At 74.2% G+C, this 57671-nt stretch carries 25 protein-coding genes and 1 pseudogene (2 of these 26 cut by a window edge); 16 read left to right on the forward strand and 10 right to left on the reverse strand.

Features of this window, described 5'->3' with window-relative positions; translation table 11 throughout:
- Window positions 1-288, reverse strand: the 5' portion of a protein-coding gene (locus tag ACZ38L_RS09550; protein WP_465690950.1) for an STAS domain-containing protein. 195 nt of this gene lie to the left of the window's left edge; 288 of the gene's 483 nt are visible here — the first part of the coding sequence; its start codon is at window positions 286-288; the stop codon falls past the left edge of the window.
- A 135-nt stretch (window positions 289-423) separates the two neighbouring features.
- Between ACZ38L_RS09550 and ACZ38L_RS09555 the strand changes: the two genes are divergently transcribed.
- The 4 genes from ACZ38L_RS09555 (at window position 424) to ACZ38L_RS09570 (ending at window position 4291) form a co-directional block, all read left to right on the forward strand.
- Window positions 424-771, forward strand: a complete 348-nt coding sequence (locus tag ACZ38L_RS09555) for a helix-turn-helix transcriptional regulator (protein WP_465690952.1) — start codon at window positions 424-426, stop codon at window positions 769-771.
- A 55-nt stretch (window positions 772-826) separates the two neighbouring features.
- Complete coding sequence (locus ACZ38L_RS09560) at window positions 827-1609, forward strand: DUF4037 domain-containing protein (protein ID WP_465690954.1); 783 nt, start codon at window positions 827-829, stop codon at window positions 1607-1609.
- Window positions 1610-1720: 111 nt separating this feature from the next.
- Window positions 1721-1864, forward strand: a complete 144-nt coding sequence (locus ACZ38L_RS09565; protein ID WP_465690956.1) for a hypothetical protein — start codon at window positions 1721-1723, stop codon at window positions 1862-1864.
- Window positions 1865-2194: 330 nt separating this feature from the next.
- Window positions 2195-4291, forward strand: a complete 2097-nt coding sequence (locus ACZ38L_RS09570) for a SpoIIE family protein phosphatase (RefSeq protein WP_465691059.1) — start codon at window positions 2195-2197, stop codon at window positions 4289-4291.
- Between the two features lie 19 nt (window positions 4292-4310).
- Here ACZ38L_RS09570 and ACZ38L_RS09575 read toward each other — a convergent pair whose 3' ends face one another.
- On the reverse strand, window positions 4311-4619 hold the full coding sequence (locus ACZ38L_RS09575; RefSeq protein ID WP_465690958.1) for a WhiB family transcriptional regulator: 309 nt from the start codon (window positions 4617-4619) through the stop codon (window positions 4311-4313).
- Window positions 4620-4947: 328 nt separating this feature from the next.
- On the opposite strand from ACZ38L_RS09575, the gene ACZ38L_RS09580 reads away from it, so the two are divergent.
- Together ACZ38L_RS09580 and ACZ38L_RS09585 are read left to right on the forward strand one after the other, a co-directional pair.
- Window positions 4948-5100, forward strand: coding sequence for a hypothetical protein (locus ACZ38L_RS09580; protein WP_465690960.1), 153 nt, complete (start codon window positions 4948-4950; stop codon window positions 5098-5100).
- Between the two features lie 251 nt (window positions 5101-5351).
- A complete protein-coding gene (locus ACZ38L_RS09585; protein WP_465690962.1) occupies window positions 5352-5588 on the forward strand; it encodes a hypothetical protein in 237 nt (78 codons plus the stop codon).
- 62 nt (window positions 5589-5650) lie between these two features.
- Here ACZ38L_RS09585 and ACZ38L_RS09590 read toward each other — a convergent pair whose 3' ends face one another.
- A complete protein-coding gene (locus ACZ38L_RS09590; RefSeq protein ID WP_465690964.1) occupies window positions 5651-6085 on the reverse strand; it encodes a GNAT family N-acetyltransferase in 435 nt (144 codons plus the stop codon).
- 306 nt (window positions 6086-6391) lie between these two features.
- Between ACZ38L_RS09590 and ACZ38L_RS09595 the strand changes: the two genes are divergently transcribed.
- The 5 genes from ACZ38L_RS09595 to ACZ38L_RS09615 all read left to right on the forward strand — a co-directional run bounded on the left by ACZ38L_RS09595 (window position 6392) and on the right by ACZ38L_RS09615 (window position 12334).
- Window positions 6392-8086: a PP2C family protein-serine/threonine phosphatase gene (locus ACZ38L_RS09595; RefSeq protein ID WP_465690966.1), complete on the forward strand. Its 1695-nt coding sequence runs from the start codon at window positions 6392-6394 to the stop codon at window positions 8084-8086.
- A 241-nt stretch (window positions 8087-8327) separates the two neighbouring features.
- Window positions 8328-9515, forward strand: coding sequence for a phosphate ABC transporter substrate-binding protein PstS (gene pstS, locus ACZ38L_RS09600; RefSeq protein WP_465690968.1), 1188 nt, complete (start codon window positions 8328-8330; stop codon window positions 9513-9515).
- 63 nt (window positions 9516-9578) lie between these two features.
- Window positions 9579-10571 carry a phosphate ABC transporter permease subunit PstC gene (gene pstC / locus ACZ38L_RS09605; RefSeq protein WP_465690970.1) on the forward strand — a complete coding sequence of 331 codons (993 nt, stop codon included), beginning with the start codon at window positions 9579-9581 and terminating at the stop codon, window positions 10569-10571.
- Window positions 10572-11462, forward strand: coding sequence for a phosphate ABC transporter permease PstA (pstA, locus tag ACZ38L_RS09610; protein ID WP_465690972.1), 891 nt, complete (start codon window positions 10572-10574; stop codon window positions 11460-11462).
- Window positions 11463-11524: 62 nt separating this feature from the next.
- Window positions 11525-12334, forward strand: coding sequence for a phosphate ABC transporter ATP-binding protein (locus ACZ38L_RS09615; protein ID WP_465690974.1), 810 nt, complete (start codon window positions 11525-11527; stop codon window positions 12332-12334).
- Between the two features lie 46 nt (window positions 12335-12380).
- On the opposite strand, the gene ACZ38L_RS09620 is transcribed toward ACZ38L_RS09615, so the two are convergent.
- A complete protein-coding gene (locus ACZ38L_RS09620) occupies window positions 12381-14048 on the reverse strand; it encodes a PLP-dependent aminotransferase family protein (RefSeq protein ID WP_465690976.1) in 1668 nt (555 codons plus the stop codon).
- Window positions 14049-14231: 183 nt separating this feature from the next.
- Between ACZ38L_RS09620 and ACZ38L_RS09625 the strand changes: the two genes are divergently transcribed.
- On the forward strand, window positions 14232-14723 hold the full coding sequence (locus ACZ38L_RS09625) for an Lrp/AsnC family transcriptional regulator (RefSeq protein ID WP_396561055.1): 492 nt from the start codon (window positions 14232-14234) through the stop codon (window positions 14721-14723).
- Window positions 14724-14878: 155 nt separating this feature from the next.
- Here the strand turns inward: ACZ38L_RS09625 and ACZ38L_RS09630 are convergent, their stop codons facing one another.
- The 6 genes and pseudogenes from ACZ38L_RS09630 to ACZ38L_RS09655 form a co-directional block, all read right to left on the reverse strand.
- Entirely contained in the window at window positions 14879-15124 is a 246-nt protein-coding gene (locus ACZ38L_RS09630) for a S16 family serine protease (RefSeq protein ID WP_465690978.1), read from the reverse strand.
- Complete coding sequence (locus tag ACZ38L_RS09635) at window positions 15121-15825, reverse strand: S16 family serine protease (protein ID WP_465690980.1); 705 nt, start codon at window positions 15823-15825, stop codon at window positions 15121-15123. Before ACZ38L_RS09635 ends, ACZ38L_RS09630 begins: the two co-directional genes overlap by 4 nt.
- A gap of 183 nt (window positions 15826-16008) precedes the next feature.
- On the reverse strand, window positions 16009-16227 hold the full coding sequence (locus ACZ38L_RS09640; protein WP_465690982.1) for a hypothetical protein: 219 nt from the start codon (window positions 16225-16227) through the stop codon (window positions 16009-16011).
- Window positions 16228-16374: 147 nt separating this feature from the next.
- Window positions 16375-16761, reverse strand: a complete 387-nt coding sequence (locus ACZ38L_RS09645; RefSeq protein WP_465690984.1) for a hypothetical protein — start codon at window positions 16759-16761, stop codon at window positions 16375-16377.
- A 233-nt stretch (window positions 16762-16994) separates the two neighbouring features.
- The gene (locus tag ACZ38L_RS09650; protein WP_465691061.1) at window positions 16995-18587 is read right to left on the reverse strand and encodes a CocE/NonD family hydrolase; all 1593 of its coding nucleotides are present in this window, start codon (window positions 18585-18587) and stop codon (window positions 16995-16997) included.
- A gap of 392 nt (window positions 18588-18979) precedes the next feature.
- Window positions 18980-19279: pseudogene (locus ACZ38L_RS09655) on the reverse strand (SbtR family transcriptional regulator); the annotation flags it as partial.
- Window positions 19280-19877: 598 nt separating this feature from the next.
- Between ACZ38L_RS09655 and ACZ38L_RS09660 the strand changes: the two are divergent.
- The 4 genes from ACZ38L_RS09660 to ACZ38L_RS09675 all read left to right on the forward strand — a co-directional run.
- On the forward strand, window positions 19878-20999 hold the full coding sequence (locus ACZ38L_RS09660; RefSeq protein ID WP_465690986.1) for a cytochrome P450: 1122 nt from the start codon (window positions 19878-19880) through the stop codon (window positions 20997-20999).
- Window positions 21000-21092: 93 nt separating this feature from the next.
- Entirely contained in the window at window positions 21093-22439 is a 1347-nt protein-coding gene (locus tag ACZ38L_RS09665; RefSeq protein WP_465690988.1) for a serine hydrolase domain-containing protein, read from the forward strand.
- A gap of 147 nt (window positions 22440-22586) precedes the next feature.
- Entirely contained in the window at window positions 22587-41318 is an 18732-nt protein-coding gene (locus tag ACZ38L_RS09670) for a non-ribosomal peptide synthetase (protein WP_465690990.1), read from the forward strand.
- A 13-nt stretch (window positions 41319-41331) separates the two neighbouring features.
- Window positions 41332-57671, forward strand: partial view of a non-ribosomal peptide synthase/polyketide synthase gene (locus ACZ38L_RS09675; RefSeq protein ID WP_465690992.1) — the 5' portion only. 3667 nt of this gene lie beyond the right edge of the window; the window shows 16340 of its 20007 coding nt (coding positions 1-16340); its start codon is at window positions 41332-41334; its stop codon lies beyond the right edge, outside the window.

Consider the following 57671-nt stretch of genomic DNA (forward strand, 5'->3'; position numbering starts at 1 on the left):
GCAGTCGAGGAACGTGACCTGGGTGAGGTCGAGTTCGAGCCCGCCCGGATGAGCGTGCAGGGCGCGCAGCAGGATCGCACGCAGTTCCTCCGCGCAGTCCTGGTCGATCTCGCCGCGGACGACGACCGCGCCGGCACCGTCCGTGGTGGTGGGCGGCGGCGGGATCACGGCGGTGGCGTGGAGCCCGAGCGGGTGAGTGGTCCCGGGCGCGGGCGGATGCGGCCCTGTGGACGGTGGTGTCCGCCTGGCGGCCTGGGCCGGGCCGCTGCGTTGTCTGGGGGAGGGCATGAAGGCTCCCTCGTACGGGTGTACGGCAGGGATGGACCTCTTCGATCGTGACCCCGCGCCCGTCGTACGTCAAGGGATTCGCGAAGAGTTTTTCGCGTCTTGGAACGCCTGAAGTGTGCGGCGCATGATGGAGGTATGAGCCGCGACGACAACCGGAGCCGACCGGAGTGGACCTTCCTCACCAACCACGCCCGGGTGCTCCTCATGATCGCCCGGGACCCCAGCATCCGGCTGCGCGACGTCGCCACAGCATGTGAGGTGACCGAGCGGACGGTGCAGGCGATCGTGGCCGATCTGGAGACCGCCGGATATCTGGTGCGCTCGCGCACGGGACGGCGCAACCACTACGAGATCCCGCCGGGCGGCCGCTTCCGGCACTCCGCCGAGGCCGGTCGGGAGATTTCGGGCCTGCTGGCCCTTTTCGCAACCGGCCCGGAACCGGCGCCGGGGACCGTCCCCACGCGGCCACGGTCCTCCCCCTGACGTGGTCCGGCGGGGTGGCTGCCAGACTCCCGTTATGCGGATGATCATCGAAGACATGGCTCACCACTTGGCGGAGGTGCCGGGCGTGGTCGGTGTGCTGCTCGGCGGCAGCCGGGCGCGTGGGGAGCACCGGCCGGATTCGGACTGGGATCTCGGCGTCTACTACCGCGGCAGCCTCGATCTCGCCGCGTTGCGCGCGCTGGCCGGGCCGGACGTGGACGTGGCCGGGCCGGGCGGCTGGGGGCCCTGGGTGAACGGCGGCGCGTGGCTGCGGGTGGACGGTGCCGCGGTGAACTGGATCCTGCGCGATCTGGATCGGGTCGAGCAGGTGTGGGCGGACTGTTCCGAAGGCCGGTACGAGGTGGGGGTGCAGGCGGGGCATCCGCTTGGGTTCTGGTCGCCCTGCTACGCCGGCGAGGTGGCACTCGGGCAGGTACTGGCTGACCCGACCGGCGAGCTGACGGACCTTCGGCGGCGGACCGCTACCTACCCGGAGCCGCTCCGGGATGCGCTGACGGCAGCGGCCTGGGAGGCGGAGTTCCTGGTCAGCGCCGCGACGAAAGGGACGGCGCGGGCGGACACCCTGTACGTCTCGTTGTGTCTGTCCCGGGCGTTCGGCGTGCTGGTTCAGGCGTTGTTCGCCAGGAACCGGCGTTGGTGCCTCAACGAGAAGGGCGCGCTGGTTGTCGCCGAGCGGCTGCCGGGGGCGCCAACGGCTTTCGGCGCACGTGTCCGCGGCTTGCTGGGGGCGCCGGGTGGGACCGCCGAGTCGCTGACGGCGACGGTGACCCGGGCGAGGGCGCTGGTCGAGGAGGCCCTCACCTCGCTGAGAAGCTGAGCCGGGTCACGGGCCTGCTGACGGACGCTCCGTTGGCAGAAGATCCAGACCGAGTTCGTCGACGACCCCAAGGAGGCCGTCCGCTCGGCCGACGCCCTGGTCGCCGAGGTGATGCGGACGCTCGCCACGTCCTTCGCCGAGCACAAGGACGGCCTGGAAGGCCAGTGGGACCGCGGCGAGGACATCGTCACCGAGGACCTGCGGATCGCCCTCCAGCGCTACCGGTCCTTCTTCAACCGCCTGCTCACCACCTGAGCCGCGGTTCACGCACCCGGACTCCGCCCTCGGCCGCTCGCACGTCCGGTGGCGGAGTCCGCCTGCCCCCACCCACGCCCGACGGCCGGCATGCTCCCCCCTTCGAGGACGGGCCGCTCGGGTGGATGTCCACCGCGGAGCGGGGCGCGGACCGTGGAGCGTTCCAACGGCCGGGGATCGTCCCGGCTGGACCGGAGAGCCGGAAGCTGCCGGTGAAACGGTGTAGGGGGAGGATGGGAACACGGCTGAGGGGGAGGGTGAGGCGGAGCGAGCGACTGGATCCGGCCCGAGGCGGTCACCGCGATCGGGCAGAGGAAGGAGGGCCCGGTGATGGGGTCGTCCGAGGCGTTCCGACCCGCGTCCGGCCCGCTCGGGGTCGCTTCGTTCGAGCCCGGTGGACTGCTGGACGTGCTGAGCGTGGCCGCGGTGGTGCTGGACGACAGGGGACGGATCGCGCTGTGGAGTCCCCAGGCCGAGGAGCTGTTCGGCTGGAGCGCGAAGGAGGCGCTGGGGCAGTACGCGGCGAAGCTGCTGGTCGCCGAGGAGCACGTCGAACCGGTCCTCGAACTGTTTGCCGAGGTCATGTCCGGAGGCGGTGCCTGGGCCGGGGTCTTCCCCGTGCGGCACAAGGACGGCTCCACCCGGTTGGTGGAGTTCCGCAACATGCGGTTGCTGGACGATCGCGGCGGCCTGTACGCCCTCGGGCTCGCCAGCGACGAGGCGACGCTGCGCGGCGTGGAGCGGGACCTGGCGCTGTCGGTGCGGCTGGTGGCCCAGTCACCGATCGGGTTGGCGGTGCTGGACACCGACCTGCGGTACGTCCTGGTCAACCCGGCGCTGGAGGGCATCAACGGCCTGGCCGCCGAGAAGCACCTCGGCCGAACCGTCCGCGAGGCGCTGCCGTTCCTGGACGTCGAGGCCATCGAGTCGGCGATGCGCCAGGTCCTGGCCAGTGGCACATCCCTGGTGGACCAATTCACCATCGGCCGGACACAGGCCGATCCCGGCATCGACCACGCCTGGAGGGCGTCGTACTACCGGCTCGAGGACTCCGGCGGGCGGGTGATCGGACTGGCGACCACCGTCGTGGATGTCACCGAACAGCACCGGGTGGCCACGGAGGCCGCCGAAGCCCGGAGGCAGCTGGCCATCATCGCCCACGCCTCCGTGTTCGTCGGCACCAGCCTCGACCTCGTCCGAACCGCCGACGAGCTGGCTGACATCGCCATACCCGACCTCGCCGACATCGCCGAGGTGAACGTTCTGGACTCGGTCCTCGACGACCGTCCCGCCAGCACGACGGGCTCCGGCGCCGGGCCCGCGATCTTCCGGTCCCTGGCCGTGGCCGGGGCTTGTCCCAGCACCCCCGCCGGCGACGTCGACCCCCCCGGCGGGACCGCCGCCTACGCCGTCGACCATCTGATCACCCGCTGTGCGACCACCGGCCTGCCGATCCTGGTGGCCCGCGTCGAGACCCAGGACCTGTCGCAGATCGCTCGGGACGGCGAGGCCGCCGCCCTCCTGGGCCGCGCTGGCCTGCACTCGTTCCTCGCCGTGCCGCTGATCGCCCGTGGCGAGATCCTCGGCGTGCTCGACCTCAAACGCACCCTCAACCCGCGACCGTTCAACGACGACGACTGTGCCCTGGCGGGCGAGCTGGCCGCCCGCGCCGCCGTGTGCATCGACAACGCCCGCTGGTACCAGATCCAACGCCACGCGGCCCTGACCCTGCAACGTCACCTGCTCCCACGCACGCCGCCGCGATCGATCGGTCTCGAGGTCGCCTACCGCTACCAGCCCGCCGGAATCGTCGGCGAGGCCGGCGGCGACTGGTTCGACGCCGTCAAACTGGCCGGCGACAAGACCGCCCTCGTCGTCGGCGACGTGATGGGCAGCGGCATCAACGCGGCCGCCGCCATGGGGCAGCTGAGCACCGCCACCCGGACCCTGGCCGACCTCGATCTCGACCCCGCCACGATCCTGCACCACCTCGACCGCACCGTCCGCGCCCTGGACGAGACCATCGCCACGTGCGTCTACGCCGTCTACGATCCCCACCGCGCGCAATGCCGCATCGCACTCGCAGGCCACCTGCCCCCGGTCCTGGTCCGCCCCGGCAGTTTCCCCGTGCTGCTGGACCTGCCCACCGGAGCGCCGCTCGGCGTCGGGGGCGTCCCCTTCGAGGCCACCGTCCTCGACCTGGAGGTCGGCGACCAGCTCGTCCTCTACACGGACGGCCTGGTCGAAACCCGTGACCAACCCATCGACGACCGCCTGGACGCCCTCCTCGGCCTGTTGGCCGACACCCACCTGCCCCTTGAAGTGACGTGCGACCGACTCCTGGCGGCTCTGTGTCTTCCCAACGGCCACGACGACATCGCGCTCCTCATCGCCCGGGTCGTCCCCACCGGGCCGGCTGGGGACTGATGTGACGGACGCCTGAGGGTCACGCGACCCGGTGGCGGGCCGGGTGGCCGCGCCGGCGCGAGCGCAGGACGGCGGCCCGCTCGTCCTCGCTCAGCCCGCCCCAGACGCCGTAGGGCTCGCGGGCCCTGAGCGCGTGGTTCAGGCAGGCCTCGCGGACCGGGCAGCGTGCGCAGACCGCCTTCGCGGCCGTGTCGCGGTCGTCGTGGGCGGGATTGCGCTCGCCGGGCGGGTGGAAGAACAGGTTGCTGTCCGCACCGCGACAGGCCGCGTCCAACTGCCAGTTCCAGTGCTGCTCGAGGGGTCCGGGCAGCCGTGACACGTCGCTCATGGAAGCTCCTTCGGCTTGCGACCACTCGCCTGGCACCTCCCGGGACGGTGCGACCGGGCGGGCGGTCGGACGGTCGAGGTCGGACGGGCGGCGCCAGGTCCTCCGGCAGCCCCCGACGATCGCAGAGGCGTCCTCGCTCCGGGACCGGGTGGTGCCACCGGTCCCGGAGCGGTCGCCCAAGGCCGTCCCGGGAGCCGGCCGCCGCGCGAGGGGAGCGCGCTGCGGCCGGTTGACGGCCTCGGCCGTCGTCTCACCGCCAACAGGCGCCTCAAACCCGGGAGTCGTGTACTGACTTCGCCCCGACGCCGCCACGGCGCCCGGCCCCTCGGTGGCCGCGCCGCCGGGCCCGGATCTGGTCGAGGGCGTGGTCTCCCTGGTGCACCCGGCCGAGCTGATCGACGGGCACCGCTACGAACAGTTCGCACTCGCCGCCGAGGGCCGCCGCGTGGTGATCCCCGCCCGTGACGTGGAGTTCCCGTGACGTGGAGTCCGTGGCCGCGGTCGCGGACCGGGCGGTGGTGAGGGCCGAGGCTTCACCCGCCCGGAGCAGCGGTGGGCGAGGGTGGGTGCCGAAACGGTGCGTGAGGCCGTGAGCGCGACGGATCCGGTGTGATGGATCGGGGGAGGCCGATGGGCGACCCGGGTCGTCGGGCGGCGAAGGCGGGCACGCGGCGCTGGGCTGGCCCGGCAGATCGACGTGCGCGATGGCCGGTCCCGGCTGAACCTGGTCACATGACCAGCCACGAAGCCCTCGACAGGGCGCGCCCTGTGGAAATCTCGGCCCTGGTGTCCGGCCATCGCGATCGACAGGTGCGCATCGAGCGTCCCGGGACCACGCCGGTCGTCGTTGCCTGCTCCAGCCGGCAGCAGTTCGAAGAGGTCCTCCGGCGGGAGCGCCCTGACCTCGACCCCGACGACGCCCAGCAACTCCACTGGGTCGACCACCCCGGCGAGTGGCCCAGCGCCTGAGCGGGCGCCGACGTCGTGCAGGCCTTCCCCGTAGGCGGGGTGGGGTCTGTTGACGGTGGAGGTCAGGACACGGTTGGACTGCGCCGTTCGACGAGGACGACGTCGCGCCAGGTGCCGTGGTGTTCGCCGACGCGTTCGCGGGTGCCGACGACGCGAAAGCCGACCCGTTGGTGGAGGGCGAGGCTGGCGGTGTTCTCGGGGAAGACGCCGAACTGGACGGTCCAGATCCCGGCGGCCTCGGTCGAGGAGATCAGGGCTTGGAGGAGGGCGGTCCCGACCCCGCGCCCGCGGGCGTCGGGGTGGACGTAGACGGAGTGCTCGACCACGCCGGCGTGGGCGCGGCGGTCGGAGACCGGCACGACGGCCGTCCAGCCCAGCACCCGCGCGTCTTCGGCGAGCGCGATCAGGCGGCGGTCGGGCAGCTTGACGGCGTCGAAGGCGCGCCAGGTCGGGGCGGTGGTCTCGAAGGTGGCGTCGCCCTCGTCGATGCCGAGCACGGGGGCGCCTCCCAGCCCCCATGCTCGGCCGTCTCATCCGCTGGCAATCCCGCCTGTATCGACGGTCGTCGATACAGCGCTCGGATCCGGGGGAGTGCCATGCCGCTGCGAGGTCCCTCCGCGGTGCGGCCCGGTGACCGCTTCGCGGAGCGACCTCGCAGCGGCATGGGTGCGGATCACCCGTCGCGGGCCGACGATTGGACCATGCGCTTCCGGTACCGCAGACGAGGAGGTAGGCGGGCGTGCGCCGGCGCCTCAGGCCGGGCCCACGCGGACGCCCGCCTGGAAGCAGCGGTCGACGCCCTCTTGGCGGGCAGTACCGACGAGGTGCTGTGGAGCGTGCTGGGAGGCACGGCGTTCGGCGTTGCGATCTTCGACCCGCAGCTGCGCTACCGCTATGTCAACCCGGCCCTCGCCCGGATGACCGGCCAGTCGGCCGCCGACCTCGTCGGCCGGGCCGTGGCCGAGACGTTGCCCGGCGTCGGCAGCCGTGCGGACGTCCTCCGCCAGGTGCTGCGTGACGGGCGGCCCCGTGAAGCGACCAGCAGCCGTACCGAGGCCGGCTCCGCCCAGGAAAGCCGCTGGTGGCACGGTGCCTACCATCGGTTGGAGGTCGCCGGCCGGGTGCTCGGCGTCGTCGGCATCGTGCTGGAGGTCACCGACTCGCGGCAGGAGCAGCACGACCTGGAGCAGGCCCACGTACGCCTCGCCCTGCTCGACGATGCCGCCACTCGGATCGGTACCTCTCTGGACATCGACACCACCTGTGCGGAGCTGGCGGACTTCGTCGTCCCGCTGCTGGCGGACCTGGCGACCGTCGAGGTCCTGCCGGTCGGTCTGCCGGAGGGCCACGGACCTCCGCGAGCCAGGGCACTGCGGCTGCGCCGGACCGCGCTGGCCTGCGTGCCGGCCCTGCGCAGCTGTGCGCGGGACCTCGGGATGACCGACAGCACCGTGGGGTACCGGGAGGACCCGGCCATCGCACGGTGCCTGGAGACCGGCCATCCGATCGTGCGGAACCTGCTGTCCGCGGGGCCGGACCGCTCGGCACCGGACGCGGGGCGCCTCGCGGCCTGCCGGGCCGCGGGAATCCACTCGACCCTCGTCGTCCCACTCGCGGCCCGGGGCCACGCCGTCGGAACCGTGTCACTGGCCCGAGCCGGCAACAGCCCGGAGTTCAGCGACGAGGACGTGGTGATCATCCAGGACCTGGTCGGCCGCGCCGCGGTCAGCATCGACAACGCCCGCCGCTACACCCACTCGCAGACGATCGCCCTGGAACTCCAGCGGGCCCTGCTCGCCGAGCCGGGAAACCCGCACCCCAACCTCGAACTGGCCTCCCGCTATCTCCCGTCCGGCACCAGCACCATGGTCGGTGGCGACTGGTTCGAGACGGTCCGCCTGGCCTTCGGACGAACCCTGCTGGTCATGGGGGATGTGATGGGCCACGGGGTCGAGGCCGCCGTCGACATGAGCAGTTACCGCTCGATGCTCCGCTACGTGTCCGCGACGGACCTGCCGCCGCACCGGATCCTGCGACAGCTCGACGCCATGATCTCCGCAAGCGAGTCGGGACGGCCGGCCACCTGCCTGCTGGCGCTGGCGGACCCGGCCCGCAGCCGCTGCACGTACTCCAGCGCCGGGCACCTCCCACCCGCCCTCTTCACCGCCGACAGCGGCACCGAACTGGTCGAGGTCCCGACCGGTCCGCCCCTCGGTACCGGCGTCGGCGGATACGAGCTGGTCACTGGTGGCTTCCGGCCGGGCCAGGTGCTGCTCCTCTACACCGACGGCCTGGTGGAGAGGCGCGGTGAGGACATCGACGTCTCGCTGGCCCGGCTCGCGGACCTGCGGCTGCCAGTGGCCGGCGACCTCGGCGACCTGCTCGACGAGACCCTGTACGGCCTGGTGCCCCATGGCGCGGAGGACGACATCGCGGTCCTCGCCGCCCGGGTGCGCCCCCGGCCCGCGGAGCAGGAGTCGCGCGGGTCCCGAGCGTGATCGTCACCCGCGTCCGTCCTTCCGCGGGGTGGCTCCGCTCGTCCGTCCACCATGGGAGTCCCCGGCGTTCCGCCCAGTGGGTGGACACGCGCCGCAGCCGGCCCCGATCGTGGATATGGGCCGCCGCAAGCGAGAGTCTGGGTTTTCCCGTTGCTGATCGGACCACTCGCGCAGGCCCCGTACCTGGCTCCGCCAGTGGAGCGACGCACCGGTTGCGCCGACCCGCGGAAGAATGGATCTCATGGCTCGCAAGGCCTTCGCCGGGCTCGTCCTGGTGGTGGGAGCGGCGCTGCTCGCCACCGGCTGTGGCACCACGAACAACGTCAGCAACACCTCCCCCAGCGGTACCGGCGCCGCCGCCAGCGCGGACTTCGGGACCCAGATCTGCGGCCAGGCAGGCACCACCAAGCCCGGCTACCCGCCGCCGTTCGCGCGGCTGCCCGGCGGGGCGAGCTCCCTGTCCGGGGCAGGGTCGACCTTCGTCGCGCCGATGATGTCGTACTGGACCAAGGTCTACAGCCAGTCCTCGGGGGTGCAGGTCGCCTACCAGTCGATCGGATCGGGCGGCGCGGTGGCCCAGATCCTGGCGGGCACGGTGGACTTCGGTGTCAGCGACACCGGGCTGAGCCCGGCCGACCAGGCCAGGGCCAGGGGCCCGATCCTGCAGATCCCGCTGCTGCTCGGCGCGGTCGTGCCGGCCTACCATCTCTCCGGCCTGCCATCGGGGCTGAAGTTCACCGGCGACCTGCTCGGCCGGATCTACGCCGGGAAGATCAAGAAGTGGGACGACCAGGCGTTGACCGCGTTGAACCCCGGGATGAAGCTGCCGGACGAGCCGATCGCGGTGGTGCACCGCTCCGACGGTTCCGGCACCACGGACATCTGGACGGACTTCCTCACCAAGGAGTCCCCGGCCTGGGTGAGCGCGCTCGGTGGCCCGAGCAGGAGCACGGGCAAGACGGTGGCCTGGCCGACCGGCATCGGTGGCAAGGGCAACGAGGGAGTGTCCGGGCAGATCAACCAGACGGAGGGCGCGCTGGGCTTCCTGGAACTGCAGTACGCGCTCGCCCAGAACAGCACGTACGGGCAGGTGCGGAACAAGGCGGGCAACTTCATCCAGCCCTGCGTCGCCACCGTCGCCAGAGCGGTCAACGGCGTGACGTTCCCGGCGGACCTCAACACGTCCCTGACCGACGGCAGCGACCCCGACGCGTACCCGATCTCGGGCACCACGTACGCGCTGCTCTACCGGAGCCAGACGGACCCGGCCAAGGCCGCCGCCCTGGCGAACTTCCTCGGGTGGGTGCTGTCCGCGGGCCAGGACCTCACCGCCGGCCTGAACTACGCGCCGCTCGGCAAGGACCTCCAGCGGCTGGCCGTCGGGCAGTTGGAGCAGCTGACCGTCAATGGCCAGCCCCTCATCAGGTAGCCACCGCCGGGCGCCCGTTCCCGGACCACCCACCGCCGGATCCGCCCGACCCAGGGGAGAGAGATGACCCCCCTCGCAGACTCCTTCACCTCGGTGCGACGCTCGCGCGCCCGGCACGCCGGCGACACCGCGTTCCGGGCCGGCGTCAGGGCCGCGGCGGCCTTCGTGATCCTCGTGCTGGTCACCACGGCCGTGTTCCTGGTCCGGCAGGCATGGCCCGCGCTGCGCCACTACGGGACCCTCAGCTTCCTCGGTTCCGACCGGTGGGCACCCTCCGAGGCCAGCGCCTCCTCGGCGCACCCGAACCCGTATGGCATCGTGCAGTTCGTCTACGGGTCCGTGGTCACCTCGCTGATCGCGATGGCACTGGCGGTTCCGGTCGCGGTCGCGGTCGCGCTGTACCTGACCGAGGTGGCACCAGGCTGGCTGCGCAGGCCGCTGGCCGGCCTGATCGACCTGTTGGCCGCGATCCCCTCGGTGGTCTACGGGTTCTGGGGTGTCTTCGCCCTGATCCCGGCCGTCCGCCCGGCCGGCGTCTGGCTGTCGGACACCCTGGGCGGCGCCCCGGTGATCGGGCCCGTCTTCGCCGGCCCCTTCTTCGGCGTCTCCTACCTGGTGGCCGGCATCGTCCTGACGATCATGATCCTGCCGATCATCACCGCGATCTGCCGCGAGGTCTTCGCCACCGTCCCCACCATCGACAAGGAGTCCGCCCTGGCCCTCGGGGCGACGCGGTGGGAGATGGTGAGGATGGCGATCCTTCCGCGCTCCCGCTCCGGCATCACCGGTGCGGCCGTGCTCGGCCTGGGCCGGGCCCTGGGGGAGACCATCGCGGTCACCATGGTGATCGGCAACAGCGTCCTTTCGATCACCGCGAGCCTGCTCGGCCCCGGGGCCACCATGGCCTCGGTGATCGCCAACGAGTTCACCGAGGCCACCGAGCCCTTCCACCTCCAGTCCTTGATGGTGGTCGCCGCCTGGTTGCTGGTCATCACCCTGGTCGTCAACGTCCTCGGCAGACTCGTCGTGCGGCGCACGGGAGAGGACCTCGGGTAGATGACCGCCGCTCCGCCCGCCGCTCCGCCCGCGGCTCCCGCTCGCCGCAGCGTTCCGGAGCGCCTGGCCGTCAATGCCGCGATGACCGGGCTGCTGACGCTCGCCGCGGCAGTCGCGGTCGCCGTGCTGCTGTGGATCCTGGTCCACGTGGCCGATCAAGGGCTGAGGTACCTCGGGCCGACCTTCCTGACCCAGACCCCGCCGGGCGATCCCTCGCAGGCCGGGGGCGGGTTCGTGAACGGCATCATCGGTTCCGTGATCACCGTGGGCATCGCCACCGCCCTCTCGGTGCCGATCGGCATCGCGGCCGCCGTCCACCTGATCGAGTACGGCGGCCGCCTGGCCAAGGTGGCGGGTTTCCTCACCGACGTGCTCATCGGGCTGCCGTCCATCGTCACCGGCGCGTTCGTCTACTCGCTCTGGGTGGTCAACTTCGGCTTCTCGGGACTGGCCGGGGCGGCGGCACTGGCCCTGATCATGCTCCCGCTCGTCACCCGGGCCACCGCCGAGGTGCTGCGCCTGGTGCCGGCCGACCTGCGGGAAGCCAGCCTCGCGCTCGGCGTGAGCCAGGCCCGCACCATCGTCTCCATCGTGCTGCCCACCGCGCGCTCCGGGATCACCACCGGCGTCATGCTCGCGATCGCCCGGGCGATGGGCGAGACCGCGCCGCTGCTGCTGACCGTCCTCGGCAACGACCTGTTCATCGAGACCAACCCGACCCAGCGGATGTCCACCCTCTCCCTGCAGATCTTCAACAACGCCATCACCGGGTTCCGCACCGCCCAGGCCCGCGCCTGGGCCGGGACGCTCACCCTGGTCGTCATCGTCCTGGCGGTCAGCATCGCCGCGCGCCTCCTCGGGCGCCGCGGCATCGCCCGCAGCGCCCGCTGAAGCACGGTTTCCCGAGCCCGAAGACCGGCCGCCCCGACCACCTCCCCGCCAAGGAGCCCGCGATGCCCACCCCGCTTCCGCCCACCCGAACCACCGGTCCGGCCCGGATCGACGTGGTCGGCCTCACCGCCTCCTACCACGGCCGTCCCGCGGTGGCGGACGTGAACCTGAGGATCACGCCCCACCAGGTCACCGCCCTGATCGGCCCTTCGGGCAGCGGCAAGTCCACCCTGCTGCGCTGCATGAACGGCATCCACCTGACCGTCCCCGGGGCCGCCGTGACCGGCAAGGTGCTGTTGGACGACACCGACATCTACACTGGCGGGCCCAACCCGGTCGAGATCCGCCAACGGGTCGGCATGGTCTTCCAACGCCCCACCCCGTTCCCCACGATGTCGGTCCGCGACAACGTCCTCGCCGGCCTGCACCTGGGCCGGCGACTCGGCCGGGGCGGTCACGACGACCTCGTCGAACAGGCCCTGACCAGGGCGGAGCTCTGGCAGGAGGTCAAGGACCGGCTCGACACGCCGGGCGGGCGGCTGTCGGGTGGTCAGCAGCAACGCCTGTGCATCGCCAGGGCCTTGGCGGTGGAGCCGGAGGTCCTGCTCATGGACGAGCCCTGCTCCGCCCTGGGCCCGAGCTCCACCCTGGCGATCGAAGACCTGATCAAGGACATCAAACAGACCTACACGGTCGTCATCGTCACCCACAACCTGCAGCAGGCCGCACGGGTGGCGGACACCACCGCGTTCCTGACCATGACGGGGGCGGGTGAGCCCGGTCGACTGATCGAGGTCGGCCCGACCGAGCACATCTTCAGCACCCCGCGACAACAAGCCACCGAGGACTACATCACCGGCAAGGCCGGGTGACCCGCCGGTAGGGGCAGCGTCACGGGGGCCCGGCCGCGACGAGCCGTCACGGCAGCCGGGTGGGCAGGCCCAGGACGGCGGGGTCCTGGGCGAGCTCCGCCAGCAGGGCGTCCAGCTTCGTCCGGTCCACCGAGGCCATCAGGAACACGTGCACGTAGCTGCGGCGGGTGGACTCGTCGCCCGGGACCATCAGCACGTCCTGGGAGGACAGCGACCACTTGGCCACCAGTTCGGGGCTGGGCTTGCGGAACCGCACCGTGATGGTGCCCGGGGTGCGCGCCGGCCAGAGCTCGACGCCCGTCTCCCGCTCCATGGCCCTCAGCCGCCGTTCCAGGTAGCCGGCCAGTTCCTGGGCGTTGCGGATCCGGTCCACCTGGTCCTGGTAGGAGTGCCGGGACAGGTGGTCCCAGAGGACCAGCGGGGAGAACCCGTTCCGGGAGCCGGCGAAGGTGGTGTCCGGCGCACCTATGTAGTCCGGCTGGGACGGCGGCGAGATCTGGTACTTGACCTTCGTCATGTAGATGCCGCACGGCCACGGCGCGCCGGGCCACTTGTGGCCGCTCATCGCGATCGAGGAGACCATGTCGAGCTCGCCGAAGTCCCGGGTGGGCAAGGTGAGGCCGAAGTCGTACTCCGGCAGCTCCACCTCAGGGGTCCAGCCGTACGCCACCGGGTCCTGGGAGGCCATCCGCACGAAGGGCGCGTAACCGGCGCCGAGGGCGCCGTCCACGTGGATCCAGAAGCCCCGGCGCAGGTCGACCAGCGGCTCACCGGTCCGCGGGTCCGTGCCGTAGACCACCTCGCGCTGGATCAGTCCGTGCTTCTCGAAGATCGGCAGCAGGCGCTCGCAGACCTTCCGGACGTCGTCGTGGGCGCCCTTGAAGGTGCTGCCGAGGTTGAGGTTGACGAAGATCGGGTGTCCGTTGGCGGCGAAGAACTCGACCAGCACCGCCAGGGCTTCGACGTCGATCTCGCCCGTGCCGTCCCAGGACCGGCCCGAGGGGCCGGGACGGGAGGGCACCTCGGTGGGCCACTCGCGGGTCCCCGTCACGGGGTCGACCAGGGGGCACTCGTCCGCGTACTTCTCCAGGCCGACGGCGTGGAAGGTCTCGACGCCCAGCACCCGGACCGCCTTGGCGAAGGAGTAGTGGGTGTCCTCGGAGTAGAACGCCACCGGGCGGTGGGCGTTGGGGTTGCTCCGGTCGGGCGCGGCCTGGACGTACCGCAGGGCGTCGAACGGGGGTGCCGGGGGCTGGATCAGCGCCTTGCCGCTCAGGTAGTCCCGGGCGTTCCAGAGCGCGTACATGTTGCCCTCGGTCGAGCCCATGGAGAGCATGTAGCCCCAGTACGACTCGGGGTCGGAGCAGTCGTACGGCCGCTTGGCGTTCCACAGCGCCGCGTAGTAGTCGAGCACCGCGCGCTCGACGACCTTGGTGTTCGGCTTGTAGCCGCCGCTCTGGAACGGGTCGCCGAGGTTGTTGATGTTGTTCGGCATGAACCGGGCCAGGTCCAGCGCGCAGCCCTGCATGTCCTGCGTCGCCTGGTAGCCGACCAGGTGCCGGCGCTTCCGCGTCAGGTACTCGTCCACCGTGTCGAGGGCGCGCAGGCGCTCGGCGTCGTCCAGGCCGCTCGCCGGGAGTTCGAAGTCACGACCGTCCAGCTCGGGCCCCGGGTCGACGGTGGGCGCGGCGGCGAAGGTGGCGGTCGGGCTCATGGGCGTGGTACTCCGAGGTCACTGGGCGGCCGGCCCGCGGGGCGGGGAACGGCGGAGGGGCGTTCGCCGCTCGCGGGTCAGGATGGAACTTTGCGGTACTCTGCCGGAAGACCTTCCGAATAAAATTCGGTACACGCGCCCGTTGTCTTGCGGATCGACGGGATTCACCGAGATCATTGGCGCGTGCCGAATAATCCGCAGGCCCGCCGGGCGCCCATCGACGACGTGGACCGGGCGATCATCCGCGCCCTCGCCGACAACGCCCGGACGCCGAACAACGCCCTCGCCGAGGCGGTGGGCATCGCCCCCTCGACCTGCCTGGCCCGGGTGCGCGCGCTGCAGGAACGTGGGATCATCCGCGGGTTCCGGGCGGAGGTCGATCCCGCCGCGATCGGACTGCCGCTGCAGGCGATGATCTCGGTCCGGCTCCGGGCGCACACCCGCGAGCAGAACGAGAGCTTCCGGAGCACGGCCCCCGACCTGCCGGGTGTCCTGGCGGTGTTCCACATGGCCGGATCCGACGACTACCTGCTCCACGTCGGCGTCGCCGGCCCCGAGGCGCTGCGCGACTTCGTCGTGGACAACCTCACCACCCACCCGGCGGTGGCACAGACCCGGACCAACCTGATCTTCGAGCAGATAGCCGGCCGCCGGTACCTGGCACCGGGGCGGTGACCACGAAGTCCTCGAGCCCGCCGGGCCGCGCGGTCGAGGTCCGCGAGCCGGACCTGCTCGCGGCGTGACCTCCCGCCGACCCGCCGACCCGCCGACCCGCCGAGGCGACGCGGCGGCCGGGCCGTTCCGCCGCCCGGCCGCGCGTCCTGCCCGGCTCAGACCGGGGGCAGACACCCCTTCAGGGGGTGCTTCGCCAGCGCGCCACGCAGCACCTGATCGAGCGTCGACGCGAACACGAACTCCAGGTCCTGACGGTGGCGCTCGGAGATCTGCCGGGCGTCGTGCTCGTTGCCCGCCGGGACGACCAGGCGCGTGGCGTAGCCGCGCTTGGCCGCGACCGCGCGGTCCTTGAGACCGCTGACGGCCAGCAGTTCACCCGCCGGGGTCAGCCGTCCCGTCACCGCCACCTCGGGCGGACGATCCGACGGCTGAGCAGCGAGACCATCGCGACGGCGATCGCGACCCCGGCGCCCGCCACGTCCTCGGCGCCCGCACCGGGCGGTACGTCGCCGTACGGCTCGTCGACGCGCAGGTCGTGCCGGGCGAACCAGTCACTCCCGAGCCGCGGAAGGAGCCGTGCGGCGTCGGCGCGTACGCAGGCGGCGGACGCCTCGGCCTGCTCCCGCAGCAGGCCGCCCAGCCGTCCGGTGGGCTTCAGGCGGCCCTTGCCGGACGTGAACGCCACCTCGACGGGCAGCAGGGTGCCGGCGACGGGCGTCCACGCCATGCCGAGTCGCTGGTCGTACCGGTGAGCCAGCCGGTCGGCCTCGGCCCCGTAGTGGATCGCCGCCTGGACGTCGGCCTCGTAGCCGACGACCACCTTGTCGGGGTCGTACCAGACCGGGACGGTGCCGCCCTGGTACTTGAGCGGGTGGACGCGGGTGAGGACGGTGTCCTCGAACGGCAGCTCGCCCCGGTTCTGCGGGGCCACGCGCAGCTTCATCCAGCAGTCGGTCCACCCGGCGGTCAGGTCCTGGTCGGGTGCCCACATCGAGCGGAGGCTGCTGCCGCCGCCGACGGTCTTGACGGAGAGGATCTCGGCCGTCGCTCGGCGGCCGTTCCGACGCAACTCGTTCAGGAGGTGCTTGTGTTTGAAGAGCATGGACGCCCCCTCGCGCTACCACCCCCGGCGGACGGCGCCCCAAGCCTACGAGCAGCGGTCGGGGAGGACACGACCGGCGGGCCCCGGGCCGACCGGCCCGCACCGCCCGCACCGTCGGGCGCCCGGCCTCGGGCCGGTGGTCCGCGCGCGATCGATCCGGCGCTCCTCCCGGAGCACCGGACCTCAGGCGCGCGACCTGCGCACCGCCAGCCAGGCCACCAGGGCGATCAGCAGGATGAGGACCACGATCAGTCCGCCCAGGCCGGCGCCGTGCGTGCTGGAGTAGTAGACGCCGCGGTGGTGCACCACGGTGACGTGGTGCACCACCGTCACATGATGCGTGGTGGTGTGACTGGTGTGGACAGTGTGGCTACTGCTACTGGTGCTGTGACGACTGCTCATGAGCCGCCAGCCTTCCACGGCGCCCGTCGGCCGGCTCGGCCAGGTGTCGGTATCCGCCGGCAGGCTGCTCGTGAACGGTGGGACGACATGCGGCCGCCCCCGCCGCGCAGGCCGCGGTGGGGGCGTGGCAGGGGCCGGGACCGCCGGTCAGAGGCTGAGGCAGGGCTCTCCGATGTCGTCGAAGTGGCCGTTGACGCCGTCCCAGCCGATGACGCAGTACTTTCCGGCGTCGGCGTGCACCCGCCACGAGGAACCGCCGGCCACGTCGCCGGCGCCGAACGTCCCGTCGCGGCCGTTGAGTTCGTGCCCATTGGGCTGCAGCAGCTGGAAGTGGCCGGTGAAGGTCCGGTCGTAGGCCCACGCCTTGACGGTCACCTGGCCGGTCGTTCCGTCGATGGCCATGCAGACGTCGTGGTTGCAGCCGCTGTTGTCGCGGGTGCGGTCGGGAACCGCGGTGGCCTGGGCCGGTGCCGCCAGGACGGTATCGGCGAGGGCGAGCGCCACGGCCGCGACGGACAGGATCCTGCTACGCATCGATGGTCCTCCGTTGGGTGAAGCGGGGATGACCCCTGGGCGGAAGGTCCCCGCAACCGTAGCGAGTACCACCGCGGCCACCGTGCCGGGCTCGCTCGCCGCGGCGAGCATCACCCGAAGGTGTGGTGGCCGGCCGTCCGCAGGCGGTGGGCGGCCGGTCGACCCAGGGCGGACCGTCGGCGGTGACCGACGGCTGTGCGGTGTCGATGGCGTCCGGCGAAGGGGGCCCGTGGTCAGCGCACCGGGAGGGTGAGCCGGGAGGGGTCGTCGGCCGGGGAGTTGAAGGTCACCCGACTGCCGAGCGGGGTGTTGCCGGCGTACAGCGGGTCGCGGGTGTCCAGGACCAGTGCCAGGCGGTGCCCGGCAGGCAGGTCGTAGCCGGTGGCGAAGAGCTGGATGTCCAACGGGAAGGCCCGGCCGGGTGGTTGGTCCGACCAGCTCTGCGGGGCGTGCGAGATCAGCTTGCCCACGCCGGCGGCGTCGACGTCGTAGAGGTAGCCGAAGACGGTGCCCGCCGGGGCGCTGGCGGTGACCGTGGTGTGCACGGCCGCGGCGCCGCGGATCCGCGCTCCGGCCGGGTACGGCGCCGACTCCCAGACGGCCCCGGCCGACCGGGACAGCAGCGGGACCACGACGGTCGGCGGCAGCGCGGCGACCTGGTCGAGCAACCCGGAGAGCTCGACGACGCCGCCGTCGGCGCCCGAGTCGGTGCCGCCGACGAGGGAGGTGTGCCAGCCCGTGCCGGCCGGGCCGCCGAGGGCGCCGGTGCCCAACGGGTTGGCGGCGCCCAGCCGCAGTTGCTCGGTGCGGGTGCTGACGGCGGACCAGTCCGGGTAGCTCTCCCGGATGTCGTCGGGACGGACCGTCAGCTCCACCGACCGCTGCGGCCGTCCGCCCGTGTCCGCGCCGCCCTTGAGGTACTGGTCGAACCAGGCCAGTGCGCTCGACCAGGTCGCGTCCGGCAGACCCAGCAGGCTGGGCAGCTCCTGGGTGGCGTGGTCGCCGGGTCGCAGTTCGAGCCGCTTGGGCCCGATCAGGCGCTGGTAGAAGGCGGTGATCTGGCTGGGGTTGAAGATACTGTCGCCCCAGGCGTTGGCCAGCAGGACCGCGGTGCCGTTGGCGTTGATCCGGTCCACGTAGCTCGCGGGGGAGCGGGTCTGCGCCCACCGGATGACGTCGGGCATGTCCTGTCCGGTGAACAGGTCACCCAGGTTCTGGCGCATCTGGGGGCTCTGCCGGCCGGTGGGCAGGGCGATGCCGGTCAGCAGGGCGGCGGCCTGCAGGTGCCGGGTCTGCCCGCTGTCGAGCGAGTCGGCCAGGTCCCCCCACCCGCTCATCGCGGCCACCGCCTTGACCCGCGGGTCGAACGCGGCCCCCAGCAGGGCCAGGCCGCCACCCAGGGAGAGCCCGGTCAGGCCCACCCGCCGCGGGTCGGCCGGGGTGTGCGTGAGGGTCCAGTCGATCACCGAGGAGAGGTCGGCGACGTCCCGCGGTCCCGCCACGTCGATCTCGCCGCCGGAGCCCCAGAACCCGCGCACGGTGTACGTGACCGCCACGTAGCCCGCGGCGGCGAGTTGCCGGCCCTGGGCCACGTACTCCAGGTCGTTCTGCCCCCAACTGGCCGGCTGTACGACGGTGGGGAAGCGGCCCTGGGCGTCGGCCCCGGGGGTGCCGGGGGCCGGGGTGAAGACATCGGCCTTCAGTACCACGCCGTCCGACATCGGGACGTCGACGGTCCGGAAAGCCACGGCGGTCGCGGTCGCGGGGACGGCCACGGCCGGGGTCGCGCCGCCGCCGACGGCCAGCACAACTCCCAAAAGGATCAGTGTGGTTGTCCGCCATCCTCGGCGGCGGTGGGGAGGCTTCACGGCAGCTCCAGCGGGTCGGATCGCGGTGCCGGGGGCGGCTGGTCGTGCGATGTGGTGACTGGGAGCGTAGGGGCGCACCACCGCCACGTGCGAGATGATGATCAGTCAACTTACTGGCTGGTAATAACCGCTGGAGGTGGCCGGGCCGCGTGCGCCCGAGTACGCCCGAGCGCGCCGTGCTCACCGGCGGACGCGTGGCGCAGGCCGCCGGTTCGTCGACCCGCCGGTCGGTCCGGGGGCGCGCGTCGTCGGTTCCCCTGCCCTCCGGAGGATGTCGGGATCCGGTCGCGGGTGTTCGGTTGCGGTGGAGTCGATCGAGTCGGTCGCGCGGGGCGGGCTGCGGCTCGGCGCGGTAGGCGTAGTCCCGCGATGAGGAGTTCGACCAGTCGACGTGCGTCGTAGCGGGGATCGCTGCCCGCGCCGATGCAGAGGTTGCCGACGCCGCGCATGAGCCCGTAGGCGTCCAGGCCGGATCGAGTCTCGCCGGAATCGGCCGCGGCGTCGAGCAGTTGGGCGCACACGGGCACGAGCCGGTCGAGGAAGTAGGTGTGCAGCGTCTCGAAGTCGGCGTTGTCGGACTGCAGCACGGCGGCGAGTCCGTGCTTGGTGACCAGGAAGTCGACGAAGAGGTTGATCCATCGCCCCATCGCCACACCTCCGACAAGACGACGGTTTCTCATGAGAGTTGCTTCCCGTTCAACCTCGAGGGGTTGCGAGAGAGTGACCCACCGTGAAGACTGTGGCGGGTTCGTCGTTGTGAGTATTGGGCCGTCAAGGTCCGCACTGGCCGTGGCGGCTGCTGTGCAGGGTTCGCGCAGCGGTTGCGTTGGAGGGATCGTGAGGGGGATGCTATGCCAGTCCGGTCCACCGTGGAGGCTGGGACGGGGGAGCGCCAGCGGGCCTGTTGAGGTGCTCCACCTGGCTGCGGTAACCGGCTGACGTCATGTGTCCGTTGGCCCCTCGCAGGGCGGCGTCGCGCGGAACAATCCCGTCTCGTCCGGACGGTGAGTCCCGAGTGCGGCCCGGCTCCGTCCGCCGGAGAGCGCTGGCGTCGCGTCCGGAGCCGTCGTGGCCCCGATTCGTCACGTCCTGCCGGAGTGTCATCCGGCGGGAACCCCCTGCCTGATCCAGCCATGCCCGCGAGCCGTGACCTAAGGAGGACAGGTGCCTGACCATCAATTAGGTTACTCCTCAGTTCTTTTGGAGGAAATGACTGGGCGCTGGCGGGACTTGCGCGAGGCCGGACCAGTGCGGTGTGACAACCAGGGCCTGTGGCAGGTCCTCGACCACGAGACCGTCGCCACCGTGCTCGCCGATCCGGCCACCTACTCCTCGGACCTCTCCTCCCTCACTCCGACCCAGGAGGACTTCGAGACCTTCCGGCGGGGCAACTTCGTCGGGATGGACCCACCGGAACACCGCAGACTCCGCACGCTGGTGAGCCAGGCGTTCACCCCGAGGGTCGTGCAGGAGCTGGCACCGCGCATCGAGGCCGTGTGCGCGCGACTGCTGGACGCCGTAGCGGACCACGACCGGTTCGACCTGGTCGACGCTCTCGCCTATCCGCTCCCCATCATCGTCATCGCCGACCTGCTCGGCATCCCGGCCGACGAGCACCGGCTCTTCCAGGAGTGGGCGAACATCCTGTTCGGCGGTGACCAGCTCGGCGAGGCGGCCGACCTGGCCGACCTGGAACGGGCGTTGGAAGCCATCGCCCCCACCGTCCGCGAGATGAACGGGTACGTGCTGCAACACATCCGCAACCGCCGCGCCCGGCCGGGGGACGACCTCACCAGCAGGCTGATCACCGCGGAGGTGGACGGCGTCCGCCTGGAGGACCAGCAGATCGTCGGATTCGTCGCCCTGTTGCTGGTCGCCGGACACGTCACCACGACCGCGCTGCTGGGCAACGCCGTCGTGACCTTCGACCGGCATCCCGGCACGGACGCCGCGCTGCGCGCCGACCCCGGCCGGCTTCCGCAGGCCATCGAGGAGGTGCTGCGCTGGCTGCCCCCCTTCCCCGAGTTGGGACGCCGCGTCACCCGGCCCGTGGTGCTCGGCGGTCACGAACTGCCGGCCGACACCATGCTGGTGGCCCATCTCGGCGCCGCCAACCGCGACCCGGCCCGCTTCGACGCGCCCGACGTCTTCGACGTGACACGCCACCCCAATCCCCATCTGTCCTTCGGCCACGGCATCCACTTCTGCTTCGGCGCGCCGCTGGCCCGCTTGGAGGCGCGGATCGCTCTGCACATGCTGCAGGAACGATTCCGCGCTCTCGCGATCCCCTCCTACGAGGACGTCACGTACCAGAACCCGGCCGTCATCATCGGCGTGCGCCGGCTGCCGGTCGAGGTCGTCAGAACGTAGGACGGGCGTGCACGCGCCCGGTCGGCCCCGCGCTCACCCGCGGCCGCCGGCCACACCCGCACATGAGAACCAGTCAACGGGAGTCCCCTTCTCATGCCGTACACCATCACCCCGGTCCGCGAGCGCGCGCCGTTCCTCTTACGGAGAGAGCTGCAGCACCGGCTCGACACCCTCGCACGCAGCCATCGGGTGCCAGGCGCCCAACTGGTCGTGGACACCGGTGCGGAGGTGATCGCCCTGCACGCCGGTGTGGCCGACGCCGCCACCGGTGTCCCCTGCACCCCGGAAACCGCCGTTCCCCTGGGGTCGCTCACCAAGCCCTACACCGCCGCCCTCGTGATGCTCCTCGCCGACGACGGTGACCTCGACCCGGACGACCCCGCCGCCGACTACCTCCCCGAGCTGCGGCAGGTGCCGGACGTAACGATTCGCCAGCTCCTGAGCCACACCAGCGGCCTGCCCACCGGCCCCGACTCCGACACCGCCGCCCGGTCCACCGTGACCCGCTACCTGTCGTCCGTGTGCACCGCCCGGGACGCGCTGTTCCCGCCCGGAAGCGATTTCTCCTACTCCAATGCCGGCTACGTCGCCGCCGGGCGCCTGGTGGAGACGGTGACCGGCATGCCGTGGCACGAAGCCGTGCGCGCCCTGCTCCTCGAACCCCTGGGCACCGCACCCGCCTTCGTCGGCACGAAGGCCTCCGGCCGTCCGGTCGCCGCCGGTCACGCGCTCAACACCGCGACGGGCCGGGTGCGCCCGGTCCAGCAGAACCTGGCCCCGCTGGAGGCACCGGCCGGAGCCCTGCTGGCCAGCGCGGCGGACCTCGGCGCGCTCGGCAGCGCCCTGGCCGGCCGGACCGCGGTCCTGCCCTCCGCCGTCGCCGTCGAGATGCGCCGCCCGCAGTCCGCCGCCCGTCCGGGTGCGCTCGCGGACGGTTGGGGGCTGGGCCTGGCCCTCTACCGGCAGGACGACCGGCTCTGGTACGGCCACGACGGCAACGCCCAGGGGACCTCCTGCCACCTGCGGGCCGAACCGGACAGCGGCGTGGTGGTCGCCTTCACGGGCAACGCCGGCGCCGCCACCGCGCTCTGGCGTGACCTCGCCGACGACCTGGCCCAGATCGCCGGTGTTCGGGTGCCGGCCGCGATCGCGCCCGCGGATCCGGCCGACGCCGTCGGCCTGCCCGAGTGTGCGGGCACTTACGTCAACGGCGGCACCCGGTACCGCGTCGCGCTCGAGCCCGACGGCTCGCCGACCCTGTCCGTCGACGGTGACCTGCCGATACCCCTGCGCTGTTACCCCGATCTCTCGTGCGATCTGGTCGACCCGGGCACCGGGCGCCCCGAGCCCGGCGGACGCTTCCACCGCGACCCCGCCACCGGCGCGATCGACCGCGTGCAGATATCCGGTCGCACGGCACGCCGCACCGGCCTCGCCTGAGCCGGTAGCAGCCCGTCAGCCCCCGGGCGCCGGCGTGCCCGTAGCCGACCCCACCGCACCACTCCCGTGGGTCCGAGGGCTGCCCGCTCGCCCGCCCTCCCCGACGCTCGCGCCGCATCCTCCCCATCCGGAAGGACTTCTCACTCCATGGCCGACTTGCCCGACCAGCCCGTACCCGTGCCCACCTCGCCGCAGGCCGGTGGCACCGCCGGGACGCCGGAGAGCGGTGCGGCCCCGAGGCCGGCGTACCCCACGCTCGGTGAGCTGTTCGCCGCCTGGGTGACCCGCACGCCGCACGCGCCCGCGGTGACCGACGGTCGGCGCACCTGGACCTACCGGGAACTGGCGGCTCGGGCCGACCGCCTGGCCGGCCACCTGGTACGACGCGGTGCCGGGCCGGACCGGACGGTGGCCCTGGTCCTGCCGCGCTCGATGGAACTGATCGCGGCGGAGCTGGCCGTCACGAGGGCGGGCGCCGCCTTCCTGCCGGTGGACCCCGCCTATCCCGCCGAGCGGCGGGCGCTGATGCTCGCCGACGCGGCACCCGCCGTGACCCTCGACGACCCGACGCACGTCAGCGATGTGCTGGACGCGGTCACGGTCGACACCGCGGACGAGGCCGACGCCCCGGTCGCGGCGGTCGGCACCGACCACACGGCGTATGTGATCTACACGTCGGGCTCCACCGGGACGCCGAAGGGCGTGGTGGTCACCCACCGCGGTATCGGCGGGTTCACCGCGGCGGCCGTCGAGCGGTACGCTGTGCGGCCCGGTGACCGGGTGCTGCAGTTCTCCTCGCCCAGCTTCGACGCCTCCGTCCTGGAGCTCTTCATCTCCGTCCTGTCCGGCGCCACTCTCGTGGTGCCCCCGGACGGGCCCTGGCTGGGCGACGACCTCGCCGCCGTCCTGGACGAACACCGCATCACGCACGCCCTCATCCCGCCGGCGGCCCTGGCCACCCTCCCCGCCCCGGCCACCGGCACCGCCCGCCACCTGCGCACGCTGATCGTCGGAGCCGAGGCCTGCCCGGCCGCTCTCGTCGACCGCTGGGCGCCGGGCCGACGCATGATCAACTCCTACGGCCCCACCGAGGCCACCATCGTCGCCACCTGGACCGGGCCGCTGTCCGCCGGCGCCGGCAGGCCGACGATCGGCGGCGCGCTGCCCCACACCCGGGTGTACGTGCTCGACGCGGCGATGACTCCCCAGCCGCCCGGCGTCGACGGCGAGTTGTACATCGGCGGGGACGGAGTGGCCCGCGGCTACCTGGGCCGCCCGGGCCTGACCGCCGCGCGCTTCGTCGCCGATCCCTTCGGACCTCCGGGCGCCCGGCTCTACCGCACCGGCGACCGGGTGCGCTGGACCCCCGACGGCGTACTGGAGTTCCTCGGCCGGCTCGACCGGCAGGTGAAGATCCGTGGCTTCCGCATCGAGCCGGGGGAGATCGAGGCGGCCCTGCGACAGCACACCGAGGTCGGCGAAGCCGTCGTCGTGGTCCGCGAGGACGAGCCGGGGCGGGAGCGTCTGGTCGGCTACGTCACCCCCGCCGACCCGGAGCGGGCCCCGGACCCCGCGGCGCTGCGCACGGCCCTGGCCGCCGCCCTGCCCGCCCACCTGGTGCCGTCCGCCGTCGTCGTCCTGGGGGCACTCCCGCTCACCGCGCAGCACAAGATCGACCGGCGGGCGCTACCCGCGCCCGCCCGCCCGTCCGTGGCCGGCCACCTGGCACCGCGCACCCCACAGGAGCGCACCCTGGCCGCCATCTGGGCGGATGTCCTGGACACCGACGCCGTCGGAGTGACGGACGACTTCTTCGATCTGGGCGGTGACTCGGTCCTCGCCGCCCGGACCCTGGCCCGGGTCAGGGCGGAGTTGGGCGTCCACCTCACCCTCCGGGACGTCTTCACCGAGCGCTCCATCGCCGGCCTGGCCCCGCTGCTGGGCGAACGGCATGTCACCGCGCCGCCGGAGCCGATCCCGTCCGCCCCGCGCGAGGTGCCGCTGCCGCTGTCCAGGGCCCAGCGACGGCTGTGGTTCCTCGACGACCTGACCGCCGGCGGCACGGAGTACAACACCGGCGTGGCCCTGCGGCTGCGCGGCGCGACGGATCCCGAGGCCCTGGGCCGGGCGCTGCACCGCCTGGTGGCCCGCCACGACTCCCTGCGCACCACGTTCACCACGGTCGACGGGCAGGGCGTGCAGCGGATCGCCGCGGAAGGCTCCCTGCCGTTGCGGTCGGTCGACCTCGGTGACCTGCCCGCGCGGCGGCGTGCCGAGCAGGCCGAACGGCTGCTGACCGACGAACTGAGCCGCCCCTACGACCTGACGGACGGTCCGCTCGCACGGGCGCTGCTCGTCCGCCTCGCCGTCGACGAGCACCTGCTGCTGCTGGGGCAGCACCACATCATCACCGACGGCTGGTCGGTGGGCGTCCTCACCCGCGAGCTGGTGGCGCTCTACCGCGCGGAGGTCTCCGGCGAGCCGGACGGCCTGCCCGCCCCGGCCCTCCAGTACCCCGACTTCGCGGTGTGGGAGCGGCGGCGGGCCGCCGAGCACGGGGCCGGCGAGGCCGAGGACCTGGCGTACTGGAAGCGGTGCCTGTCGGGGCTGCAGCCCCTGCAACTGCCCACGGACCGGCCCCGGCCCGCGACGCGCACCACGTCCGGTGCGGCGCACCGGCACCACCTCCCGGCCGATCTGGTGGGCCGGTTGCGGCACCTCGCCGCAGGACGCGGTACGACGCTGTTCACCCTGCTCGCCGGGGCGTCCGCGCTGCTCTTCTCGCGCTACTCCGGCCAGCGGGACGTGGCGTTCGGCACCGTCACCAACGGGCGCGACCGCCGGGAGTTGGAGGAGGTGACGGGCTTCTTCGCCAACACCGTGGTGCTGCGCGGTGACGTGGACGAGGCGGCCACCGTCGACCGGTTCGTCGAGAGCATGCGCACGACCGTGCTGGACGCCTTCGTCCATGCCGGGGTGCCGTTCGACCGGGTGGTCGAGGACCTGGCCCCGCCCCGGGACCCCAGCCGCACCCCGCTGGTGCAGGTGCTCGTCGTCCAGCAGACGGCCGCCGCCATCCCGCCACCCGCCGGCGGCCTCCGGTTCGAGGAACACCCGCTGCCCCGGCCGGCGGCCCGCTTCGACCTGGTCCTGGAGTTCGCACCGGACGTGTCGGGCGGCTGCGCGCTGACGGTCGAATACAACACGGACCTGTTCGACGCGCGGACCGTGGCCCGGATGTGCCGTCACCTCCGTCGCCTGCTGGAGGGCATGGCGGACGGCCCGCAGCGGACGCTGGCCGAACTGCCCATGCTCTCGGACGAGGAGCAGCGCACGCTGCTCGACTCCTGGAACCCGCCCGCGCTCGACGGTCGGGACCTCCCGGACACCGCGCTGCCCGAGCTGTTCCAGGCGCAGGTCGCCCGCACCCCCGACCGGACCGCCGTCGCCTGCGGCCCGGTACGGCTGGACTACACGGAGGTGAACCGGCGCGCCAACCACCTCGCCCGGCTGCTCGTCTCCCGGGGCGCGGGCCCGGAGACGCTGGTGGCGATGTGCCTGCCCCGCTCCGCCGAACTGGCGCCGGCGCTGTGGGCGGTGCTGAAGTCGGGTGCGGGATACGTCCCGGTGGACCCGGGATACCCGGCCGAGCGGATCCGCTTCATGCTGGAAGACGCCGAGCCCGCTCTCGTCGTCGCCACCCGCGAGACCGCGCACGCCCTGCCCGAGGGCTGCGCCGTGCTGCTCCTGGAGGACCACCCCGCCCTCGACACCGACGTCACGGGCGCCGCCGGGGCGGACCTGACCGACGCCGACCGGCTCCGGCCGCTGGAGCCTGACCATCCCGCTTACGTCATCTACACCTCGGGGTCGACCGGTCGGCCCAAGGGAGTGGTGGTCACCCACCGCAGCGTCGTCGCGCTCGCCGCCTGGGTGCGGGAGCGGTTCGGCCCCGGCGGGCTGGAACACGTGGTCGCCTCCACCTCGCTCAACTTCGACGTGTCGGTCTTCGAGCTGCTGTGCCCCCTGCTGGCCGGCGGAAGCGTCGAGGTGGTCGACGACCTGCCGGCCCTCGCCGATGAGCCGGACCGGCGGCGGGTCGGGCTGCTCAGCGGCGTGCCCTCGGTGATCTCCCGCCTGGTGACCGGGGGCGCCGCCCCGGTCGACGCGGACACCGTCGTGCTGGCCGGTGAGGCGCTCTCCGCCCAGGTGGTGCGCGACCTCCGGTACGCCATGCCGGGCAGCGCGATCGCCAACGTCTACGGCCCCACCGAGGCCACCGTGTACTCCACCGCCTGGTTCGCCGGTGACGGGCTGCCGGAGCAGGCACCGCCGATCGGCCGGCCGGTGGCGCGGACCCGGGTGTACGTCCTCGACCGCGCGTTGCGTCCGCAACCCCCGGGCGTGGTGGGTGAGTTGTACCTCGGGGGAGGTGGGCTGGCGCGCGGCTACCTGCGGCGCCCCGGCCTGACCGCCGCCCGGTTCGTCGCCGACCGGTTCGGCGCGCCGGGGGAGCGCATGTACCGCACCGGGGACCTGGTGCGGTGGAGCGCCGACGGCGACCTCGAGTACGTCGGCCGGGTCGACCAACAGGTCAAGGTCCGGGGCTTCCGCATCGAACTGGGGGAGGTCGAGGAGGCGCTCCGCCGTTGCGAGGGCGTGGCGGAGGCGGCCGCCACCATCTCCGGGACCGACGGCAACCGGCGCCTGGTCGGCTACGTCGTCCCCGTCCCGGAGGCCCGCCTGGAGCCCGAGGCCGTGCGCCGGGCGCTCGGCCTCACGCTGCCCGACTACATGGTCCCCTCGGTCGTCGTGCTGCTGTCCGCCCTGCCGCTCAACCCCAACGGCAAGCTCGACCGGTCCCGGCTCCCCGAGCCGGGACCGGCCGTGCGCGCCGTACGCCACGTCGAGCCCCGAACCCCCACCGAGCGCGCCTTCACCGCCATCTGGGCCGACGTCCTGCATCTGGAACGGGTCGGCGCGGACGACAACTTCTTCGAGCTCGGCGGCGACTCCATCCTCAGCATCCAGGTGGTGGCCCGCGCCCGGCAGGCGGGGCTGTCAGTGACCTCCCGGGACGTCTACCAGCACCAGACGCTCGCCGCCCTCGCCCGGTGCGCGGACGCTGCCGGAAGGCGGCAGCCGGCCGCTCCTTCGGCGGTGGCCGCCACCGGACCGAGCCCCCTGACGCCCATTCAGCGCTGGTGGTTCGACCGGGCCGCGGAGCGGGCCGGCCACTTCGCCCAGGCACTCTCCGTCCGCCTGCCCGACGAGGTGGACACGGCGGCGCTGGCAGACGCCCTGAACGACGTGGTCGCCCACCACGACGCCCTGCGCTCCGGCTTCCCGGCCGACGACGACGGCTCTGGTGCCCGCGCCGGTGCCGCGGACGTGCGCTGGCACATCTCCGACCAGGCGCCCCGGGTCGCCCTGGCCCGCCACACCGGCCCGGACACCGACACCCCCCACTTCGGCTCCTTCGACCTGCGCCACGGACCGTTGCTGCGAGCCGTGCTGCACGACCGCGGACCCGGCCGGCCGCCGGTCCTGCACCTGGCCGTGCACCACCTGGTGGTGGACGGGGTCTCCTGGCGGGTGCTGCTGGAGGACCTCGACGCGGCCTACCGCGCCCGCCGCGACGGCCGCGAGGGGGCCGCGGCGCTGCCGGCGAAGTCCTCGCCGTTGCGGCACTGGGCCCGGCGGCTCGGCGCGCACGCGGCCGCCGGCGGTTTCGAGGACGAGACGGCGTACTGGGCGCGGGCGGTCCCGGATCCGGTGGACCCGTTCCCGGCCGATCTGGCCGGCGCCAACACCTACGCCTCGGCCCGCTCGGTGACCGTGCGCCTGAGCCCCGCGGACACCGCCGTCCTCCTGCGCACCCTGCCCGACACCTACCGCACCCAGGTCAACGACGTGCTGCTGAGCGCCCTCGGCCGGGTGCTGTGCGCGTCGAGCGGACAGGACCGGGTGGTGGTGGACGTCGAGGGGCACGGTCGCGAGGAGCTCTTCGGCGACCTCGACATCAGTCGCACCGTCGGCTGGTTCACCACCCGGTACCCCGTCGCCCTCGGCGTGCCCGCGCGGGCGGACTGGGACACGGCCCTCAAGCAGGTCAAGGAGCAGCTGCGCGCCGTCCCCCGGCATGGCCTGGGTTTCGACGCCCTGCGCCACCTGGGCCGGCCCGGGACGGCTCCCCGGTTCCCGGCCGCGCAGGTCAGCTTCAACTACCTGGGGCGGATGGCGTTCCCGGAGGGGCCGGACGGGCTGTACCGCGGCATGTTCCGGCCGCTGGAACTGGACGCCGACCCGCTGGCCGAACGCCCACACGCCCTGGAGGTCGTCGGGCAGCTCGACGGCGAGGAACTGGAGTTCACCTGGTTCTACTCCGACCAGCTGCACCGGCGGGCCACCGTCGAGGCACTGGCCGAACGGTTCGCCGACGAGCTGGCCGGTCTCGCCCGGCACGCGGCACGCCCCGGCGCCGGCGGGCGCACGCCGTCCGACTTCCCGCTGGCCCGGCTCGACCAGGCCGCCGTGGACCGGATCGTGGGAGACGAACCGGGCGCCGTGGAGGACGTCCTGCCGCTGACGCCGACCCAGGCCGGCATGCTCTTCCACGGACTCGCCCAGGAGGACAGCGGTGTCTACTTCCAGCAGCTGACCCTGGTCCTGGAGGGCGTGTCCGACCCGGACGCGCTGGCCGCGGCCTGGCAGTGGGTGACCGACCGCACCGCGGTGCTGCGAGCCCGCGTGGTCTGGCAGGACGTGCCCGAGCCGCTGCTGGTGGTGCAGCGCCACGCACCGGTGCCGGTCACCCAGCTGGACTGGCGCGACCTGCCCGAGGACGAGCGCCGTGGTCGGTTGGGCGACCTCCTGGACCGCGACCGCGCGCACGGCGTCGACCTGGCGAGGGCCCCGCTCCAGCGCCTGGTGCTCGCCCGGGTCTCCGACACCGCCGTGCGCGTGGTGTGGTCCTTCCACCACCTGGTCCTGGACGGCTGGAGCCTGTTCCAGGTGCTGTCGGACGTCTTCGCCTCCCACGCGGCACTGTCCGCGGCCGGCCCGGGCGCGACGGACGTTCCGCGGGACACCGTGCCGGACCGCCGCCCCTACCGCGACTACGTGGCCTGGCTGCGCGGGTGCGACTGGGCGGAGGCCGAACGGCACTGGCGGGACCGCCTCGCGGGCCTGGCCGAGGCCACACCGCTGCCCTTCGACCGCGAGCCGCGCCAGACCCACCGCGCGGAGTCCACCCAGGCCGTGCGGGTCACGGTGCCCGAGGCCACCACCCGGGCACTGGAGGACCTCGCCAGGACCTCCGGCCTCACCCTGAACACCCTCGTCCAGGGCGCGTGGACGCTGCTGCTGGCCCGTCAGGCGGGCCGGGACGAGGTGGTGTTCGGCACCACGGTGTCGGGACGGCCGCCCGAGCTGCCCGGGGCCGAGGCCATGACCGGCCTGTTCATCACGACCCTGCCCACCCGGGCCACGGTGCCGGGTGACGGCACCCTGCTCGACTGGCTGCGCCGGCTGCAGCGGGAGCAGGGCGAGGACCGGCGCTTCGACTACGTACCACTCACCCGCATGCGGACGTTCACCGGTCTGCCCGAGCGGGTGGCCCTGTTCGACAGCATCGTCGTCTTCGAGAACTACCCGGTCGACGGCAACCTCGCCGCCGCCCACGGCCTGCGCCTGAGTGACCTGGACGGCATCGAGACCACCAACTACCCGCTGAGCCTGGTGGCCTACCCGGGGCCGGAGCTGGCCCTGCGCCTCTGCTACGACCCGGAGTTGTTCGACACCGCCACGGTGCGACGGATGGCCGGGTACCTCACGGTCCTGCTGGCGGGCATGCCCGACGGCGGCGGGCGGCCGCCCGCGCGACTGCCGTTGCTCGCCGTCGACGCGCGTGCGCGGGTGCTCGGAGAGTGGAACGACACCGCCACCGAACTCCCCGAGCGCAGCGTCGCGGAGCTCTTCGGCGAACAGGTGCGCCGCACGCCCGACGCCGTCGCCCTGGAGGCCGGCCACCAGCGCGTCACCTACCGGGACCTCGACGCCCGCGCCGAGGCCCTGGCCGCCCGGCTGGCCGCGCTCGGCGTCCGGGCGGAACACCCGGTCGCCGTGCTGATGAATCGTTCCGTCGCGCTGATCACCGCTCAGCTGGCCCTGGTCCGCACCGGCGGGGTGTACGTGCCCCTGGACGGCAGGGCGCCGCGCGAGCGGCTGCGCCGGATGCTGGCCGAGGCCGGCGCCGATCTGGTGCTCACCGACGTGGACTGGGAGGAGACCGCCCGCGACCTGTGCCCCGACGAGGGCGTCCTGCGACTCGACGACGCGGGCGCCCCGGACCGGCCGGAGCCGGCCGGTCCGGGGCGGGCCCCCGCGCGTCCGGCCCCGGCGGTCCATCCCGACAACCTCCAGTACCTGATGTTCACCTCCGGCTCCACCGGTACCCCCAAGGGCGTCGCGGTGCGTCAGCGGGACGTCGCCGCGCTCGCCCTGGACCGCGCCTTCACCGGCCACGACCGGGTGCTCGTGCACTCCCCGCACGCCTTCGACGCCGCCACCTACGAGGTGTGGGTGCCGCTGCTGCGCGGCGGCACGGCCGTGCTGGCCCCGCCGGCGGACCTGGACGCCGCCCTGGTCCGCCGCGCCATCACCGAACAGGGTGTGCGCTGCCTGTGGCTGACCGTCGGCCTGTTCCGCCTGCTCGCCCAGGAGGACCCCACCTGCCTGCGTGGCGCGCGGGAGGTGTGGACCGGTGGCGAGGCCGTGCCGGGCGCGGTCGTCCGCCGGGTCCTGGAGGCCTGCCCCGGCCTCACCGTCGTCGACGGCTACGGTCCCACCGAGACCACCACCTTCGCCACCCGGCGGGTCTTCCGCTCCGGCGACCCGCTGCCCGCCGTGCTGCCCATCGGACGCCCGCTGGACAACACGCGCGTGTACGTGCTGGACGACCTGCTCCAGCCCCAACCACCGGGCATCCCGGGAGCGTTGTACGTCGCCGGGGCCGGGCTGGCCCGGGGTTACGCGGGACGGCCCGGCGAGACCGCCGCCCGCTACGTCGCCGACCCCTTCGGGCCGCCCGGAGGCCGGATGTACCGCACCGGCGACACCGCGCGGTGGAGCGAGGACGGCGAACTGCACTTCGTGGGCCGCGCGGACGACCAGATCAAGATCCGGGGCTTCCGGATCGAACCCGCCGAGATCGAGGCCCGGCTCACCGCCCACCCGGACGTCGCCGAGGCGGTCGTGTCGCTGTACCAGGACGCCGGGCGCAAGCGCCTCGCGGCCCACCTGGTACCGGCCGACGGTGCCGCGCCGCCGTCCGCCGGCGCGCTCCGCGACCACCTGGCGGCCGACCTGCCCGACTACATGCTCCCCGCCGCGTTCGTCACGGTGCCGGACCTGCCCCTGACGGCCAACGGCAAGGTGGACCGGCGGCGGCTGCCCGCCCCCGACTGGTCGGCGGTCGGCGACAGCGCCTACCGGGCCCCGCGCACCGGGACCGAGCGCGTGCTCGCCGCCATCTGGGCGGACCTGCTGGGCGTGGACCGGGTCGGCGTGGACGACAACTTCTTCATGCTGGGCGGCGACTCGATCCTGAGCATCCAGGTCGTCTCCCGCGCCCGGGCCGCGGGGCTCGCACTGACCCCCCGTGACCTGTTCCGGCGTCCCACGGTCGCCGCGCTGGCCGCCGCCGGCGGCACCGCCGGGTCCGTCGCCGGCACCGGACCGGTGAGCGGCGAGGTCGGCCTGACGCCCATCCAGCACTGGTTCCTCGACCCCCACCCGCCGCACGCCGGGTTCTTCAACCAGTCCGTCGTCCTCGAAGTGCCCGGTGAGGTCGACCCGGACGTCCTGCGCCGTGCCCTGACGGCCCTGTGGGCATACCACGACGCCCTGCGATCCCGGTTCACCACCGACGACGACGGCACCTGGCACCAGCACTGCGCCCCCGCGGACGCCGCCGCCCCCGAGCTGTTGGAGGTCTGCGATCTCGGCGGCCTGGACGCGGCGGCGGCCGGGGAGGCCGAGGCCCGGGTCACGGCGGCGGCGCACGCCGCGTTCCGGCTGGACACCCTGCCCCTGCTCACGGCCCGGCTGTTCACCACCGGCGGTACCCGGCCCGCCCGGCTGCTGCTGGCCGTCCACCACCTGGTGGTCGACGGTGTCTCCTGGCGCGTGCTGCTGGAGGACCTGGAGACCGCGTACCGGCAGGCCGCGGCCGGCCGGCCGATGCGCCTGCCGGCCCGCACCACCTCCGTCCAGGAGTGGACCCGCCGGCTGCGCGAGCACACCGGGAACGCCGGCTTCGCGGCCCAACGCGCCCACTGGGAGGCGGTCGCCCGGCACTGCGCGGCACCGCTGCCGGTGGACGGCGACGGCGGCAACACCGCGACCGACGTGCGCGCCGTGACGGTCCGGTTGGACCGGGAGCGCACCGACGACCTGCTGCGCAGGGTCCCCGGCGTCTACCGCACCCGGATCGACGACGTCCTGCTCACCGCCCTCGGCCGGGTGCTCGCGGAGTGGACCGGACGGCGCACCGTCGCCGTCGGCCTGGAAGGGCACGGCCGCGAGGACCACCTGTTCGAGGACGTCGACCTGTCCCGCACGGTCGGCTGGTTCACCACCCTCTTCCCCGTCGCCCTGGAGGTCCCGGAGGGGGACTGGGGCATCGCGCTGAAGTCCGTGAAGGAGCAGCTCCGGGCGGTGCCGGACCGGGGCCTGGGCTTCGGCGCCCTGTGTCACCTCGCCCGGGAGGAACGGCTCGCAGGCGCGCCGGCCCCCGGCGTCAGCTTCAACTACCTGGGCCGGTTCGACTGGTCGGCCGACGGTGCCGCTCTGGTCCGCGCGGTCCCCGGCGGCCTCGGCGGCGCGGAGGCGCCCGGAACGGTGCGTCCGCACCTGCTGGACGTGGTGGCCCGCGTCGAGGACGACCACCTGGAGATCAGCTGGTACTACAGCGGCGGGCGGCACCGCGAGCAGACCGTCACCGGGCTCGCGGAGGGCATGCTGCGCGCGCTGGAGGGCATCGTCGCCCACTGCGCGCGCCCGGACGCCGGCGGCCGAACGCCCGCGGACTTCCCGCTGGCCCGGCTGGACCAGGAGGCCGTGGACCGGGTCGTCGGGGACGGACGCGCCGTCGCCGACGTCTACCCGCTGACGCCGATGCAGGCGGGCATGCTCTTCCACAGCCTGCTCGATCCGGCCGGGCGCACCTACGTCAACCAGGTGCAGCTGGTGCTGTCCGGGGTCACCGACCCGCATGCCCTGGCCGAGGCGTGGCAGCGCACCGTGGGCGCCAACCCGATGCTGCGCACCCGGCTGACCTGGCAGGAGACCGCCGAGCCGCTCCAGGTCGTGCAGGAGCGGGCCACCGTTCCGCTGACCCACCACGACTGGACGGGGCTCGCGGTCGACCGGATCGAGCGCGAGACGGCCCGGCTGCTGGCCGAGGACCGGCGGGCCGGTGTCGACCTGGGCACGGCGCCGCTGATGCGGCTGGCGCTGATCCGCCTGTCGCCGGCGCGGGTGCGGATGGTGTGGACGTTCCACCACGTCCTGCTCGACGGGTGGAGTGCGGCCCAGGTCTTCGACGAGGTGTGTGAGCGGTACGCCGCCCTGACCTCCGGACGCCGGCCGCGGCTGCCCGAGCGTGCCCCCTTCGGCGACTACCTGCGCTGGTTGGCCGGTCAGGACGCCGCCGGGGCCGAGCGGTACTGGCGCGACACCCTTGCCGGGTTCCACGCGCCGACCGAACTGCCCCGGGACCGGCGGCCCGCCGAAGCCCACCGCACCTCCTCGTCCGAGTCGGTGCGGGTGACCCTCGACACCGACCTGTCGGCGCGGTTGCGGGAGACGGCCCAGCGCGCGGGGCTGACCGTCAACACCGTGCTGCAGGGCGCCTGGGCGCTACTGCTGTCCCGCTACGGCGGCGGCGACGACGTGGTGTTCGGCACGATCGTGTCCGGCCGGCCCGCCGAGCTGCCCGGCGTGACGTCGATGGTCGGTCTGTTCATCAACACGCAGCCCACCCGGGTGCGGATCGACGGGCGGCGCCCGCTGCTGGAGTGGCTGGGTGAGCTGCAGGCCGCCCAGTCGGAGGCCCGGCGCCACGACTTCGTCTCGCTGGCGCAGCTGCAGTCGTGGAGCGAGGTGCCCGGTGGGACCAGCCTGTTCGACAGCATCGTGGTCTTCGAGAACTACCCGTTCGACGAGGAGGCGGTGGCCCGGCACGGTCTGGGCATCGAGCAGGAACGCGACCTGGAGCCCACCAACTACCCGCTCAGCGTGGTGGTGGCGCCTGGAGAGGCCCTGTCGGTCAACCTCGACTACGATCCGGCCGCCTTCGACGCCGCGACCGTCGAGGGGCTCGGGGCGAGCCTGAGAACGCTGCTGGCGGCGATGGCGGCCGACCCCGGCCGCTCGCTGGCCGACCTGCCGCTGCTGGACCCCGACCGGGCACGCGAGCTCGTCGAACGGTTCGGCGGAGCGGTGACCGAGCCGCGGCACCACACCCTGCCCGAGGCGTTCGGGCGGCAGGCCGCGCGCACGCCCGGCGCTCCGGCCGTGCGGTCCGGATCCGAGACCCTCACCTACCGGGAACTCGACGAGCGGGCCAACCGCTTGGCCCGGCTGCTGATCGCTGCCGGTGCCGGCCCCGAGCGCTTCGTCGCACTGGCGCTGCCCCGTACGGCGGACCTGGTGGTGGCGCTTCTGGCGGTCCTCAAGAGCGGCGCCGCGTACCTGCCGGTGGACCCCGGGTATCCGGCCGAGCGCATCGCGTTCCTCTTCGCCGACGTGCGGCCCGACGCCGTGGTCACCAGCACGGAGACCGCCGGCCGCCTGCCGGAAGGCCCGTTCGCCCGGATCGTGCTGGACGGCCCCGACTGTGCCGCACGGCTGGCCGCCGCCCCCGCCGCCGCTCTCGGCGACGACGAGCGGCGCGGCGCCCTGCTGCCGGAGCACCCCGCCTACGTCATCCACACCTCGGGCTCGACGGGCCGTCCGAAGGGCGTCGTGGTCTCCCACGCCTCGGTGTCGGCCCTCACCGACTGGGCCGTGGCCGAGTTCACCGGCCGTGGGCTGGCCCACGTGGTGGCCTCCACGTCGCTGAACTTCGACGTGTCGGTGTTCGAGATCCTCTCGCCGCTGCTCTCCGGTGGCTGCGTGGAGGTCGTCCGCGACCTCCTGGCGCTGGCGGAGCGTCCCGGACCGTGGCGCGCCGGCCTGCTCAGCGCGGTGCCCTCGGCCCTGGGCAGGCTGCTGGCGGAGGACGCCGTGCACGTCACCGCGGACACGGTGGTCCTGGCAGGTGAGGGTCTGCCCGCCCGCACCGTGAGCCAGGTGCGCGCGGCGGTGCCCGGCTGCCGGGTCCTGAACATCTACGGCCCGACCGAGGCCACCGTCTACGCCACCGCCTTCACCTGTGACCCCGCCGACCCCGACCTCGACCCGCCCATCGGCCGGCCGGTCGGCGGCGCCCGGGCCTACGTCCTGGACGACCGGCTGCGCCCGGTGCCCGTCGGCGCGCCGGGGGAGCTGTTCCTCGCCGGCACCGGTGTGGCGCGCGGCTACCTGCGCCGTCCCGGCCTGACCGCGTCCCGGTTCCTGCCCGACCCCTTCGGCCCGCCCGGCACGGGGGCACCCCCGGCCGGAGGCGGGGGGAGGATGTACCGCACCGGCGACCTGGTCCGCTGGACGGCCGACGGCGACCTCGTCTACCTCGGCCGCACGGACGACCAGGTGAAGGTGCGCGGGTTCCGCATCGAACTCGGCGAGGTCGAGGCCGCGTTGGCCCGCCACCCGCAGGTGTCGGCGGCCGCGGCCCGGGTGGTGGAACACGACGGCCACCGGCGCCTGGTGGGCTACGCGGTCTCCCACGACGCAGGGTTCCCGGAACCGGCCGAGTGGCGCGCCTTCCTCGCGCGCACGCTCCCCGACCACCTGGTGCCCGCGCTGGTGGTGCGGCTGGAGCGGCTGCCGCTCGGCGCCACCGGCAAGCTCGACCGGCGCGCGCTCCCCGAACCCGTGTGGGCCGCCCCGGCAGCGGGGGGCGACCGGCCGCCCCGCACCGAAACGGAGCGGACGCTCGCCGCGATCTGGTCCGAGGTGCTCGGGGTGCCCGAAGTGAGCGCGGACGACAACTACTTCGCGCTCGGCGGCGACTCGATCCTGGGCATCCAGATCGTCTCGGCCGCCCGCCGGGCCGGTCTCGCCCTGACCCCCCGGCACCTGTTCGCGCACCAGACCCTGGCCGAACTCGCCCTCGCCGCCGAGGAGCCGCCGACCGCGGCGGTCGCCGCCGAGCAGGGCGCGGTGGTGGGCGACCTCCCGCTCACCCCCGTGCAGCACTGGCTGTTCGACACCCTCACCGGTGACGCCGCCCGCCTCACCCAGGCGGTCTCCTTCCAGCTCGCGGCGGACACCGACGAGACGCTGCTGCACGCCGCCCTGGCCGCGGTCCTGGAACAGCACGACGCACTGCGCCTGCGGTTCGAACAGGTCGGCGGCGGGCGGTGGCGCCAGTACGGCACCGCGTCCGGCGGCGCGCCGGACCTGCGCGTCCACGACCTGCCCGGCGGCGGGCCGGAGGAGCACGCGGCGGCGCTGCGCGAGCTGGCCGACGAGCTGGCCGACGGCTTCGACCTGGCCACCGGGCCGCTGCTGCGGGCCGCGCTGTGCCGCTTCGGCGACGGGCGGCACCCGGTCCTGCTGGTGGCCGCGCACCACCTGGTCGTGGACGCGGTGTCCTGGCGCCTGCTCCTGGAGGACCTGGACACCGCCTACCGCGCCCTGCGCGCGGGCGGGCGGCCCGAGCTCGGACCCAAGAGCACCTCGTTCCGCGCCTGGGCGCAGCGCCTTGCCGAGCACGCCGCGGCCGGCGGCTTCGACGACGAACTCGCCCACTGGCAGGGCCTCGACGGCGGCACCGCCCCGGCCTCCCTGCCGACCGACCACACCGGCGCCAACACGGCCTCCGTCGAGGAGACGCTGACCGTCGGTCTGGACGCCGAGGAGACGCGCCGGCTGTTGCAGGACGTGCCGGAGGTCTACCGCACCCGGGTCAACGACGTCCTGTTGTGCGCCCTGGGCCGGGTCCTGGCGCGCTGGACCGGGAAGGACCGGGTGGCGGTGGCCCTGGAGGGCCACGGCCGCGAGGACTTGTTCGACGGGGTCGATCTCGCCCGGACCGTCGGCTGGTTCACCACGATGTACCCCGTGGTCCTGGACGTGCCCCGCGACGCGGACCCCGGTGGCGCGCTGAAGGCGGTCAAGGAGAACCTCCGGGCCGTGCCACGCGGTGGGCTGGGCTACGGTGCCCTGCGGTTCCTGCGGCCCGCGGCCGGCTCCGAGCTGCCGGAACTGCCGCAGATCGGCTTCAACTACCTGGGCCGGCAGGACTGGAACGGCACCCCGGGCGGCCTGCTGCACGCGCCGTACGGCCCGCTCACCGGTGGCATGGACCGCTCGGCGGACCGGCCGCACCTCCTCGACGTCCTCGGTCAGGTCGGCGACGGGCGGCTCGAGTTCACCTGGTCGTACTCCCGCGAGGTGCACCGGCGCGAGACCGTCGCCCGCCTGGCGGCCGAGATGACGGAGGAACTGCGGGCGATCGTCCGGCACTGCGCCGAGCCCGGCGCGGGGGGCCGCACCCCCTCCGACTTCCCGCTGGCCCCCCTGGACCAGGCGGCCGTCGACCGGCTGGCCGGCACCGGACGGGGTGTGACGGAGATCTATCCGCTCACGCCCACCCAGACCGGCATGGTCGTGCACGGCCTAGACGAGGCCGAACACGGCCTGTACATCGAGCAGATCACCTTCGTGCTGGACGGGGCCCGCGATTCCCGGCCGCTGGCCGCCGCCTGGCAGCACGTGGTCGACCGCACCCCCGTCCTGCGCACCGCCGTGGCCCTGCACGACGTACCGGTGCCCCTGCAGGTGGTGCACCGGAACGTGACCCTGCCGGTCACCGAACACGACTGGAGCGCCCTGACGGCGGAACGGCGCGACGCGGAGCTGGAGCGGCTCCTCACCGAGCAGCGGACCCGTTCCCTGGCCCTGGACCGGGCCCCGCTGCTGCGGCTCGCCCTGGTCCGGCTCGGACCGGACGCGGTGCGCGTGGTGTGGACCTTCCACCACGTCCTGCTGGACGGCTGGAGCGTCTTCCACGTCCTGTCGGACGTCCTGGCCGCCTACGCCGCGCTCACCCGTGGCGAGCAGCCGAGCCTGCCCGAGCGCCGGCCCTTCGCGGACTACGCCGCCTGGCTCGCCGCCCGGGACACCGGTCCGGCGACGGCACACTGGCGGAGCGTCCTGGCGGGCCTCACCACGCCCACCGCGCTGCCCTACGACCGCAGGCCCGCTCAGGACTCCACGGCCCGGTCCGGTGTCTGGCTGTCGCAGCGGCTCGGCGAGGCCGAGACGAACCGGCTCCAGGAGTTCGCCCGTCGGCACCGCCTCACCCTCAACACCCTGGTACAGGGTGCCTGGGCGCTCCTGCTGTCGCGCTGGAGCGGTGAGCCGGGGGTGTGCTTCGGCACCACCGTCTCCGGCCGGCCGGCCGACCTGACCGGCGCCGACACCATCACCGGCCTGTTCATCACCACCCTGCCCGCCCGCGTCACCGTCGACGGCGGCGCGCACTGCGGTGCCTGGCTGCGCGCGGTGCAGGAGGAACGGGCCGAGGACCGCCGCTTCGACCACCTGCCGCTGACCGAGATGCACGACCTGAGTGAACTGCCCGCCGGGACACCGATGTTCGACAGCCTGGTGGTCTTCGAGAACTACCCGGTCGGTGACGCGACCGCCGGCCTCTATGGCCTGCGGATCCGGGATCTGGACGCCAGGGAGGCCACCAACTACCCGCTCACCGTGGTCATTTCACCCGGCGACCGGCTCAGTGTGGAACTCGGCTACGACCCGCGGTACTTCGATCGGTCCACCGCCGTTTCCCTCGCCGACCAGCTGCTGCACACCCTGGCCGCCCTGGCCGCCTCGGACGGCACCGTCCGCCTGGACGACATCGACGTGCTGCCGCCCGGGGAACGGGCGCGGCTGCTGCGCGGACCGGCTCGGCCGCCGCTGGGTCCGGTGCCCCCGGCCACCCTGCCCGCCCTCGTCGAGGCCGCCGTGGATCATCGGCCGACCGCGGCGGCACTGAGCGCCCCGGGTCTGAAGCTGTCCTTCGCCGAGGCCGAGGCGCGCGCCAACCGCCTGGCGCACCAGCTCATCGCCCGCGGCGCGGGTCCGGGCGACGTCGTCGCCCTCCTCCTGCCGCGCTCGGCGGACATGGTGCTGACCCAGCTGGCGGTGACGAAGGCGGGCGCCGCGTTCCTGCCGGTGGACCCCAACTATCCGGACGAGCGGATCGAGTTGATGCTGCGCGACGCGGCCCCCGTGCTCACCCTCGACGCCAAGGAGGCCGCCGACCTGCTGGCCGCGCCGTCGGACGGCACCGCCGACCACCGGCCCACCGACGCCGACCGGATCCGTCCGCTCGACCTGGACGACCCGGCCTACGTCATCTACACCTCCGGGTCCACCGGTACCCCGAAGGGCGTCGTCGTCACCCACCGGGGGCTCGCGGCGTTCGCCGCGGCCGAGGCCGAGCACTACCAGGTGGCCGCGGGCGACCGGGTGCTGGCCTTCGCGTCCCCCAGCTTCGACGCCTCCGTGCTCGAACTGTGCATGTCCCTGCCGCACGGCGCGCGGCTGGTGGTGCCCGCTCCCGGTCCGCTGCTCGGCGCCCGGCTGGCCGAGGTGCTGCGGGGGGAGCGCATCACCCACACCCTGCTGCCGCCGGCCGCCCTCGCCACCCTGCCGTCCGATGCCCCCGGCACGATGCCCGACCTGAAGACGCTGGTGGTCGGTGCCGACGCGTGCAGTGCCGAACTCGTCGCCCGCTGGGCCCCGCACCACCGCATGGTCAACTCCTACGGGCCCACCGAGGCCACCGTGGTCGCCACCTGGTCCGCGCCGCTGGAACCGGACGGCGCCGCGCCGCCCATCGGCCGCCCGCTGCCCGCCACCGGCGCCCGCGTCCTCGACGCGCGGTTGCGGCCGGTCCCCGACGGCGTACCGGGCGAGCTGTGGCTGAGCGGAGCGGTGCTGGCACGCGGCTACCTGGGCCGGCCGGGCCTGACCGCCGCCCGCTTCACCGCCGACCCGTTCGGGCCGCCCGGTACCCGCATGTACCGCACCGGCGACCTCGTGCGCCGCGACTCCCGGGGTGAGCTGCACTACCTGGGCCGCACCGACCACCAGCTCAAGCTGCGCGGCCACCGGATCGAGGCGGGCGAGGTCGAGGCGGCCCTGGTGCGTCACCCGGCCGTGCTGGACGCCGTGGTGAGCGTGCGGGAGGACGAGCCGGGGCTGCCGCGCCTGGTCGCCCACCTGCTCGCGGCCCCCGGCGCCGAGCCGCCGGCCGGCGCCGAGCTGCGCGCGCTGGTCGCCCGCTCCCTGCCGGCCCACATGGTCCCCTCGGCGTTCGCGGTCCTCGACCGCTTCCCGCTCACCGAGAACGGCAAGACCGACCGGGCGGCCCTGCCCGTGCCCGCACCGGCCGAGGAGGAGCGGACCGGCCACGTGGCGCCCCGCACGCCGACCGAGGAGGCGGTGGCGGCCATCTGGGAGGAGGCCCTGCAGACGGCGGTGGGCGTGGTGGACGACTACTTCCTGCTGGGCGGCGACTCCATGCGCGCCCTGCTCATCGCCTCCCGCGCCAACGATGCCTTCGGCCTCGCGCTCACCCCCCGCGACGTCCTGGTCTCCCGCACCGTGGCCGCCCTGGCGGAGCTGGTGGAGGAGCTGGTGCTGAGCGAACTCGAGGACACCGCGCACGGCAACCCCGACGATGACGAACGGTGAGGATCCGACGACCATGACGCCTTCGAAGCGAGACCGCGCCGCGGCCCTGCCCGAGGACCTGCGGGAGGCGCTGCGCCGCCGGCTGGCCGGACGGTCCGGCGATGAGGGGGCCGCCGACCGGAGCATCCCGCGTGCCGAACAGGGCCGCCCGCTGCCCCTCTCCTTCGCCCAGCAGCGCCTGTGGTTCCTGGACCGGCTGCGGCCCGGCGACCCCCGCTACAACAGCGCGGTCGCGGTGCGGTTCACCGGGCCGCTGGAGTGCGGGGCGCTCGCCCGGGCGCTGGCCGCCGTCGTGGCACGCCATCAGGCGCTGCGGACCACCTTCGACGAGACCGACGGCCGGCTGGTGCAGACCGTGCGACCGGCGGAGCCGGTACCGCTTCCGATCCGGGACCTGAGCGCGGCGGAGACCCTCGACGCGACGTTGTCGAAGGAGTACTCCCGCCCCTTCGACCTGCGGCAGGGCCCCCTGCTGCGCGCCCTGCTGGTGCGCGAGTCGGACGACTCGCACGTCCTGCTGCTGACCGCGCACCACATCGTCACCGACGGCTGGTCGATGGGCGTGCTCCTGGACGAGCTCTGCACCGCCTACGACGCCCTGGCCCGGGGTGCCGGACCGGAGCTGCCCCCGGTGGCGACGCAGTACCCGGACTTCGCGGTGTGGCAGCGCGAGCAGCTCTCCGGTGCCCGACTGGAGAAGCATCTCGCTTACTGGAAAGGCAAGTTGGCCGGCTCCATGACACCGGAGCCGCCGCTGGACCGGCCCCGGCGCGGCGAGGAGGCCGGCCCGGGCGCGGTGCACACCTTCACGGTCCCCGGACATCTGACGGCCCGGCTGCGCGAGCTCGTGACGGAGCAGCACACCACCCTGTACACGGCTCTCGTCGCCGCCACCCAGGCACTGCTGGCCCGCTGGTCCGGCCAGGACGATGTCGCCGTCGGCTCGCTGACGCCCGGACGGTCCCGCACCGACCTCGAACGCGCCGTCGGCTGCTTCGTCAACACGGTGGTGCTGCGCACCCCGGTGGAACCGTCCGGGTCCTTCCGCGACCTGCTGGCGACCGCCACCGGCACCGTGAACGATTCCTTCGTGTACGGTGACACGCCCTTCGAGCGGCTCGTGGAGGCGGTCGGTGCGCCCCGCGAGGCGGGCCGCAACCCGTTGTTCGACGTGATGGTCCTGCTGCACCCCGCGCCGCCCGCCGCCACCGCCCCGCACGGGCTGGACGTCGCCCCCGTCACCGTGCCCCGGCAGGCCGCCACCTTCGACCTGAGTGTGGAGTTCGTGCCGGACGGGGAGGGACTGACCGGCCTGCTGGAGTACCGCAGCGACCTGTTCGACGAGTCCACCGCGCGGCGGATGGCCGAGCAGCTCCTGCGGCTCCTGGAGGGAGCCGCCGCCGAACCGGACCGGCCCCTGGGTACCCTGCCACTGCTCTCCGCACGGGAGTTCGACCGGGTGACGCGGGACTGGAACGCCACCTCGCTCCCCGTCGACGACACCACCTACCCCGAGATCCTCCAGCGCCGGGCGGCCCTGACGCCGGACGCCCTCGCCCTGGTCGCCGGAGACGAGCGGCTGGACCACGCCACGCTCAACGCCCGCGCGAACCGGCTCGCCCACCATCTCATCGCCCTCGGCGCCGGTCCCGAACGGCTGGTCGCGCTGCGGCTGCCGCGCACCGCCGACATGATCGTGGCGATCCTCGCCGTCTGGAAGTCCGGCGCCGGCTATCTGCCGCTGGACCCGGCCCTGCCGACGGAGCGCGTCCGGTACCTGCTGGACGACGCCCGGCCGGCTCTGGTCCTGGACGAGGCCGCGCTGCGCGCGGTGCCCGACACGGCCCCGGACACCGACCCCCGCGACGCCGACCGCCTCGCCCCGCTGCGCCCGGCGAACACCGCCTACGTCATCTACACCTCCGGCTCCACCGGTCGTCCCAAGGGCGTCGCCGTCCCCCACCGCGCGCTGGTGAACCTGCTGGCCGCCCACCGGGCGGGATTCGTCGCCGACGCGGGCGGCGGTCCGCTGCGGGTGGCGCTGACCGCGTCGTTCTCCTTCGACACCTCCCTGGAGGGCGTGCTGCTGATGGCCGACGGCCACCCGCTGCACCTGGTGGACGAGGCGACCCGGATGGACGCGGCCGCCCTGGTCGAGTACGTCGTCCGGCACCGGGTCGACTTCCTCGACGTGACCCCCTCCTACCTCGGGCAGCTGCTGCCCGCCGGGCTGCTCACCGATCCGCGCCACCGCCCACAGGTGTTGATGCTCGGTGGCGAGGCGGTCGGCCCCCGCCTCTGGCACGAACTCGCCGGCCACCCGGACGTGGCCGCCTACAACTTCTACGGCCCCACGGAGTGCACGGTCGACGCGTTGGCCTGCCGCGTCGTGGACGGCGACCGCCCGCTGGTGGGCCGTCCGCTGCCGGGCGTCCGGGCCTACGTCCTCGACGACCGGCTCCAGCCGGTGCCGCCCGGGGTCGGCGGAGAGCTGTACCTGGCGGGGGAGCAGGTCGCCCGCGGCTACGCCGGCCGCCCGGGTCCGACCGCGGCGCGGTTCGTGGCCGACCCCTTCGGACCGCCCGGCACCCGCATGTACCGCACGGGTGACCTGGCCCGCTGGACCACCGACGGGCGTCTCGACTACCTCGGGCGCGCCGACGACCAGGTCAAGGTGCGCGGCCACCGGATCGAACCGGGCGAGGTCGAGGCGGCTCTGCTGGACCTGCCGGAGGTCGTCGCGGCCGCGGTCGCCGCCGTGCCCGACGCGCACGGCCACACCCGGCTGGCGGCCTACGTCGTCCTTGCCGCCGGCACCGCCGCGGAAGGCACCGTACGGCCCGTCCCCGACCTGCGGGCGGCCCTGCGGCGGGTGCTGCCGGATCACCTGGTGCCCTCCTCCTTCACCGTGCTGGACGCGCTGCCGCTCACCACCAGCGGCAAGCTGGACCGCCGCGCCCTGCCCGCCCCCGACCCCGAGGGCGACCGGCGGGAGCGGGAGTTCGTCGCCCCCCGCACCCCCGAGGAGGAGACGCTGGCCGCCGTCTGGGCCGAGGTGCTCGGCGTGGCGAGGGTCGGCGTCACGGACAACTTCTTCGAGCTGGGCGGCGATTCGATCCTGAGCATCCAGGCCGTCTCCCGGGCCCGTGCCGCGGGCCTGGAACTCAGCTCGCGTGACGTCTTCCGCCACCAGACCGTCGCCGACCTCGTCGCCGCGGCACGCCGGACCGCCACCCCGGCCGCGTCGCCGCGAACGCACGACGACGGCCCCGCCCCGCTGACTCCCGTTCAGGAGTGGTTCTTCGCCACGCACGGCCCGCTTCGCCACTTCAGCATGTCCCTGGTGCTCGACCTGCCGCGCGACCTCGACGAGCGGGCACTGGAAGAGGCGGTGGCGGCGGTGGCGGCGCGGCACCCGGCGCTGCGCACCCGGTTCGCGCGCACCGGTGACACCTGGCGGCAGCACCCCGGCGCGGGCCCGGTCACCGGGCTGCTGACCCGCCACCACCCGCCCGTCGTCGGCGCCGACCCCGAGGCCGTCCAGGCCGCCCGGGTCCGGGCCGCCGACGCCGCCCGCGCGGCCCTGGACCCGGCCACCGGCGCCCTGCTGCGCGCGGCCCTGCTCCCTCGGTCGGGCGACGCGCGGCCTCAGCTCTTCGTGACGGCCCATCACCTGGCCGTGGACAGCGTCTCCTGGCGCGTGCTCCTCGCCGACCTGGAACGCGCCTACCGCCAGGCGGCCGAGGGCCGGCCGCCGCGCCTGGAGCCCGAGCACACCCCGTTCACCGACTGGGCCCGCCGGCTGGCCGAGCGCGTGCGGACCGGGGAGCTCGACGACGACCTGTCGTACTGGAGGGCCGAGGCCCTGGAACCGGCCACCCCGCTGCCCGTCGACCGCTCCGGCACCCCGCTCGCCGGATCCGTGCGCACCGTGCGCACCCGGGTGGACCGCGCCACCACCGAGGCGCTGCTGCGGCGGGTCCCCGGGGTCTACCGCACCCAGGTCAACGACGTGCTGCTCAGCGCACTGGGCCGGGCGCTCGCCGACTGGACGGGCGCCGAGCGGGTGACCGTCGCCCTGGAGGGCCACGGCCGGGAGGACCTCGGCGGTCCGGCCGGCTCCGACCTCGACGTCTCCCGGACGGTCGGCTGGTTCACCACGCAGTACCCCGTCACCCTCGCCCCGGCCGGTCCGGCCGGCGCGCCGGACTGGGCCGCCACGCTGAAGGAGGTCAAGGAGCGGCTGCGGGCCGTGCCCCGTCGTGGCCTGAGCTACGAGGCGCTGGCCCGGCTCGGCTCGCCCGACCCGTCCGCCGGTGCCCTGCGGGACCTGCCGCTGCCCCAGGTGTCCTTCAACTACCACGGACAGTGGGCGGCGCCCGGGGGAGCGGACTTCGCCCCCAACGGCGAGGTCCTGGGCCGGGACACGGCCCCCGACGAGCCGCTGGACCACCTCCTCGACGTGTCCGCCGTGGTGGCCGACGGCGAGCTGGAGATCACCTGGCACTACAGCGACCAGGTGCACGAGGCGGACACCGTCCGCGGCCTGGCGCACGCCATGGCCGGCGCGCTGGCCGCCATCGTCGAGCACTGCGCCCGCCCCGACGCGGGCGGACGCACCCCCTCCGACTTCCCGCTGGCCGGTCTGGACCAGGTCGGAGTGGACCGGCTCGTCGGTGACGGGCGGGACGTGGAGGACCTGCTGCCGCTCACCCCGCTCCAGGAGGGCATGCTCTTCCACCGCCTGGTCGGCGGGCCGGACGACGTGTACGTCGACCAGGCCGCACTGCTCCTGGAGGGGGTCGGCGACCCCCAAGCCCTCGCCCTCGCCTGGCAGCGGGTGGCCGACCGCACGCCCGCGCTGCGCACCTCGGTGGTGTGGGAGGGCGTACCCGCACCGCTCCAGGTCGTGCACCGCGGCGTTCGCATACCGGTGACCCACCTGGACCTGCGCGCGACGGACCCGGGGGAGCGCGCCGACCGGCTGGCCCGGCTGCGCGCCGACGACCTCGCGCGGGGCATGGACATCGGCACGGCACCCCTGACGCGACTCACCCTGGTCCGGCTGCCCGACGCGCGCCTGAACCTGCTCTGGACCTCCCACCACCTGATCCTGGACGGCTGGAGCCTGGCCCAGGTGCTCACCGACGTCTTCGAGGAGTACGCGGCGCTCACCACCGGCGCCGGGACGCGACCGGCCGTGCGCCGGCCCTTCGGCGACTACGTGCGCTGGCTGGCCGACCAGGACGCCGGGGCCGCCGCCGCGCACTGGCGCGGCGTCCTCGACGGCTTCGCCACCGCGACCCCGCTGCCCGTCGACCGCGGCCGGCGGGAGGTCCACCGGACCCGGTCGGCGGACGTGCACACGGCCGGGCTGTCCGAGGAGGTGTCCGAGCGGCTGGCCCGCACCGCCCGGCAGGCCGGACTGACGCTCGGCACCATGGTCCAGGGCGCCTGGGCCCTGTTGCTGTCCCGCTACAGCGCCGAGCAGGACGTGCTGTTCGGGACCACCGTCTCCGGACGCCCCGACGACCTGCCCGGCGTCGAGTCGATGATCGGCATGTTCATCAACACCCTGCCCACCCGGGTCCGGGTGGACGGCGGCCGCACCGCCGCCGCCTGGCTCCGGGATCTGCAGGAGGCGCAGGCCGAGGCACGGCGCTTCGCCGCGGTGTCCCTCGCCGAGCTGACCGGTCTCAGCGACGTGCCGTCCGGCAGCGCGCTGTTCGACAGCATGGTCGCCTTCGAGAACTACCCCTTCGACGAGACCCGCACGGCGGGCTCCGGCGTGCGCCTGGCCGACGTGTCCTCCCGCGACGCCACCAACTACCCGCTCGTGCTCCGGGCCTACCAGGGAGACCGCTTCGGCTTCGACCTCGCCTACGACCCGGAGCTGTTCGACGCCGCGACCGTACGAACCATCGCCGACCGCCTGTGCCTGCTGCTCACCGAGCTGGCCGGGGACCCGTACCGCCCGCTGCGCGCCCTGCCCTGGACGACCGCCGAGGAGCGGCGGCGCGTGCTGGTCGACTGGAACGGCACCGCGCAGGGCCGGCCCGCGCAGACCCTGGTCGACCTCTTCGAGGCACAGGCCGCCCGCACCCCGGACGCCGAGGCCGTCACGTGCGGCGAGGACCGCCTCGACTACGCCACGCTGGACGCGCGGGCCAACCGGCTCGCCCACCGGCTGGTCGAACTCCACGCGGCTCCCGAGCGGTTCGTGGCCCTCGCGCTGCCCCGCTCCGTCGACCTGGTCGTGGCGGTCCTCGCCGTCCTCAAGTCGGGCGCGGCCTATCTGCCCGTCGACCCCCGGCTGCCCGCCGAACGCGTCGCCCGACTGCTGCGGGACGCCGGGCCGGTGGCCTTGCTCTCGGTCTCGGAGGAGGCCCCGGGGGCGCGGGAGGCCGGTGTGCCCGTCCTGCCGCTGGACGACCCGGAGGTGCGCGCCGACCTGGCGCGGCGTCCGGCCACCGGGCCCGCCCCCGCCCACCGCCCGCTGCCGGAGAGCCCCGCCTACGCCATCTTCACCTCCGGCTCCACCGGCCACCCCAAGGGTGTCGTGGTGCCCCACGCCAACGTGGTGCGCCTGTTCGACCGGACCCGCGACTGGTTCGGCTTCGGCGCGGACGACGTCTGGACGTTGTTCCACTCCTACACCTTCGACTTCTCGGTGTGGGAGCTGTGGGGCCCGCTGCTGCACGGCGGCCGGCTCGTCGTCGTGCCCGAGGACACCGCCCGCTCCCCGGAGGAGTTCCTGCGCCTGCTGGCCGACGAACAGGTCACCGTCCTCAACCAGACCCCGTCCGCGTTCTACCCGCTGATGCGCGCGGACGTCGAACATCCCGGGACCGGCGACCGGCTGGCGCTGCGCACGGTGGTCTTCGGCGGTGAGGCGCTGGACGTGACCCGGCTCGCCGACTGGTACGCCCGCCACCCGGACGACGCACCGCGCCTGGTGAACATGTACGGCATCACCGAGACGACCGTGCACGTCACCCGCGCCCCGCTGGACCGCGCGACGGCCGCCGCCGGCAGCGCCGGACCGATCGGCACCGGCATCCCCGACCTGCGGCTGTACGTGCTCGACGCGGACCTGGCCCCCGTGCCGCCGGGCGCGGTGGGCGAGCTGTACGTGGCGGGGGAGGGCCTGGCCCGCGGCTACCTGAACCGGCCCGGCCTGACCGCGACCCGCTTCCTCGCCGACCCCTTCGGGGGGCCCGGCACCCGCATGTACCGCACCGGCGACCGGGCGCGGTGGCGGGCCGACGGCACCCTGCAGTACCTGGGCCGCGCCGACCAGCAGGTGAAGATCCGCGGCTACCGGATCGAGCCCGGCGAGATCGAGGCCGCCCTGCAGACCCACCCGGGCGTGGACCTCGCCACCGTGGGCGTGTACGAGGACGCCTCCGGCACGCGCCGGCTGGTGGCCCACGTCATCGGCGGCGCCGACCGCGCCGCGGCGCCCCCGGCGGCCGACCTCCGCGCGCACCTGGAACGACTGCTGCCCGCGTACATGGTGCCCGCCGCCTACGTCCCGGTGGCGGCCATGCCGCTCACCGCCAACGGCAAGCTCGACCGGCGCGCCCTGCCCGCGCCCGGCCCGGACGGCTTCGCCACCGGGCACGACCGCACCGCGCCCCGCACCCGCGCCGAACGGCTGGTCGCCGCGGCGTGGACGGACGTCCTGGACACCGACGAGGTCGGCGCCGACGACGACTTCTTCGCCCTCGGCGGCGACTCCATCCTCGCCGTCCGCGTCACCTCCCGGCTGCGCGCGGCGTTCGGCGCGGAGGTCTCGCCCCGGCTGCTGTTCACCCACCCCACGCTGTCGGGCCTGGCCGCCGCCCTCGGAGACCCGGCCGGGACCGGGAGCTCGCCGGCCGACGCCATCCCCGCCGCGGACCCGGACGCCGAACCGCCACTGTCGTACGCCCAGCAGCGGCTGTGGTTCCTCGACCGCTTCGAGCCGGGCAGCACCGAGTACACGACCCTGTCCGCGCTCCGCCTGCGCGGCCCGCTCGACGTGGGCGCCCTGGGTACCGCCCTGGACGCTCTGGTGGCCAGGCACGAGACGCTGCGGACCACCTACGCCGAGCAGGACGGGCGGGCGCGGCAGGTCGTGCGCTCCCCGGAGCCGCTCGAGCTGCCGTGCGAGGATCTGCTCGGAGCGGCCCCGGCGGCCCTCGACGCGCTGCTGGAACGCGTCGCCGCCACTCCGTTCGACCTCGCCACCGGGCCCCTGCTGCGCGCCCGGCTGGTCCGGCTGGCCGATGACGAGCACGTGCTCGTCCTGGCCGTACACCACATCGCCACCGACGGATGGTCCATGGCCGTCCTGGGCCGGGACCTGGGCGAGCTGTACGCGGCGGCGCGAGAGGGGCGCCGCCCCGACCTGCCCGCGCTGCCCGTGCGGTACGCCGACTACGCGGCCTGGCAGCGGGCCCGCACCGACCGCGTCGAGGAGGACCTCGGCTACTGGCGCCGGGCTCTGGACGGCATGATCCCGCTGGAACTGCCCACCGACCGGCCGCGACCCGCGGTACGCACCCGTGACGGGGCCCTGGTGACCTTCACCCTGCCCGCCGCGCTGACCGGACGGCTGCGCGAGCGGGGCCGGGAGGCCGACGCCACCCTCTACATGACCCTGCTGACGGCCTGCCAGGTCCTGCTCGCCAGGTGGGCCGGCGAGGAGGACATCGCCGTCGGCACCGTCACCTCGGGCCGGGAGCGGAGCGAACTCCACGACGTGGTCGGCATGTTCGTCAACACCCTGGTGCTGCGCGGCCGGGTGCGCCCGGACCTGTCGTTCCGCGAGCTGCTGGCCCGGTCGCGCACCGCCGTCCTGGAGGCGTTCGCCCACCAGGAGGTGCCCTTCGAACGGCTGGTGGACGCCTTCCAGCCGGAGCGCGACACCAGCCGCACACCGCTGTTCCAGGTGATGGTGGCCCTGCACAACCTGGGCGCCGAGACGCCCCGGCTGCCCGGCCTGGACGTGGCACCGGTGACACCACCGGTCCGCAACGCCACCTTCGACCTCTCCTTCGACTTCGTCGAGCGCGACGGCGGCCTGACCGGGTACCTCGAGTACAACACCGGCCTGTTCGACGCGGAGACCGCCGAGGGCCTGGCCACCCGGCTGAGGATCCTGCTGGAGGCCGCGGCCGGGGACCCGGGCGCCGCGGTCGGCACACTTCCGCTGATGACGGCCGACGAACGGCGTGAGGTGCTCCGGCAGGGGCGGGGCGAGCGGCTGCCCGGGGCGGACACCACCTTTCCCGCCCTGTTCGAGGCGCAGGCCGCCCGCACCCCGCACGCCACCGCCCTGGTCGCCCGGGACGCCACCCTCGACTTCACCGCCCTCAACGAGCGGGCCAACCGGCTCGCCCGCCACCTCGTCGCCCTCGGCGCCGGTCCGGAGCGCGTGGTCGCCGTCCGGCTGCCGCGCTGCTCGGACCTGCTGGTGGCGCTGTTCGCGGTGCTCAAGGCGGGCGCCACCCTGCTCTGCGTCGACCTGGACCTGCCCGAGGAGCGGGCCGGCCTCCTGCTCGACGACGCCCGGCCGCAGACGGTGCTGACGGCGGACGTCCTGCGCGAGGTGCCGTGGGACCGGCTGCCCGCCCACGACCTCACCGACGCCGACCGGACGAGCCCCCTGCTGCCGCGGCACACCGCCTACGTCGTCTACACCTCCGGCTCCACGGGCCGGCCCAAGGGCGTCGCGGTGGAACACCGCCACCTGGTCAACCTCTGCCGGGACCACCACGAGGGACTGGTCGCGCCGCACGTCGCGGACGGGCGGCTGCGGGCCGCGCTCAGCGCCTCGTTCTCCTTCGACACCAGCTGGGAAGGTCCCCTGCTGCTCGCGCTCGGCCAGGAGATCCACCTCATCGACGAGGACGTCCGGCTGGACCCGCAGGCGTTCTGCGCCCAGATCGTCGAACGCCGCCTCGACCTGCTGAACGTCACCCCCTCCTTCCTGCGCGAACTCACCTCCGCGGGACTGCTCGCGCCGGGCCGTCACCATCCGCGCCTGCTGCTGGTCGGCGGCGAGGCCGTCCCCGCCGCCACCTGGCAGGAGCTGTGCGCGGCCCGAGCGGGCCTCGGCGTCACCGCCTACAACATGTACGGGCCCACCGAGTGCACCGTCGACGCCGTCTACGGCCGGTGCACGGACCGCCCCGACCGCCCGGTCATCGGCCGCCCCGGTCGCAACCTGCGGGCCTACGTGCTCGACGGCGCGTTGCAGCCGGTGCCGCCCGGTGTGCCCGGGGAGCTGTACCTGGCCGGCGCGCAGGTGGCGCGCGGCTACCTGAACCGGCCCGGCCTGACCGCCGCCCGCTTCCTGCCCGACCCCTTCGGGCCGCCCGGCACCCGCGTGTACCGCACCGGCGACCTGGCCCGTTGGGACGCGCGCGGACTGCTGGAGTTCCTCGGCCGCGTCGACGAGCAGGTCAAGATCCGGGGGTTCCGGATCGAGCCCGGCGAGGTGGAGGCCGCCCTGCTGGACCACCCGGACGTCGCCGACTCCGTGGTCACCGCACGCGAGCACGCCGGCCGGCTCATGCTCGTCGCCTACCTGGTGCCCGCTGGGGACCGGGTACCGCCCGCCGACGAACTGCGGGCCCGGCTGCGGCGCACGCTGCCCGACCACATGGTGCCCGCCGCGTTCGTCCCGCTGGACCGGATCCCGCGGACCACCAGCGGCAAGACCGACCGCCGCGCGCTGCCCGCCCCGCCCGCCCAGCCCGACAGCACCACCCCGTACGTGGCGCCGCGGCCCGGCACCGAGGAGCGGCTCGCCGCGATCTGGGCCGAGGTGCTCGGTGTGGCGCGGGTGGGCGCCCAGGACAACTTCTTCGTGCTCGGCGGCGACTCCATCCTCAGCATCCAGATCGTCTCCCGCGCCCGGGCCGCGGGGCTCGCCCTCACCACCAAGGACGTCTTCCGGTACCAGAACGTCGCCGAACTCGCCCTGCGGGTCGGCGAGGTGGGCGCACGCCCGGACGCCGTTGGCGACACCCCGCCCGCCGAGGCACCGCTCACCCCGATCCAGCACTGGTACCTCGATGGCCGCCGGCCCGGCGACGCGCTGCGCTTCACCATGACCCAGCGCCTGGAACTGGCCCCCGGGACCGACCCGTCGGCCCTCCACCGGGCGGCCTCGGCCCTCGTGCACCGCCACCCGGCCCTGCGTACCCGGTTCCGCCACACCGGCACCGGTTGGCGTCAGGAGGTGACGGCCCAGGCGCCGGACGGCGTCTTCACCCGGCACGACGTGGCCGGCCTCGACGCCGCGGGCCTGGAGGCGGAGGTGCGACGCGCCACGGACGAGGCCCGGGCCTCGCTCGACCCCACGGAGGGCCGGGTGGCACGCGTGCTGTTCTTCGACCGCGGCGGGGAGCGGGCGGGCCAGCTCGTCATCACCGTCCACCACCTGGCCGTGGACGGCGTCTCCTGGCGCATCCTGCTGGCCGACCTCGAGGCGGGGTACCGGACGGCCAGCGCCGGAGAGACGGTCGAACTGCCCCCGGCGAGCACGTCCTACGGTCACTGGGCCACCCGGCTGGACCGGCACACCCGCTCCGGTGCCCTGGACGCCGACACGGACTACTGGACGCGCACCTGCGCGGCTCCGGCCGGCCTGCCCGCCGGCCGTCCCGGCACCAACAGCCACGGCACCGCCGCCACCGTCACCGTGACGCTGGACGCGCCGGCGACCGACGCGCTGCTGCGCCAGGTCCCCGAGAGCTACCGCACCCAGGTCAACGACGTCCTCCTCAGCGCCCTGGGCCGCACCCTGGCCCGCTGGTGCGGGCGCGACACCGTCCTGGTCGGCGTGGAGGGGCACGGCCGCGAGGATCTCTTCGACGACGTGGACCTGTCCCGGACGGTGGGCTGGTTCACCGCCGAGTTCCCGCTCGCCCTGCGCGTCGCCCCCGAGGCCGGCTGGCACGACACCCTGCGCTCGGTGAAGGAGCAGCTGCGCGCCGTCCCGCTGCACGGGCTGAGTCACGGGGCGCTGCGCCACCTGGTGCCCGGCGGCCCGCTGGCCGGTGCACCGGCCCCGGAGGTCGGCTTCAACTACCACGGGCAGTGGGATGCCGGCGGCACCGGCACGGACGGCCTGTACCGTGGCTCGCTGCCTTGGGCCGGCCGCGACACCGACCCGGACGAGCCCCGCCCCTACCTGCTGGACATCACGGGGGTGGTCCAGCACGGACGCCTCGAACTGGGCTGGACCTACCCGACGGCCGTCTACGACGAGGCCACCGTCCGCCGGCTGGGCGAGGAGATGTGCGCCGCCCTGCGCGACATCGTCGCGCACTGCGCCCGCCCCGGGGCCGGCGGCCGGACCCCGTCCGACTTCCCGCTCGCCGGCCTCGCCCAGGAGCAGCTGGACCGGCTCATCGGCGACGGCCGCCACGTCGCCGACGTGCTGCCGCTGACCGCGCTGCAGTCCGGGATGCTCTTCCACGGGCTGGTCGACACCGAGGGCGCCTACTTCGACCGGATCGCGGTGCGGCTGGCCGGAGTGGCCGACCCGCGCGCGTTCGCCCGGGCCTGGCAGCAGGTCGCCGACCGCACACCGGCGCTGCGTTCCAGCGTGCACTGGCGGGGCCTGCCGCACCCGGTCCAAGTGGTCCGCCACCGTGCCGAGCTGCCCGTCGTCCACCTGGACTGGCGTCATCTGACGCCCGGGCGGCGAGCGGAGGAGACCGAGCGGCTGCTCGCCTCGGACCGCGCCGCGGGCATGGACCTGACCACCGCGCCGCTCACCCGCCTGGCCCTGGCCGCGCTGCCCGGCGACGAGGTCCTGCTGCTGTGGTCCACCCACCACCTCATCCTGGACGGCTGGAGCAGCGGGCAGCTGCTGACCGAGGTGTGCGAGGAGTACGCCGCGCTGACCGGCGGTCCGCAGGCACCCCGGCCGGTACGGCGGCCGTTCGCGGACTTCCTGCGCTGGCTGGGCGACCAGGACGAGAACGCGGCCGAGGCCCACTGGGCCGACGTCCTGGCCGGCTTCACCGCACGCACCCCGCTGCCGTACGACCGCACGCCGACCGAGTCGCACCGCGCCCGTTCCGGCGCGACCGTCCAGCACGGGCTGGACGAGGCGGTCTCGCGGCGGCTGCGGGAGACCGCCGCCAGTGCCGGAGTGACCGTCAACACCGTGGTGGAGGGCGCCTGGGCGCTGTTGCTGGCGCGCTACGGCGGCAGCGACGACGTGGTGTTCGGCACCACCGTGTCCGGGCGCCCGGCCGAACTACCCGGCGTCGAGTCGATGATCGGCATGTTCATCAACACGGTGCCGACCCGGGTCCGGATTCCCGCCGGTGGTGTGCTTCCCTGGCTGCGGGACCTGCAGGAGCGGCAGAGCGACGGCCGCCGCTTCGACCACCTGGCGCTCTCCCGCGTCCAGGGGCTGAGCGACGTGCCCGCCGGCGAGGCGCTGTTCGACAGCATGGTGGTGTTCGAGAACTACCCCGTCGACGAGTCGGCCGCGGCCAGGACCGGGGTGCGGGTGGCGGAGGTGCGCGCCGACGACGCCACCACCTTCCCCTGGTGCCTGCGCGCCCACCTGACCGAGCGGCTCGGCTTCGACCTGGCCTACGACCCCGCGCTGTTCGACCGCCGCACGGTCCAGGACGCGGCGGACCGCCTGGTCGTCCTGCTCACCGCCCTCGCCGACGGCCTCGACGGTGACCTCGGCGAGCTGGACCCGCTCACCCCGGCCGACCGGGAACTGCTGGCGTCGTGGCAGGCCACCGCCCGCCGGGCGGCTCCGCGCAGCCCGGTGCGGGTCTTCGCCGAGCAGGCGGACCGCACCCCCGAAGCGGTCGCGCTGCGGCAGGGTGAGAACGAGCTGACCTACCGCCAGCTGGATGACTGGTCGGACCGCCTGGCCTCCCGGCTGCTGACGGACGGCCTGGCGCCCGAGGCCCGGGTGGCGCTGCTGATGGACCGCTCGGCCGAACTCGTCGTCGCCCAGCTGGCCGTGCTCAAGGCGGGCGGCGCCTACGTGCCCGTGGACGCCCGGGCCCCCGAGGAACGCCGCCGCGTCCTGCTCGCCCGGGCGGGCGCCACCACCCGGCTCACCGCCGAACAGGTCGCCGCCGCACGGACCGACGTGGCGGGGGAGGCGGTGCGGCCCGTGCCGCCCGCCGACCCGGACCGGCTGGCTTACGTGATGTTCACTTCCGGATCCACCGGACAGCCCAAGGCGGTGGCGGTACGGCACCGCGACGTGGCGTCGCTGGCCACCGACAGCCGCTTCGCCGGCGGCCTCTGCGACCGGGTGCTCCTGCACTCGCCGGTGGCCTTCGACGCCGCCACCTTCGAGGTGTGGGCACCGCTGCTCAACGGCGGCTGCGTGGTCGTCGCCCCCGAGGGGCCGGTGGACGCGGCGCTGCTGCGGCGGCTGGCCGGGAACGGCGGGTTAACTGCGCTGTGGCTCACCGCCGGGCTCTTCCGGCTGCTGGCCCAGGACACGCCGGACTGCTTCGCCGGCCTGCGCCGGCTGTGGACCGGCGGTGACGTGGTGCCCGCCGCCGCCGTGCGCCGGGTCCTGGGCGCCTGCCCCGGCCTGAGCGTGGTGGACGGCTACGGACCCACCGAGACCACGACCTTCGCGACCTCCTTCACCCTCGCGGACGCGACGACGGTTCCCGACACCGTTCCCATCGGCCACCCCCTGGACGACAAGCGCGTCCACGTCCTCGACGGCCGCCTGCGGCCCGTCCCGCCGGGTTGTGCGGGCGAGCTGTACGTGGCCGGCGAGGGCGTGGCGCGCGGCTACCTGGGGCGTGCGGGCGAGACCGCGGCACGCTTCCTCGCCGACCCCCTCGGTCCGCCCGGCGCCCGGATGTACCGCACCGGCGACCTGGCCAGGCGGCGCCCGGACGGAACCGTCGAGTTCCTGGGCCGCGCGGACGACCAGGTGAAGATCCGCGGTTTCCGGGTGGAACCCGGCGAGGTGGAGGCCGCGCTCGCGGCACACCCGGAGGTCACCGACGTCGCCGTCCTCACCCGTGAGGAGCGGCCCGGCGGCAGGCGGCTGGTGGCCTACGTGGTCGGACCGGCCGGGAACGACCCGGAGGAGCTGCGGGCCTTCGCCGCCCGCGCCCTGCCCGACTACCTGGTCCCCGCCGCCTTCGTCCCGCTCGCCACCCTCCCGCTGAGCGGCAACGGCAAGGTCGACCGGGCGGCCCTCCCGGCGCCGGACGCGGAACACGGCGGCGGGCACCGCGAGCGGGTCGCGCCGCGTACCGAGGCCGAACGCCGCACGGCGGAGGTCTTCGGGGAGGTCCTGGGCATGCGAGCGCCCGGCGTGGAGGAGAGCTTCTTCGAGCTGGGCGGCGACTCCATCCTCAGCATCCGGCTCGCCGGACGTCTGTCCGAGGCATTCGGCACCGACCTCACCCCCCGCACGGTGTTCGTCCACCCCACGCCGGCCGGCCTGGCCCGGCTGCTCACCGAGGAACAGGGCCGGCCCGGCGACCCGGCCGGCACCGGGCGCCGCGCCATCGTCCCGGTCGCCCGCGACACGGCCGCGCCGATGTCCTACGCCCAGCAACGCCTCTGGTTCCTGGAGGAGTTCGCGCCCGGTGGGGCCGAGTACGTCACCGCGCTCGCCCTGCGCCTGCGCGGCGCCCTGGACACCGGCGCGCTCGGCGCGGCCCTGCGCGCCCTGGTGGCACGCCACGAGTCGCTGCGCACCACCTTCGACAGCGTCGACGGCCACGGCGTCCAGAACGTCCATCCACCGCAGGACGTGCCGCTGCCGCTGCACGACCTGTCCGAACTGCCGGAGGATCCACGGCAGTCGGCACTGCGCCGGCTGCTCGCCGAGGAACGCGCCCGCCCCTTCGACCTGCGCCGGGGACCACTGCTGCGCACCGGCCTGGTACGGCTGGCCGACGACGACCACGTGCTGGCCCTCACCCTGCACCACATCGTCACCGACGGCTGGTCGACCGCTGTCCTGCTCACCGACCTGGCCCACCTCTACCGCGCCGAACTGGACCGCACCGCGCCCCAGTTGCCGTCTCTGCCGGTCCAGTACGCGGACTACGCGCACTGGCAGCGCACGGCCGGCGACACCGGCACCGGCGACCAGCTCGCCTACTGGCAGGAGCAGTTGGCGGGAACAGAGCCGCTCCACCTGCCCACCGACCGCCCCCGGCCGGCGGTGCGCACCAGCAGCGGAGCCACCGCCCGCCTGGAGGTGCCCGCCCGCACGGCCCGCCGCCTGGCCCGGGTCGGCCGCGAGCGGGGAGCCACCCTGTTCACCACGCTCGTCGCCGCCGCCCAGGCCTACCTCGCCCGGCTCAGCGGCGATGCGGACATCGCCGT

This window comes from Kitasatospora sp. NPDC024654 (assembly GCF_055559155.1).

Coding starts and splice junctions, on each gene's coding strand:
- ACZ38L_RS09665 (WP_465690988.1), top strand. CDS start 21,093: ATGCCGTACACCATCACCCCGGTCCGCGAGCGCGCGCCGTTCCTCTTA.
- ACZ38L_RS09585 (WP_465690962.1), top strand. CDS start 5,352: ATGACCAGCCACGAAGCCCTCGACAGGGCGCGCCCTGTGGAAATCTCG.
- ACZ38L_RS09635 (WP_465690980.1), bottom strand. CDS start 15,825: ATGCTCTTCAAACACAAGCACCTCCTGAACGAGTTGCGTCGGAACGGC.
- ACZ38L_RS09570 (WP_465691059.1), top strand. CDS start 2,195: ATGGGGTCGTCCGAGGCGTTCCGACCCGCGTCCGGCCCGCTCGGGGTC.
- ACZ38L_RS09620 (WP_465690976.1), bottom strand. CDS start 14,048: ATGAGCCCGACCGCCACCTTCGCCGCCGCGCCCACCGTCGACCCGGGG.
- ACZ38L_RS09640 (WP_465690982.1), bottom strand. CDS start 16,227: ATGAGCAGTCGTCACAGCACCAGTAGCAGTAGCCACACTGTCCACACC.
- pstA (WP_465690972.1), top strand. CDS start 10,572: ATGACCGCCGCTCCGCCCGCCGCTCCGCCCGCGGCTCCCGCTCGCCGC.
- ACZ38L_RS09565 (WP_465690956.1), top strand. CDS start 1,721: ATGCGGACGCTCGCCACGTCCTTCGCCGAGCACAAGGACGGCCTGGAA.
- ACZ38L_RS09615 (WP_465690974.1), top strand. CDS start 11,525: ATGCCCACCCCGCTTCCGCCCACCCGAACCACCGGTCCGGCCCGGATC.
- pstS (WP_465690968.1), top strand. CDS start 8,328: ATGGCTCGCAAGGCCTTCGCCGGGCTCGTCCTGGTGGTGGGAGCGGCG.
- ACZ38L_RS09560 (WP_465690954.1), top strand. CDS start 827: ATGGCTCACCACTTGGCGGAGGTGCCGGGCGTGGTCGGTGTGCTGCTC.
- ACZ38L_RS09555 (WP_465690952.1), top strand. CDS start 424: ATGAGCCGCGACGACAACCGGAGCCGACCGGAGTGGACCTTCCTCACC.
- ACZ38L_RS09575 (WP_465690958.1), bottom strand. CDS start 4,619: ATGAGCGACGTGTCACGGCTGCCCGGACCCCTCGAGCAGCACTGGAAC.
- ACZ38L_RS09670 (WP_465690990.1), top strand. CDS start 22,587: ATGGCCGACTTGCCCGACCAGCCCGTACCCGTGCCCACCTCGCCGCAG.
- ACZ38L_RS09645 (WP_465690984.1), bottom strand. CDS start 16,761: ATGCGTAGCAGGATCCTGTCCGTCGCGGCCGTGGCGCTCGCCCTCGCC.
- pstC (WP_465690970.1), top strand. CDS start 9,579: ATGACCCCCCTCGCAGACTCCTTCACCTCGGTGCGACGCTCGCGCGCC.